Source organism: Vibrio sp. N418, from assembly GCF_000222565.1.
In the GTDB taxonomy this organism is placed as follows: domain Bacteria; phylum Pseudomonadota; class Gammaproteobacteria; order Enterobacterales; family Vibrionaceae; genus Vibrio; species Vibrio scophthalmi.
The window spans coordinates 57,672-98,813 of the sequence record NZ_AFWD01000063.1 but is presented as its reverse complement, the minus strand read 5'-3'; the positions used below and the strand labels follow the sequence as shown (position 1 = coordinate 98,813).

Below are 41,142 nucleotides of genomic sequence, written 5' to 3'. Positions count from 1 at the left end.
TTCGAGAACCTCGCTACATGCGAGGTTTTTTTGAATCTAGCATTTGCTGGATTCAAAATTTAGGGGTGTAGCTCCAATTGGCAGAGCAGCGGATTCCAAATCCGCGTGTTGGGAGTTCGAATCTCTCCACCCCTGCCATATACTAAGCCTCAGCAGAAATGCTGGGGCTTTTTTACATCTGGATTTTGGAGTGTGTCGTTACTTGGCTGAGCCGCGGATCCCGCTAATTACATGAGGGTTCGAATCTCTCCACCCCTGCCATATATTAAGCTTCAGAAGAAATGCAGAGGCTTTTTTACATCTGTACTTTGTGAATTATTGTCAATTGGAAGAGCAGCGGATTCCCCTAATACTAAATAGCGCGTGTTGGGAGTTCGAATCTCTCCACCCCTGCCATATATTAAGCCTCAGCAGAAATGCTGGGGCTTTTTTACATCTGGATTTTGGAGTCTGTCGCTACTTGGCAGAGCAGCGGATCCCGCTAATTACAAAACTGCGCGTGTTGAGGATTCGAATCTCTCCACCCCTGCCATATATCAAGCCTCAGCAGAAATGCTGATGCTTTTACGTCTGTATTTATGGTTGTTCGCCACGAGATCTTGTTATTGTTCTATTTTCGCCTGTATCGCGGTTGCTGGGATTTATAGCTAGCCAATACATATCAGTTTACCTGAGCGCTTCTATGACTATACAGGAGCCTATAGACCTCTTTTTCGCTAAACCTAATATCGCTATGCTGATGTTGATAGCTTCTATAGTTATTGCGCTGATATTGACATTAAAGTGACTCCTGTAACGTTTGAAATTAAACCTTATTGGCAACCCTAATTTATTGGAATTTATTATTGTCTTGGTGTCTATATCGCGTAGAAGTGGCTAGAATATAGCCATTGAATATTTTGGGGGATTTATGGGCCAACTTTCCATACTCGGCTTTATTGCACTCGGTGGGGCATTTGGTGCTTGTTCCCGCTATTTAGTCTCGGAGCTTTGCGTTGCATTGCTAGGACGTGGATTTCCATATGGTACGTTAACGGTTAACGTGGTCGGGTCTTTTATTATGGGTCTGCTGATCGCAGCATTTGAAAGTGAAGTTCTTGCTATTGAGCCATGGCGCCAAATTATTGGTTTAGGTTTCCTTGGTGCATTGACGACCTTCTCAACCTTTTCTATGGATAACGTTTTACTGATGCAGCAAGGTGCTTTTCTCAAGATGGGCCTAAATGTTCTACTTAATGTGGTTTTAAGTATTTCAGCCGCTTGGGTTGGCTTCCAACTTTTAATGAAAGTTAACATTTAGTTAAATTACAGCGTGTTCGGCTTGGTTTCGAATCACTAATTGCTTATAATTGCTTCACTTGTCGGAGAGCCATTTGGCTGAGACCGTTTATTCGGGATCCGTAGAACCTGATCAGGCTAAGACCTGCGTAGGGAACAAGAGAAGATCATTGCACCTAAATATCCCGCTATATCTAGGTTAAATCGTCTCATTATCAGTGCACAATTTTTGTCAGTGACACTCGATCCTCTTGTCATATCGTTCCGCCAAGCATTTTTATCCCATACGTTTTATAAAAAATGAGCAAGGAAAAATGCTATGTCGAGTCGCAAGCAAGCAAGACTGGAAGCTAAACAGTTTATAGATACTCTTTCGGTGCAACCGTACCCAAACTCTCGAAAAACTTATGTTGAGGGCTCTCGGCCTGATATCCGTGTTCCTATGCGAGAAATCACCTTGGCAGATAGTTTGATTGGCGGCACAAAAGAAGCGCCGATTTTCGAGCCGAACGAACCAATGCGCGTTTATGATACCTCTGGTGTTTATACCGATCCTGAGCATGACATTGACCTATATAAAGGTCTTCCTAAATTGAGGGAATTATGGATTGAGGAACGTGCTGATACGCAGCTTTTGGATGATGTTAGCTCGGTATATGCGAAAGAGCGCTTGGACGATGAAAGCCTAGACGACCTGCGCTATGGCAATCTACCTAATATACGTCGTGCGAAAGCAGGCCAATGCGTAACACAATTGCATTATGCACGCCAAGGCATCATTACCCCGGAGATGGAATATATCGCATTGCGCGAAAATATGGGGCGCGCTCGATATAGTGATGAAATGCTTAACCAGCAGCATCCAGGGCAGAATTTTGGGGCTAACTTACCCAAAGATATTACCGCTGAGTTTGTACGCAAGGAAGTCGCTGAAGGTCGTGCAATTATCCCATCGAATATTAACCATCCAGAATCTGAACCGATGATCATTGGCCGTAACTTCTTAGTTAAGGTCAATGCTAATATTGGTAATTCATCGGTGAGCTCTTCAATTGAAGAAGAAGTTGAAAAGCTAGTTTGGTCCACTCGTTGGGGGGGCGATACCGTAATGGACTTGTCTACGGGACGAAATATTCATGAAACTCGAGAGTGGATATTGCGTAACAGTCCGGTGCCGATCGGCACGGTGCCTATGTATCAAGCTCTAGAGAAAGTGAACGGTGTCGCTGAAGACCTTAATTGGGAGGTGATGCGCGATACACTTATCGAACAAGCGGAGCAGGGGGTTGATTACTTTACTATTCACGCCGGTTTGCTATTGCGTTATGTGCCAATGACGGCCAAACGTGTCACTGGTATTGTCTCCCGTGGAGGTTCCATCATTGCGAAATGGTGCCTTGCTCACCATCAAGAAAGCTTCCTCTATACCCACTTCCGTGAAATTTGCGAAATCTGTGCTCAGTATGACGTGGCGCTTTCTTTAGGTGATGGTCTACGACCAGGTTCGATTGCTGACGCCAACGATGAAGCTCAATTTGCTGAGCTGCGCACATTGGGGGAGTTAACTAAGGTTGCATGGGAGTATGATGTTCAGGTGATTATCGAAGGCCCTGGTCATGTACCAATGCATATGATTAAGGAAAACATGGATGAACAGCTCAAGCATTGTCATGAAGCACCTTTTTACACCTTAGGCCCATTAACGACAGATATCGCTCCTGGCTATGACCATATTACTTCCGGTATTGGTGCGGCGATGATCGGCTGGTATGGCTGCGCGATGTTGTGCTATGTAACGCCAAAAGAGCACTTGGGATTACCAAATAAAGAAGATGTGAAAACAGGGTTGATCACATACAAGTTAGCAGCTCATGCGGCTGACTTAGCCAAGGGTCATCCAGGCGCACAAATTCGTGATAATGCTTTATCGAAAGCGCGCTTTGAATTTCGTTGGGAAGACCAATTTAATCTCTCTCTCGATCCTGAAACTGCTCGTGCTTACCATGACGAAACGTTACCGCAAGAGTCCGGTAAAGTAGCCCATTTCTGCTCTATGTGTGGCCCTAAATTCTGCTCCATGAAGATTTCTCAAGAAGTTCGAGAGTATGCCAAAGATACCAAACAAGTTGCAGCTGATCAGGCTATCTCAATCAAAATGCTGGATGATCCACTTGAGGGGATGAAACAGAAATCTGCAGAGTTTAGAGCGACGGGCTCTGAGTTGTATCACCCAGCGGTTGCATCTGAGGCAGAGTAATCATGGTCGAAATATTGGTTCCATCATCTTCGATAGAGCTAACGGCTGAGATTCAGCAGGCATTGTTGGTCGCAGAGCAAAATGGCTTTGCGATTGACCAAGTGATGTTGGGCGTAAGCTCTACCTCGCTTTTTGCGATAAACCTTGCTGATAAACAGTTCGTCATTGGTGCTGACTTTATCGGGAGCGATGATAGCGTAAGTGACTACCATCTTTGTTATAGCAATCAGAAGAGTTTGGTGGCTGCTCCTAGTCAGCGCAATACCATTTCTCTCGGATTAGCAGATAGCGGTCATGCTTTGGATATATGGCATCATCCATTGGGTGATGAGGTTAGGGCGCTTTCTTATCCGCTTCAGACGCTTGATGATAAACAGCAACCGCGACATCTGTCTTGGGTGTTGGTGTTATTGAGCTTAGAGTTTCCGATTGAAGATTGTCTTACGCTTGCACGAGCGATGATAAATGTTTCACGTGAAACATGGGCGGCAGATTTTACACTGTTTCCCCGTCCGGTACTTGAAGACAAACGACTAGGTATTCAAGTTGGTTGGTCAGTTCAACGTTGCGCAGCTTCTTTTGCTCGATTAGACAAGCAAAAAATCGGACTCTATCCAGTAGTTGATAGTGTTGAGTGGGTTGAGCGCCTATTGAAGCTGGGTGTAAACACCGTGCAATTGCGGATAAAAGATGCCAGTCAAAGTGACTTGGAAGCGCAAGTAAAGCATGCAATTGCTCTTGGTAAACAGCATAACAGCCAAGTATTTATCAATGATTATTGGCAACTCGCTCTCAAGTATGGTGCTTTCGGTGTTCATCTTGGTCAGGAAGATATCGAACATGCTGACCTTAGCTCAATCAATCAAGCGGGTGTTTGTCTTGGCTTATCAACGCATGGTTATTTTGAATTACTGCGAATCAGTCAACTCAAACCAAGCTATATAGCGCTTGGCCATATATTCCCAACGACAACCAAAGAAATGCCTTCCAAACCTCAAGGTTTGGTTCGTTTGACGTTATACCAACGACTTATTGATACGATTCCCTATCACGACGAACTTGGTTATCCAACGGTGGCGATTGGTGGGATTGACCTTGCGACAGCCCCAGAGGTCTGGTGTTGTGGTGTTTCAAGCTTAGCCGTTGTGCGAGCGATTACTTTGGCCCCCGACCCGCAGAAAGTCTTGTCTGAGTTCGGACGAGTCATGCAGCCAAAAACACGAATGTGCCTTAGTGAGCGAGGTGCAGAACATGTTATCTGATCGATTATTTTTGCGTTACCAAAGACAAGTTTGCTTATCTGAAGTTTCAGAGCAAGGGCAAGTATCGCTAGTTAATTCACATGTATTGGTCATCGGTTGCGGCGGTTTAGGTTGTGCTGCCACGCTCTATTTAGCCGCCGCAGGTGTAGGCCACTTAGTTGTTGTTGATGATGATTTGGTTGAAGAGAGCAATTTACAAAGGCAAGTTGCGTATCGGCAAACCGATCTTCAGCACAATAAAGCTAAGGCGCTGATGCAACAACTAAAGCAACTCAATGACAGTATCAATGTTAGGGCTGTCGAACGACGCTTAGCTGATGAACAGCTTGGTCTTGAGATCATGCTGGCAGATGTTGTACTCGATTGCAGTGATAATTTGCTCACACGTCAGCAAGTGAATCGAATCTGTTCACAACAAAAAACGCCTCTTATTTCTGCAGCTGCGATAGGTTGGCAAGGCCAGTTTACGGTCTTCGATTATTTACCAGAATCACCTTGTTATCGTTGTCTTATTCCATTTGATGAAATGACTCAAGAAGGTAAGTGCAGCGACATGGGCATTATTGGTCCTGTCGTTGGGGTTCTAGGAAATTATCAGGCATTGGCTGCAATCCAAAAATTAGCAACGGGTAAATTTTTTGTTGAACCCAATCATTTGCATCTGTTCAATGGCCAAACGATGCAATGGCAAGCCATCAAAATAGTGCGTGACTTTGAGTGTAAGCTCTGCAACGTATCCCAAGCGACTACGGAGGTCGCATTATGAGTGTCATTACGATTTACATTAATCAAACGCCGCATCAGATCGCACGTGGTGGAGATTTAGAACAGCTGATTAGCCAATGCAAACTTCCTCATCAAGGATGTGTATTTGCGATTAATAATCAGGTAGTGCCCCGCAGTGTTTGGGCGAGCACTTTGCTTTGTGACGGCGATGAAATATCACTATTTCAAGCGATTGCAGGAGGTTAATGATGTTAAAAATTGCTGATAAAGCTTTTCATTCACGGTTGTTCACTGGAACAGGTAAATTTGCCAATTCGAGTTTAATGGCCCGTGCGATCATTGCTTCTGAATCTCAGTTGGCGACGATGGCCCTCAAGCGAGTTGATATTAACGATAAGCATGATGATATCTTGTCTCCCTTGATTGAATCGGGCGTCAACCTGTTACCAAATACCTCTGGGGCAAAGAATGCCAAAGATGCCATCTTTGCGGCTCATCTTGCGCGAGAAGCACTAGGAACCAATTGGTTAAAACTGGAAATTCATCCTGATCCTAAATATTTGATGCCAGACCCAATTGAAACCTTAGCAGCGGCAGAGCAACTGGTTAAAGATGGTTTTGTCGTCTTGCCTTATTGTCATGCTGATCCTGTTCTGTGTAAGCGGTTAGAAGAGGTAGGTTGCGCTGCAGTCATGCCTCTAGGTGCGCCAATTGGTTCCAACAAGGGGCTTGTTTCACAAGACTTCCTGGAGATTATTATCGATCAGGCATCTGTACCGGTTGTGGTTGATGCCGGTATTGGTGCGCCATCTCATGCTGCACGAGCGATGGAGCTTGGCGCAGATGCAGTATTAGTCAATACCGCCATTGCCGCAGCGAGTGATCCGGTTGCGATGGCTATCGCCTTCAAGCTCGCCGTCGAGTCTGGCCGTATGGCTTATGAGTCAGGTCTTGCTGGGCAAGTATCGCATGCTGTTGCTTCGAGTCCTTTGACTTCATTTCTGGATAACTAGGTTGATGCTATGAGCTTTGTTAACCGATTCAATCAACTCAATTGGGATGACATTTCGTTATCTATTTACGCTAAAACGGCAACGGATGTTGAGCGCGCCTTAGCCAAACCTAGGCGTGATTTAGAAGACTTTAAAGCGCTGATTTCACCTGCGGCGGAACCTTACTTAGAGCAGATGGCACAACAATCCTTTGCGCTTACCCGTAAGCGGTTTGGGCATACAATGTCGCTCTATATCCCGCTCTACCTTTCTAATTTATGTGCCAATGCCTGTAGCTATTGTGGTTTTTCGATGGAAAACCGGATTAAGCGCCGTACTTTGACTGAAGATGAAATAGAAGCGGAAGTTGCAGCAATCAAAGCAATGAAATTTGACAGCGTTTTGCTGGTAACCGGTGAACACGAAACGAAAGTGGGTATGAGCTACTTTCGGAAAATGTTGCCAGTAATCAAGCCAAGTTTTAACTATTTGGCCATGGAAGTTCAGCCGCTTGCCGAGCAAGACTATGCAGAATTGAAAACGCTTGGGCTTGATGCTGTGATGGTCTATCAGGAAACCTATCATCCGAGTACGTATGCTCAGCATCATCTACGTGGCAATAAAACCAAGTTTGAGTATCGCCTAGAAACACCAGATCGACTGGCGAAAGCGGGGATTGATAAGATAGGTATCGGTGCTTTGATTGGACTGGAAGAGTGGCGTACCGATTGCTTCTTCGTTGCTGCGCACCTTGACTACTTAGAACGTCGCTATTGGAAAACGCGTTATTCAATTTCTTTCCCGCGCCTCCGACCATGTGAAGGTGGCTTACAACCAAAATCGGTGATGACAGATAAGCAGTTGGTGCAATTGATCTGCGCATATCGCTTGTTAAACTCCGAAGTTGAATTATCACTTTCTACACGCGAAAGCGAAGTATTCCGCGATAATGTATTGCCGTTAGGTATTACCGCAATGTCTGCGGCATCTAAGACTCAACCGGGAGGGTATGCGTTAGAGGATAGCGAGCTAGAGCAGTTTGAGATCAGTGATGAACGTAGTGCGAGTCGTGTTGAAGCGATGATTAGGAGTAAGGGATTTGATCCCATCTGGCGTGACTGGCATTCAGCCTATTCAGGGTAGATTCGATTGAGTGTTTCACGTGAAACAAAAAAGGCTTCCATAGGAAGCCTTTTTATTCGGGTATAACCGAAACATTATTGCTAATGAGCAGTAATATTTTTCCTGCTATGAAATATTAGTGACTGAGCGGAAGCGTTGCTTGGCGCAGCCAGGTTTGTACATCGCCGGTTACCAATGCACTTAAATCTTGCCATACCTTATCATGGTATTCATTTAGCCACGCCAGTTCAGGTCGAGTGAGTAGGTTGACGTCGATATTGCGTACATCAATCGGACAACGTGTCAGCGACTCAAAAGTCAGAACTGAGAAGTCACCTTGCGTTGGCAGTTCAACCACAAGCTCTAAGTTTTCAATACGGATACCAAACTGTTCAGCACGGTAATAACCAGGTTCGTTCGATAGCACCATACCTTCAACTAGTGGGACATCAATTAAACGTTTTGAGATGCTGGCAGGACCTTCATGTACACTCAAGAAGTGGCCGACACCATGGCCCGTGCCGTGGTCATAGTCGTAGCCTTCAGCCCACAAATGCTGGCGTGCAAGAGTATCGAGTTGGAAGCCTCGAGTCCCTTGCGGGAAACGAGCTCGAGCAATACCAATATGGCCTTTTAGGGCCAAGGTAAATTGCTTAATCATATCGTCACTTGGTTGGCCAATCGCAATCGTACGAGTAATGTCGGTAGTGCCATCTAAATACTGACCACCTGAATCGACCAAGTACAGTGTGTTGAGGCTTAGTTGGCCTGGTGTTGGTTGATTTTCATGATTGTAGTGACACATAGCAGCATTGCCGCCAGCTGCAGAAATAGTATCAAAGCTCAGATCCATTAGGCTTGGATCCATGCGACGAATTGCTTCCAGCTTATCAGAAAGTTGTGCCTCGTTATGCAGTTGGCCTTGAGCAACTTCATTATCAAGCCACGACAAGAACGTCACCATCGCAATACCATCACGAATATGGCAAGCTTTCATGCCTGCAATCTCAGTGGCATTTTTAGCCGCTTTTGGCATTAGACAGGGATCGGCGGCTGAGATAACGGTTGCACCACTGTTTTGTAGCACTAACTTAAACCAAGCGTTGCTGGTATTGGCGTCAAGTAGGACCTTAGAGTCGCCTAATGCTTCCAAGCGTGCTTGTAACTGCTCTGGATGATAAACGCTGACACCTTGGCCAACATGTTGACCAAACTCACTCGGTAGACGTGCTGGATCGAGGAAGAATTCAACGTTGCCGTTGCTGTGTAAGATGGCATGAGAAAGCAGCACCGGCAGGCGCGATACATCCAACCCGCGTACATTCAGCAGCCAACAGATAGAATCTAGCGCGGTGATTACGGCACTATCACCACCTTGCTTAGCAATAATGGCTCCAATTTGTTCACGTTTACTGGTACTGGATTGGCCAACTGAATCCGTAGCCATCAAGCGTACTTCAGAGACAACTGCGGCTGGGCGGTCGAGCCAAAGCTCATCAATTGGATTGGTTTCCAATATGGTTAGTTGATGTTGCTTCGTTAGCTTCGCCTGCGCGGCTTCTAACCACGCGCCAGAATGCATGCGTGGGTCGATAGCTACTTTTTTACCCGCAGTAACGTGGTCAATAATCCAATCTAATGCTGGCTCATTGATGAGATGACGGTACTCAAATAGCTCATTAGGTACTTGTTTAGTCACTTGAACGGTATAACGGCCATCGACAAATATTGCCGCTTTATCTTGAGTGATGACAGCGGCACCAGCCGAACCAGTAAAACCGGTTAGCCAGTGTAAACGTTCGTTATGTGCTGGGACGTATTCACCCAAATATTCATCTTCGTGAGGCACAATTAGTGCATCAATATCGTGCTGAACAAGCCATTGTCTAATGGCGCTCAAACGCTGTTCAGTGTTTGTAAGCATGATCGTTAATCCTTCAAATAGAGTGGCCGCGCAAGCGTAGCGATAATCGAGAATAAGCTACTCTTTTTGCCGCATGGCTGCAATTGTTAGCGCAAGAGTTTGTTTTGTTTCCTTTGTGGTAACGCATTTCAATCTAGGGTGAAGATTGCCTTGTTAGCGTAATGAGTTGGTTTTTTCTGTGATCAGAGAGCGAAGCCATGAGAGGGCTGGATCACTCTCGCGATCGCGATGCCAAAACAACGTATAAGCCATTGGCGGGAATTCGAGTGGCAATGGCAAAACAGTGAGATTGTTTTGACTGGCTGCTAGGTGCACAAAGTGGCTCGGTGCAGTAAAGACGAAATCGGTATAGCAGCATAGGCTGGCCGCACTGTTGAAATCGGGTACGGTTACCGCGATATCGCGCTCAGCTCCGATATCGGCCAAACGGTAGTCGAGTAACCAGCGATCATTGCCATCACAACGAACTTGTACATGTCGCTGCTTGAGATAGTTGGATAAGTTCCATGGCTGTGTCAGCGCAGGGTGATCTTTACGAAGCAGGCACATCTGATTGTCGCGATAGATCTCTTGTTCACAAATATCAGTGGGTGGCAGCATGGTGAGTTTGGCATCGTTGATGTCGATATCTTTACCGGTAATGCCTAAGTCCAATTCCCCTCGTTGCAGTAGAGCAAAAGTTTGGTCATTCCAAGGGTGGGTACTGATGGTTACATTTGGTGCTTGCTTAAAAATCTGCGGTAAGAAGTGCGGCAAAATTAGTGGGTAGACACTTTCCACTGCTGCAATTTGAAAGCGGTAGTCACTTGAATGAGGGGAAAATTGTTCAGGCTGAGTTAACTGTTCCAGTTGATGGATTAGGTTATCCAATTTGGGTTTCAGAAATAGCGTTTTAGGTGTGGCGGTTAAACCATGCGCATTGCGAATGAACAATGGGTCGTCGAACTGTTGACGAAGTTTGGCTAGGTTCTTACTGACAGCGGATTGAGACAAACAGAGACGGTTAGCGCTGCGAGTGACGTTTAGTTCCTCGGTGAGTACTTTTAAACAGACCAGTAAATTGAGATCAATACGGGCAAGTTTTTCAATGTTCATAGCTATTCCTAATTAGAATATCTCGAATGACTTAATGTCATTGGATGTCATATCTAGCCTAACTTACACTTAGGAAAATTTCATCCACTAATGGTTTTGTTGTGCCGCATTCTCCTTCTGTTTCACCCGCTAAATCGCAAATGATTCTGCTTACTTTACTGGTTCTATTCAGTCCTTTGGCGATTGATATTTACTTACCAGCATTCCCTTTGATGCAAGAGTCGTTTCACGTGGAACATGCTCAGGTACAAGACACGATTAGTTGGTTCTTGTTCGCGATGGGTATTGGTCAGCTATTTGCTGGCCCACTCGCAGACAAGTTAGGACGTCGAACGGTTGCACTTGGCGGTATCAGTATCTATGGCGTGAGTGCTTTATTGGCGTGGAGCGCTCAAAGCATTGAATGGATGCTGATGGCTCGATTACTACAAGGGTTGGGCGCATGCGCAACTTCTGTAGCTGCCTTTGCAACCGTTCGCGATCTCTTTGGACCACAAAAAAGTGGCAAGATGATCAGTTACCTTAATGGGGCGATATGTTTTATTCCCGCCTTGGCGCCTATTTTGGGGAGCTGGCTGACTCAGCAGTTTGGTTGGCGGAGTAACTTTAGTTTTATGGCTGGCTTTGCCATCACGGTATTAGTGATGATGATTGTGGGCATGAAAGAGACCAACCTAACACCAAGCAAAGAACCAGTGTTTAAGCTCAATCGTTATATTAGTATCTTACAAACGCCAACATTCCTGTTCCATGCTAGCCTTTGTATGTTAGCGATGGCGGTGATTCTTGCTTATGTTACATCGGCGCCAGTAGTACTAATGGCGAAGCTGGGTTTGAGTATGAATGACTTCACCTTTTGGTTTGGTTTGAATGCCGCAATTAATATCATCGCTTGTATGACTGCGCCGAAATGTATGGATAAACTTGGCACGCGCGCGACATTAATGATTGGCCTGACTATTCTAATGCTTGCTGGTGTGTTGATGCTGCTATTAGCGTCTATCGAAACGGCGCTCGCTTTTATGCTACCTATCTTTCTTTCTTCTGTTGGTTTTGCATGGATCCTAGGGGCAGCAGCAGGTAAGGCCCTAGCGCCGTTTGGCGACAAAGCGGGCACTGCGGCGGCACTATTGGGCCTATTCCAAATGAGTGGGTCAGGGTTGGTGATTGCGTTAGTACAACGTTTAGGTTTAGAACCACAAACATTGATCGCGATTCAGATGCTAATTGTACTGCCATGGCTAATGGTCCTATTCACCAAATCTGGCCGAGCGTGGCATCAAGTGGCTGCTTAACTGTCCCACACTATTTGTGTGCCTTAATTTGTGAGCCTCTCAACTATGATATTGGCGTTGATTATTGAGTCAACGCCAGTAAATAAAGGGATTTAACGCTCTCTACTTGGCTTATAACTAGGCGAAATCATCAAAACGTTGTATATTTAACGTTCTGTTTTAGCTAGTGGATTTTTTTATAACATGTCTCTGACGACTTACGAGATGGCTCGCTTATTGGAGCAACTAGATACCGCTCCAGAGAAAGTTATGTTTGGTAAATTACTTGGTGAATTAGGTAATCAAAGTGGCGAACGCATTCAGAGTGCTGCCAAGCAAGTACCGGTGCCAGTCTTACGCGATATTATTTATCATTTTCAGCAAGTGATCGCTGCTCGTAAAGATGAGCAAGTTGATATCCTCGCAAAACAAATTGCCGATCAAGGTATCTCTGTTGAAGAGTTACAGCATTACTTAGCATCGCGTTAGATCAATTTTGAAGAGCCCGCCTTAGCGGGTTTTTTTATATCTAAATCGTGGTTATTTTTATCGTGACAACGCTATGGGTTAACATTGCGATTGATTGGGTTTTGCAATGAAATCAGTGTTTCGGTTGATTGCACTTCATCAATGGCTTGTAGCTTATCAATCAACACATACTGCAGTTCTTCGATTGAACGGCACATTAACTTAACGAAGATGTTATACGCACCTGTAGTGTAGTACGCCTCAACCACTTCTTCGAGCGCATTGAGTTTAGCCAGCGCCGAATGGTAGTCACGTGCTGCATTGAGGTTTATGCCGATAAAGCAACAGACATCATAGCCGAGTTTTTTGGTATCAACGATAACCTCTGTCCCTTGAATTACATTGGCCGCTTTCATTTTTTCAATGCGAACGTGGATGGTGGCCGGACTGACATCAAATTGCTTGGCCATTTCTGCATATGGTTTACGCGCGTCAGCCATCAGCGTTTTTAGAATCGCCTTATCAAGATCATCGAGTTTGTTGGCATGTACTTGCATAAAAAATCCTATCTGCTTTAAAGCACTTAAGTAGAGATGAGTACAATTTATCATCAATGATGATACCATTGTTGCACTAATTTCTTTTACTTAAGAGTTTAACTTGTGCGTTTTTGTCTGATACTCGTTTCCCTTTTGTTTAGTACTTTTTTTAGCACCTTAGTCAGTGCGAAAGACAAAGACGTCTTGATTATTCACTCTTATCATCAGGGCTTTTTCTGGACGGATGCGTTTCAACAAGGTTTAGAGGAAGTCTTCAAGCACAGTCAAATCTCTACTCGTGTGATGTATTTAGATACTAAGCGCTTGCAGAGTGCCTCCTATCTTGATCAGCTTTACCGCCTATACAAGACCAAATTTAGTGAAGAAAAGTTCAAAGCCATCGTGGTGAGTGACAATACCGCCTTACAACTGATGCAACGCTTAGCGCCTGAGTTGGGTGATACGCCGGTCATTTTTGGTGGTATCAACAACTATGATCCAAGTATGCATCAAGGATTGAAAGCGACCGGGATAACCGAAGATATCGATCTACTGAGTAATATCAGTCTGATTGAACGTTTACAGCCTGAGGTTAAGAAAATCTACGTGGTCACTGATTACTCGATTACCGGCGACGCAGTGCGTCAGCAGTTAGATAAATTTATGGCGATGTATCCGGATTATTCAGCGGTTATTGAACCGCTCGCGCCGAAAACTTACGGCGATTTGCTGGCGTTCGTTCAAACGCTCGACCGTCAGTCGAGTGTGTTGTTTTGGGTCTATTATCGTGACAACAATGGCTGGATTACAGGTAAGAAAGATTGGCAGCAACTCAATCAAGTTACCGGAGCGCCAATCTATATGGTGCATGATTTAGATATGGGGTTTGGCGCTGTCGGTGGCGTGATTCAAAGTGGTCATATTCAAGGCCAACAAACGGCGGGACAGTTAATGAAGGTACTCGCTGAGCCCAATGCCAGTCTGCCTGTCGTACAAATTGGCTCTCCAGAAATCAAATTAGATTACCAAGCGGTGATCAAATGGCAACTTGGTGTTGATACAGAATCACCATCAGTCTTTTTCAATAAACCGCTAAGCTTTGTCGAGCGCTATGAGGAACAGTTGCGCTTTGTGGTGAGCTTATTTATCACGCTGGCGGTGGTCATCGCAGTGTTGCTCTATTACCTCAGTCGTTTAAAGCGCAGTGAGCAAATGGCGTTAGACAATCAAACCTTGATTGAAATGGTGTTCGACCAAAGCTATCACTACATTGGTATTCTCGATCAAAACGGCTGTATCGTTTCAAGTAACAGCAAATTACAAGATTTACTCTATCAGCAGAATTCAGTATCAGAGAAGCCAATTTGGCTCCATCATCATTGGGAGCAGAACGCGGCCGATAGAATTGAGCGTTATTTTCTTACCTCGGATGAGAGCAGCAATTGTCAGTTTGAAGCTGAGATTTGGCATCCAGAGCAAGGCTCTATGGTACTCGAACTTTCGTTAAAGCCTCTTCCGCAGCATGAACATCGTGAGGCGCAAATCTTGTTGGAAGCGCGCGATATTACCTCTAGAAAACTGACGGAAGAGCGTTTATTTGAGCGTGAAGCCAGCTTAAGTCATTACTATGATCAGCAACCGGTCATGATGATTACACTCGATGAGCAAAATCGCATTCAGCAAGTTAACCGTTTTGCTGAGCAGTTATTGGGTTACAAAGAGAATCAGATTTTAGGTCATCGTCTAAAGTCTTTTTATGTTGATGATGATGCAAGCATCCCTCGGCAAGTATTGCTGCAACCTAAGCAAGTGATGAAAGGGGTTTGGCGCCGTGAGGTGGAATACCGTCACCAAAATGGTCACTCATTGTGGATTCGTGAAAATATCCGCCCGCTGGTGGAGAGTGGCCACTTACTGATTGTTGGGGAGGATGTGACTACTTTGCGCCAAATGGCCGATCAGCTCGCCTATCAAGCGCAACATGACTTGCTGACTGATACTTACAACCGAAACCACTTTGAAATTGAGCTGGAAAAAGCACTCAAAGAGGTAGAGAGCTATACCCGAACTCACGCCATGCTCTATCTCGATATGGATCAGCTTAAAGTACTTAATGATACCGCAGGCCACGAAGCGGGCGATGCAGCGATTCAATTTTGCGCCAGCTTATTGGAAGAGGTACTGCCGTATAAAGCCATCTTGGCTCGTATGGGTGGGGATGAGTTTGCGGTATTGCTAAAAGATTGTACTGAACGTGATGCCAAGAATGTGGCAAGTTCGATCATTGCTATGTTGGCAGAGCAAGCCTTTATCTGGGATGACATCAAACTCAACTTGTCGTGCTCGATAGGCATTCGTCTTATCGATCATACTGCCACGTCGCCACAAATGGTGCACGCGCAAGCTGATACAGCCTGTCATGCCGCCAAGGAAGAGGGGCGTAATCGCTTTAGTCTGTACTGCCAAGATGACCAAGATTTGCGTCGGCGTGAAATGGAAATGGCTTGCGTCAATATGGTGCACAATGCGCTTAATAACGATCGGCTTGAATTGTTTGCTCAGCGAATTTTGGGTTTAGAACAAGACGACCATCGCATGCACTTTGAAATTTTGGTGCGCATTCGCAATGCGGATGGTGAATACATCTCTCCGGGTATTTTTATGCCGGCTTCAGAGCGCTATAACATTGCCCATTTGATTGATAAGCAAGTCGTCCGCCAAACTCTGCAATGGTTAGCACAACACCCAAATGCGATAGATAACCTCGCTCTGTGTGCGATTAACTTATCTGGCCACTCGATGGGTAATCAGGAGTTCATTGATTTTCTGCTCAATGAACTGCAAGAGAGTGCGGTGCCGTGTAATAAAATCTGTTTAGAAATCACCGAAACCGCAGCCATGAGTAATATGAATCAGGCGATAGAGTTTTTTGCACAGCTCAAACAGCTTGGTTGCCTGATCGCATTGGATGACTTTGGCTCGGGCTTATCCTCATTTGGCTATCTAAAGAAGCTGCCAGTTGATATCGTCAAAATAGATGGCCTGTTTGTGCGCGACATTGACAACAATGAAATGGACCATTTGATGGTTCGCTCAATCAATGATTTAGCCAAGCAAATGGGCAAACGCACCGTGGCTGAGTTTGTTGAAAACAATCAAATTATCGATCTACTGATCGAGCTGGGTGTTGATTATGCTCAGGGGTATGCGATTGGAAAACCGAAGCCTTTGGCTGAGTTGGTTGAAGAGTTGAGTGAAGAGCTCAACAATGAGAGTGAAACGTTCACTACGCAAGCGTAGTAGCCAAGAATAAAATTCGCTAAACTGCGCCTCCTTTTTGCGCTTTACTGGAGCCACCTGTGCAATTACAAATTGTTTGTGAAGACCTTAACCAAGCGGATCGTTTAGCTGAACTGGCGACGCGTTGGGGGCTTGAACATGATGAGCAAAGCCAATTTGCATTAGTGCTGACAGAGCAGCGTTTAGAGCTGCGTAAACTTGATGAGCCAAAGCTGGGCGCGATCTTTGTCGATTTAGTGTCTGGTGCGGTGGCACACCGCCGTAAATTTGGTGGTGGTAAAGGGCAAGCAATTGCAAAAGCGGCGGGCCTTAATAAAGGCGCGACGCCAACGGTATTGGATGGTACGGCCGGCCTTGGGCGCGATGCGTTTGTTTTGGCTTCATTGGGTTGTAAAGTTCAAATGGTTGAACGTCACCCGGTCGTCGCCGCACTGCTCGATGATGGCTTGACTCGAGCTAAGCAAGATAACGAAATTGGTGCGTGGGTTACGGAGCGAATGTCGCTATTGCATGCCTCAAGCCACAATGCGTTGGATATGCTGGCCAATGATCCTGACTTTGTTGCTCCTGATGTGGTTTATCTTGACCCTATGTACCCACATCCTGAAACCAAAAAGAAAAGTGCTTTAGTCAAAAAAGAGATGCGAGTGTTCCAATCTTTGGTTGGTGCGGATAATGATGCGGATGCGTTGTTAGAACCGGCTTTAGCCTTGGCGACCAAACGAGTTGTGGTGAAGCGCCCTGATTATGCTGAATGGCTTAATCAAATAAAACCGAGCATGGCGATTGAAACCAAAAAGAATCGATTTGATGTTTATGTGAAAGCATCGATGAGCTAATCATCGCTCTAAATACGAAAAAGCCCGCTCAACTGAGCGGGCTTTTTGTTATTGGCTTAATGACGTTATTTGGCAGTGGTTGCGTAACTGTGTTCGACTTTGCGTTTCACCCAAGTTTCATTGACCCATAGTGAGAGCAGAATAATGGCACCACCAATCGCCAGGCGCGGTAAGTCGACGTCGCGATTCCAAATCACGATGTTGACGATAAGACCGGCTGGCACTAAGGCATTATTCATCACGGCTAAGGCGCCCGCATTAACCATGGTCGCACCTTTGTTCCATGCAAAGTATCCCAAGCCGGAAGCGATCAGACCAAGGTAAATCAGAATACCCCATTGAGTGCTGGTGGTAGGCAGTTTATCTAGGTTACCCATTAAGCTAAAGGCGATGGTCGCTACGACGAGCGCACCTAAATAGAAATAGCCAAACACCGCATGCTGTGGCAGCTCAACTTGTTCGGTCTCCATGATGTATTTGTAGCCGACTTGGCCAATCGCGAAGCAGAGGTTTGCGCCTTGCACGACAAGGAAACCAAGTAAGAAGTTTTCATTGATTCCGGCAAATTTAATAAATGCTGCACCGAGCACGGCAATTCCCGCTGTGACAAGATACCAAGGCGAGAAGCGGCCTTTAAGTAGGTCGTAAATCAGGGTGACGTAGATAGGGGTAAAAACGGTAAACAGTAGCACTTCGGGCACGGAAAGAAGCAAAAATGATTGATAGTAGAAGCAATACATCAATCCGAGCTGAAAGCCGCCGACCACCATTAATTTAGCGATCAGGGATTTGCTGACCCCTTTGAATTTTATAAACGGCAGGAAGACCACGCTGGCCAGCGCCACGCGCATAAACACCGAAAACCAAGAGTCCACTTGGCCTGCCAAATAGACGCCAATCAGGCTAAATGAAAACGCCCAAAGTAACGTGACGGCTGATAGATAACCCATAACCAATACTCATTATCAATAACAGCCGCCAGTCTAAACCAGATTATTCAGTGAAGCGATTAATCCTTGAGTGGTACAACCAACAAGTCGACCGGTGTGCAATTGATCAACTGACGAGTGGAAGAGAGCAATTTGCTCCAAAAATCTTGGTGGTGGCCACAAATAACTAAATCAATGTGATATTCACTGATGTTTTCACACAGCTCATTACTTAAATCACCACTGCCTACCAAGGTATGTTTGATAGGGTAACCTGCGTGATCAGCTAACTCTTGTAGCTGCTTTTGTGAGGCTTCAATGGCTTGGTGCTGGGTTTCCGCCATGTTGATATCAATTAGGCCGGTATACAGTTCGGCGTAGTTAACATCAATATGAATAAACGACACATCTGCATTTAGTGGTTTGGCTAATGACACCGCTTTCTCTACTAAATGTTTACTGTCTTCAGAAAGGTCTATTGCGACTAAGATATGTTGATAACTCATGCTGCCATCTCCTGTAGGTCTTTGATTTAAGGTTAGCACTGGTCGAGTGATAATTATGCTGTCGTGATCCCAGAACCATATTGAGTATACAAAGTGTTCTGCTTTTGTTCGTGTTATAGTCAGTTGCGATAACCGAATGATTAGGAGTGGAAAATGCTGTCTCAAGCGATGATTGATGAATTGAATGAACAAATTAACCTCGAATTCTTTTCATCCAATCTATACTTACAAATGAGTGCTTGGTGTGAAGACAAAGGATTTGAAGGCGCAGCTGAGTTTTTACGTGCACATGCCGTAGAAGAGATGGAGCACATGCAACGTCTTTTCACTTATGTGAGTGAAACTGGCGGTATGCCAATTCTTGGCTCAATTGAAGCACCAAAGCATATGTTTGAAAGTCTAGGTGAAGTATTTCGTGAAACCTACGAGCACGAGCAAATGATTACACAACAAATCAATAAGCTCGCGCACTTAGCGTTTACTTCTCAAGATTACTCAACATTCAACTTCTTACAGTGGTACGTAGCGGAACAGCACGAGGAAGAGAAGTTATTTAAAGGGATATTAGATAAGTTAGAACTGGTTGGTGAAGACGGCAAAGCGCTGTTCTTTATCGATAAGGATCTAGCCGCTTTAGCTAAAGAAGGTTCATCTTCCATTATGGACGGCCCGGCTGCTTAACCGTTAGCCAAAGACATTCACACTGATTGTCTTTTTCTCTTGGGTCTCATTGGAAGATGTAGGGAGGAGAAGATGATCAGTGGAGACACTATTCTATTTGCGCTTATGCTTGTCACATTAGTCAATATGGCAAGGTATCTTACGGCGCTGCGTTCGTTAATCTACATTATGCGCGAAGCGCATCCTTTACTGTATCAGCAGGTCGACGGCGGTGGTTTCTTTACCACGCATGGCAACATGACCAAACAAGTGAAACTGTTTAGTTATTTGAAAACTAAAGAGTATCACCATCATCACGATACGGTATTTACCTCGAAATGTGACCGAGTTAGACAGCTGTTTATCTTATGCTCAGCACTGCTATTGGTGACTCTGTTTGCTTCGTTTATTCTTTAATCGCTAAGCACAGAACACTCAATGTCGGGTTGAATTGGCAAGTAGTCAAAGAATCGCTAGAATAGCGCCTCGATTTGCAAGGATGTGCACTTAGCACATCCTTTTTTTATTGCCTAAGTAAGCTGTTTGAGTGAGCCATCATGAGTGAAAAATTTGACGTCGTCATTATCGGTGCCGGTGCTGCGGGATTAATCTGTGCAGCGGAAGCGGGTAAGCGAGGTCGTAAAGTATTGGTACTAGACCATGCAAAAAAACCAGGACGTAAGATCCTTATCTCTGGTGGTGGCCGCTGTAACTTCACTAACTATGATGTCAGCGCAAATAACTACTTATGTCGTAACCCTCACTTTGTGAAATCGGCGCTGTCTCAGTACACTAACTGGGATTTTATTGCGATGGTGAGTAAGTACGGCATTGAGTTTGAAGAGCGCGATCATGGTCAGCTATTCTGTGTTGATTCAGCCAAGCAGATTGTCAACATGCTGCTTGAAGAGTGTCAGCAAGCCAAAGTCCAATTGCGTTATCAGCAAGATGTACAGCAGATTGAGCAAAGTGAGCAAGGCTTCACTCTCATGGCTAACGCCAATGCAATCGAATGTCAGTCATTGGTGATTGCGACAGGTGGCTTATCAATGCCAAAACTGGGTGCGACGCCATTTGGCTACAAAGTGGCTGAGCAATTTGGTTTGCCGATTATCCCAACCTCTGCGGGCTTAGTGCCGTTCACTTTGCACAAGCAAGAGAAGGAAGATTTCGAAGCTTTGTCTGGCATCGCCATTCCAGCTGAAATTACGGCTCAAGATGGCACTGTATTTAAAGAAGCGTTGTTGTTTACCCACCGTGGGCTTTCTGGCCCTGCTGTGTTACAGATTTCGTCATTCTGGAAAGCAGGTCAGAAAGTAACAATCAACCTTGTTCCAGAAGCGGACGTTGATGAGTTGTTGACGATCGCTCGCGAACAGCATCCGAATCAAAGTTTGAAGAACACGCTGGCGCGAGTACTACCAAAGCGCTTGGTGGAAGTGATAGTTGAACGTAAAGAGCTGGTGGATAAGCCTCTCAAGCAGTTCAATGATAAACAACTTAAGCAGATCACTGAATACCTTGAGAACTGGCAGATTGCGCCAAACGGCACAGAAGGTTATCGCACCGCAGAAGTTACGTTAGGTGGGGTTGATACTGATCTCCTCTCATCAAAAACCATGCAGTGTAAAAACATCGATGGTTTATTCTTTATTGGTGAAGTGATGGATGTGACCGGCTGGCTAGGGGGTTATAACTTCCAATGGTGTTGGAGCTCTGGCTTTGTTGCTGGCCAACACGCGTAAATAGAAACATCAAACTGAGCTCTCCCATTTGGGGGAGCTTTTTTTTGCACTGTATTGGCATTTTGGCGTCTTCCACTTGTTGTATATCACTCGTGTAGGCATAATGTTACTAGTAACATCAATTTATAATAATTCCCTATGAATCAAAATAATAAGAAAAATCGAGCGACATTACAGGACGTTGCAGACAAAGTTGGCGTTACCAAAATGACGGTGTCGCGCTACATGCGTAACCCGGAATCAGTCGCGGAAAAAACGCGCGTTAAGATCGCTGAAGCGATTGAAAAAACCGGCTATATCGAAAACCGCGCGCCAGCGATGCTGTCAAAATCATCCAGTAAAGCGATTGGTATTTTATTGCCATCACTCTCTAACCAAATATTTGCTTCTTTTGTTCAAGGCATTGAAACGGTGACTAAAGCCAATGGTTATGAAACCTTATTAGCGCACTTTAGTTACGATGAAATGGAAGAGGAGCATAAGATTGCCTCATTGCTTTCGTACCAAGTCGATGGTTTGATCTTAACCGAAAGCCATCACACACCACGCACACTACAAATGATCAAAAATTCCGGAGTTCCCGTGGTGGAAACCATGGAGTTGCCGAGCAATCCGATTGATATGGCGGTCGGGCTTGATCATGAAGATGCTTCGTATCATGTGGTTAAGCGGATGCTGGATTCAGGCAAAACCACCATTGCTTATTTTGGGGCCCGTTTGGATACTCGGACTAAATTGCGTATGCAAGGTTATGACCGAGCGATGCAAGAAGCGGGGCTTGAGCCGAAACATATTTTAACCGGTGAGCACTCAAGTTTCTCTTTGGCGGATGGCTTGTTGGAGCGAGCGTTAGAGGCATACCCTAATTTAGACGGTGTCTTCTGTACTAACGATGATATTGCCATTGGTACTTTGCTCAGTGCACAGCGTCGCCAAATTCCAGTACCACAACAGCTGGCCGTAGTGGGTTACAACGCATTGGATATTGGTCAAACAATCAGCCCAACGTTAACCAGCGTGGATACTCCGCGTTTTGAAATTGGCGAAAAGAGTGCACAATTATTGCTCGCACGTTTGAAAGGTGAAGTGGTAGAAGAAACCATCGTGGATATGGGCTACAAAATTACTCAAGGTGAAAGCGTTTAACGGGCGCCATTGGCATCATATTAAAATGAATTAAAAAGGGCGAAGTGAGTAAACACTTCGCCCTTTATCTTTTTGTTATGCGATTACATTGGGATTAAACGATGAAGCTTGCGCCTTCTTCTGCGCTGCTCACACTTTGACGCATGACGCTAAACAGATTACGACCCCAAGTTTGCTGTGCCGCTTCGGTATCCACTTGTAACGGCTCACGGCCCGTCATATCGGTCAGGTTATTTAGTTCACCGGTTTGACAGTTAAGGCTAATGATATCGCCATCGCGAACCAAACCAATTGCACCGCCACGCAAAGCTTCTGGTGATAGGTGAATAGCTGATGGAATTTTACCTGATGCGCCCGATAAGCGACCGTCAGTCACTAGCGCTACTTTAAAGCCAGCTTTTTGGATGTTACCCAAGATAGGCATTAGCTTGTGCAGCTCAGGCATGCCGTTTGCCGCAGGACCATTGTGGGTGACCACAACGATACAATCTTTGTTCAATTCGCCACGTTTGTACGCTGCTTCCACTTCGTGTTGGCAATGGAAGACGATCGCTGGAGCTTCGACAATGCGTTGATCTTCTTTTACTGCCGATACCTTCACCACTGAGTTGCCTAGGTTGCCTTTCAGTACACGAGTACCGCCGGTTTTTTGGAATGCTTCGCCAGACGCCGCAATCACTTCTGCATCAGAGCTGGCTGCGCATGGTGTCCACTCAAGCTTGCCATCTTTTAGGCTTGGTAGGCTCATTTGGCCTTCAAAATCACCAAACACAGGGGTGACATCACGGTGTAATAGACCGGATTCATCCAAACGACGCATTAGCGCTGGTACGCCGCCTGCTTGTTGGAAGGCATTCATATCAGCAGGACCGTTCGGGTAAACACGCGCCAATAGTGGCACGACTTCCGAGAGGTCGCTAAGGTCTTGCCAAGTCAGTAGAATACCCGCCGCGCGAGCAAGCGCTAACATATGAATAGTGTGGTTGGTACTGCCGCCAGAAGCCAATAGGGCAATAATGCCGTTCACTAAGCTCTTTTCAGTCATTACTTCAGACAGTGGGCGGAAGTTAACAGAACCCGCGGTCATCGAAGCAATCTTGATTGCTGCGTGGTCTGTCAGTGCGTGGCGTAATTCTGAATGTGGGTGGATAAATGCAGAACCTGGCAGCATTAGACCCATTGCTTCAAATACCAACTGGTTGGTGTTAGCTGTGCCATAGAAGGTACAAGTACCTGGTGAGTGGTAAGCGCGGCATTCCATATCCAATAGAGCATCTTTACCGACTTCACCCGCTGCGTATTTCTGGCGAACGTCGACTTTCTCTTCGTTGCTAATACCTGTTGCCATTAGGCCTGCTGGTACAAATGCCGTTGGTAGGTGTGCGTATGCAAGCGCACCCATTAACTGTCCAGGGGCGATTTTGTCACAGATACCCAATAGTAAAGTGGCATCAAACACGTTATGACTCAGTGATAGCGCGGTTGATTGGGCGATTAGGTCGCGAGAGAACAGTGACATATCCATGCCAGCTTGTCCTTGTGTCACACCATCGCACATAGCGGGTACGCAACCAGCAACTTGAGATGTATGACCGTACTCCGCCAACACTTTCTTAATTTGGTCTGGGTAGTATTGGTAAGGCTGGTGTGCGCTCAACATGTCGTTATATGCGCTGATCATCGCGACGTTTGAATGCGTAAAGTCGAGGATGTTCTTTTTCTCAGCTGAGCAAGACGCGGCAACGGCATGGGCAAGGTTGCCGCACGTTAGACCCACACGGCCTTTACCTGCATCAGCTTGCTCTTTAGTACGAGCAAGGAAAGCCGCACGAGTTTGACGACTGCGTTCAACTAAGCGCGCGGTAACCTCTAGAATTACTGAATGAGTCATAGTGCTACCTCTTGTTGAGCGATAAGTTGTTGCGCTGCGTTATCAACGATTTCTTCAATAGAGCAGTCAATGCCAACCACGATCGTTTGTGGTTCTGCATCTGGGCGTTCTAGGGTTTCAAACTGGCTGTTGACCATGTTTTCCTTCATGAAGTGACCTTGACGCTGGCGCATACGATCCATGATGAGCTCTTTGTTGCCATCGAGGAATAAAAAGGTCACGTTCTCGTTACCTTCGCGGATCTGATCGCGGTATTTCTTTTTCAGTGCTGAACAGACGATAATGCCGTGCTCATTTTTGCTTTCGAGGCTATAAGAAGCATCACGGATACGTTCTAGCCATGGCTTACGGTCATCATCATTCAGCGGTTGGCCTGACGCCATTTTCTGAATATTTGCTCGCGGGTGAAGATCATCACCATCAATGAATTTACGTCCTAGCTTCTGCGCTAGTTGCTCACCAATTGTGCTCTTACCACAAGCACAAACGCCCATCACGATGACACTGCTGCCAGCCATAACCTATCCTCATAACAAATTTTGCGCGTGATCCCAATTTTGGCATTCACTTTTAAATATGGGTTTATCTTATTCGTGTTATCGGTAACATGTTACCGGTAACGTAAATAAATGTGAACCACAACACAAACTATAATTCTTAAAGGTGAACCTATGGAGCTGCTAACCCAAGCCTCTGACCCAACCTACTTGTTAACGATCGCAGTCCTTGCAATTGCGGCGTTACTGGTACTGATTATTAAATTTAAAGTACATGCATTTGCTTCTCTTACTATCGTGAGCTTGCTAACGGCACTAGCAACAGGTGTTGCATCTGAGCAAGTTGTTCCAACCATGATGAGCGGCTTTGGCGGCACATTAGCATCAGTTGCACTGCTGGTTGGTCTTGGTGCAATGATCGGTAAAATTCTTGAAGTGACTGGCGGTGCTAAAGTACTGGCTGATACATTGATTGGCCGCTTTGGTAAAGAGCGTGCACCATTTGCATTGGGTGTGGCATCACTTCTATTTGGTTTCCCTATTTTCTTTGATGCTGGCCTAGTGGTTATGATGCCAATTATCCTGAGCGTGGCAGCACGTTTTGGTGGCTCACCAATCAAATACGCACTGCCTTCAGCAGGTGCATTTGCAGTAATGCATGGCTTTGTTCCTCCACACCCAGGTCCTGTCGCGGCAGCTGAATTCCTTGGTGCGAACATTGGTCTACTGTTATTTGTTGGTATCCTAGTTGCTATTCCAACTTGGTACTTCGGTGCATACTTGTTTGGTCTGTACGCAGGCAAGAAATTCGACATCCCACTGTCTAAAGCATTCTTTAATAGCGACACTGTTATTGATGAAGCAAAACTGCCAAAATTCGCAACAGTAATGACCATTCTGGTTCTGCCAGTACTGCTTATCTGTCTTGATACCGTGCTAAACACACTCGCGGTTGCAGGCCTAATTGACGGCAAAACAGCCTTGGTTGAGTTCCTACGCATGCTAGGTAAAACACCAGTGGCATTGCTAATTACTTTGATTGCGTGTTTAGCGATTTTTGCTAAAGACTACGGCATGGCAAAACTTGAGAAGCTATGTGGTGACTCTCTAGCGCCAATCTGTGGTGTAATTCTTGTAACGGGTGCGGGCGGCATGTTCGGCGGCGTACTACGTGCAAGCGGTATTGGTGATGCTCTAGCGGGTGTGCTAACAGATACAGGTATGCCTGTAATCGTTGCGGCATTCGTTATTTCTACTTGTTTACGTGTTGCTCAAGGCTCTGCAACCGTAGCTCTAACAACCACAGCAGCTCTTATTGCGCCAGTAGTGGCAGCAACAACGGGTCTGAGTGAACTGGATCTATGTTTCATCGTGATCGCTATTGCGGGTGGTGCAACAGTACTGTCTCACTTCAATGACTCTGGTTTCTGGTTAGTTTCTCGTCTACTAGACATGGATGAGAAAACAACGCTGAAGACTTGGACTGTTATGGAAACTTTACTTGGTGGTATCGCGTTTATTATCGTGGCAACACTAAGCTTTATTCTTTAGAGGTTATTCATGAAAACTCTTGAACAACGATTAAGCGAAATCAAAATCGTCCCTGTTATTGCCATCAATGATGTTGCACATGCGCTACCACTAGCAAAAGTGTTGGTAGAAAACGGCCTACCATGTGCGGAAGTGACTTTCCGTACAGAAGCGGCTGCAGAATCTATCCGCATTATGCGTGATGCGTACCCTGAGCTATTGATCGGTGCAGGTACTGTTCTTACTACAGAACAAGTTGATATCGCGATTGATGCGGGTGTGGACTTTATTGTGAGCCCAGGTTTCAACCCGACGACAGTGAAATACTGCCAGCAACGCAACATTCAAATCGTACCGGGAGTGAATAACCCTAGTTTGGTTGAGCAAGCAATGGAAATGGGTCTACGCACTCTGAAATTCTTCCCAGCTGAGCCGTCAGGCGGTGTTGGTATGCTTAAAGCTCTAACTGCGGTTTACCCAGTTAGCTTTATGCCTACAGGTGGCGTGAGCCCATCAAACGTTGAAGAGTACCTAGCTATTAAAGCCGTTGTTGCTTGTGGCGGTACTTGGATGGTACCAACTGACATGATGGATAAAGGGGATTGGGAAGGCATTGCGGCATTGGTGCGCGCGCTTAACTAATCAATTGCAAGCTGTTCCGAATTTTGCAATTTCCTGAAAGAAAAAGGGCGCTTAGGCGCCCTTTTTTATGCAATAAAATCAATCGAAGTGATCTATTCGCTTAATTTGTATCTGCTGAAATCGGTTTTGGTTTGAATTTGAGTTGCTGAATGACTAAGCCCGCAATGATTAATACTAAACCCACCAAGGTGGTCGGATGGATGCTTTCACCAATGATAGTGGCGAGCAAGATCAGCGAAATAAAGGGAGAGGCAAAAATTAGATTACTGATGCGAGCTGTATTTTGCGTGAGCTTCAAAGCACTAAGCCATAAAACAAAGGTGACGCCCATTTCGAATAAGCCAACATAAGTGACAGCTAACCAGCCTGATGGTGTGATTTGGCTCCAAGTTGCTCCTTCCCAAATACTCAAACCAACCGCAAATGGAATCGCAACTAAGAATCCAAGCAATACTCCCACCACAGGATCGGCTTTGTTTTTGGTATTGAGAATCCAATAACCGGCCCATAGTAAAGTCGAAACCAAGGCCAGAGCCACGCCAAGAGGGCTTTCGAAGTTTAGTCCTAAAATATCCCCTTTGGTGGCAATCACGACCACACCAAAATAACTTAATACACACGCGACCCAATCTTGTTTGCGGATCTTCTGGCCGAGGAAAAATGCCGCCATTAAGGTCAGAGTGATGGCCCAACTGTAGTTGATCGCTTGCGCTTGAGAGGCGGGAAGTAAGTCGTAGGCTTTAAACAGAATTACGTAGTAAGCCAGTGGGTTGATTAAGCCAAGTAAGAAGTAGTAGCCCGGGTTAGAGAGAAAAGTGGTCGATAGCGATGAAAGCTTGCCTTGTACGCCACAAATGACCAACAAAACCAGTGCGGAAACAATGCTGGCAATGGTTAGCATTTGTATTGGTGAAAATTCTGCAAGCGTGAGTTTGAAGGCCGTTGCCACCGTTGACCACAGTAAAACCGCAGATAAGCCAAATCCTAAAGCGCGGCGTTCGTTCATAATATTCCTTTTATTCTAGTCGCCGAATCGGCAAAAAAGTCAGCAAAAACGTACCGCGAAAATGCAGTGAACGCTGTACGGGTCGCTCAGTGTATCTGCTGATTATCTAGTCGACAAACTGGACATTTATCCAGTAGTGAAATACCATTATTTTTAAGTAATAGAGAAGAGTTAACGCCTTATTATGCAATGGATTATCGAGAACCAAAGCGTGTTATTGAGTGCCTTAGGCAGTGCCGCGATCAGTGGAGCGGTAGTGGGTTGGTGGGTAAAACAAAAACTGAGCATTGAAAGTCAGTTACTCGAGCAACAATTGCACTCCAATCAACAATTGGCGAACTCACAGATCGACCAGTTAAAACAATCGCTTGTCGAAGCGCAGCAAGAGTTAGATGAACTCGATCAAGATCGAGATAAAGCCGCTTATGAGCTAAAGCAATCGCATGGCAAATTGATGGCGGTGATGGAAAAATTGCGTTATTTCGATGCGGTCAAACAAGAGCGCCAGCAATACGCCGAGGATCTTAATCAAGTCCGTGAGCACAAATCACAGTTGGAAGCGCAATTGCGTGAGCAAGAAGCGCGTCATCAACAAGCTCAACTGGCCAGCCAAGAGAAACTGCAGTTACTCGAAAAAGCCGAAGAGCGCTTGAAGCAACAATTTGAACATCTCGCCAATCAGTTGTTTGAAGAAAAGACCGCCAAGGTTGACCAGCAAAATAAGCAGAGTTTAGAAGGGTTATTGAGTCCACTCAAAGAGCAGTTAGAAGGCTTTAAACGCCAAGTGAACGATAGCTTTAATCTTGAAGCCAAAGAGCGCCATACTCTGGTACATGAGCTAAAAAACTTACAGCGTTTGAATGAAGATATGACTCGTGAAGCGGTGAACCTAACTCAGGCTTTAAAAGGCGACAATAAGCAGCAAGGCAACTGGGGGGAAGTGGTTTTGGCGCGCGTCTTGGCTGAATCGGGTTTGCGAGAAGGGCATGAGTACCAAACCCAAGTCAGCTTGCAAAATGAAGCGGGCAGGCGTTATCAGCCAGATGTGATTGTTCACTTACCACAAGAGAAACAAGTGGTGATTGATTCGAAAATGGCGCTGGTGGCCTACGAGCGTTACTTTAATGCTGAAATCGATCGAGATAGAGCTCAAGCGCTAAGTGATCACTTACTTGCTCTACGTAGCCACATTAAAGGATTAAGCAATAAGGATTATCATCAGCTTAAAGGCATTCGTAGCCTCGATTACGTGCTGATGTTTATTCCGGTTGAGCCTGCTTTCCAGGTGGCGATTCAAGCTGACCCGAGCTTGGTTAAAGATGCGATGGAGCAAAATATTATTTTGGTCAGCCCAACCACATTGCTGGTGGCACTGCGCACGATTGATAACTTATGGCGTAATGACCGCCAAAACCAAAATGCGCAAATTATCGCGGAACGAGCCAGTAAGCTTTACGACAAACTGCGTCTGTTTGTTGAAGATATGGAAGGTTTGGGTGGTGCACTCGACAAAGCCAATCAAAGCTATCAAGGGGCAATGAACAAGCTCGCGACAGGGCGCGGTAACGTTATTCGCCAAGCAGAAAGCTTTAAACAGCTAGGGGTGGAAGTAAAACGTCCAATATCGAGTGATATTGTCCAGTTAGCACAAACTGAGGATGTGACAGAAAATGAATATTTGGCTGAAAATGCACCGCAGTTAGAAAGACATCCGGCTGAGGATAAAGTAAACTAATCGGCCGCAGCTCCGGTCTGTGTCGCATCGATGTAAAACCCAACCCAAAGATGCAAGTTTTCGTTGGGTCATGATGCCGCACAATACGTATCAATTATGTGTATAAACCCTGCGTATAGACCGTAATTCCGAGTTGCTCGAAGAGGATTAATCATGACGGATACCAACGTGCAGTCAAATACAGCGTTAGAAACACAAGAAACCACCCATTTTGGTTTTACTACTGTAGCCAAAGAAGAAAAAGTGGCCAAAGTTGCTCAAGTATTTCACTCAGTAGCGGCGAAATACGACATCATGAACGACTTAATGTCGGGTGGTGTGCACCGTTTGTGGAAGCGCTTTACCATTGATTGCAGTGGTGCTCGCCCGGGTCAACGTGTGCTTGACCTTGGTGGTGGTACTGGCGATTTGACCGCAAAATTTTCTCGCATTGTTGGTGAGAAAGGTCACGTGGTTTTAGCTGACATCAACAACTCAATGCTGAATGTTGGTCGCGATAAACTACGCGACAGTGGCATTGTTGGTAATGTGCACTATGTACAAGCCAATGCGGAAGAATTGCCGTTCCCTGATGACTACTTTGATGTCATCACGATTAGCTTTTGTCTGCGTAACGTAACAGATAAAGACAAAGCACTGCGTTCTATGTTCCGCGTGTTGAAGCCGGGTGGTCGCTTATTGGTGTTGGAGTTCTCGAAGCCAATTCTTGAGCCACTTTCAAAAATTTATGATGCTTACTCGTTCCACCTATTACCAAAAATTGGCGAAGTGGTGGCAAACGATGCAGATAGCTACCGTTACCTAGCAGAATCAATCCGTATGCACCCAGATCAAGACACCTTGCAGGGTATGATGGATGAAGCGGGCTTTGAGCAAACCAATTACTACAACCTCACTGGTGGTATTGTTGCGTTGCACCGTGGTTATAAGTTCTAGAGGTCGCTATGCCATTTGATCCCTTGGTTACCGCTGTTATCGAAACCACCCTTAATACCCTGATTAAAGACGATCCTGAATTGGGTCGCCGTTTGTCGCGTCTAAAAGGGCAAGTGATCCAAGTTCATCTCAAAGAAGTGAACAAAACTATCACCTTCATTTTCAGTCAGCAGATTGATGTGCTGGCCAACTATGAAGGTGAGCCAGACTGTTATTTGTCGCTTAACCTATCGGTATTACCAGAGTTGCGTGAACAGGCCTATATTACCAAGCTGATCAAACAAGATAAGTTGGTATTAGAGGGTGATATTCAATTAGCGCAAAAGTTCTCGCAATTAATGACCGATTGTAAGCCTGATGTCGCAGAATGGCTCTCGCGTATTGTGGGTGACGTTGCTGCTCATTCCTTAGTGAAAGGCGTGAGTCACTTTGGCTCGTTGCTTAAGTCACAAGTGAGTAAGCAGCAAGATTATCTTGGGCAAGTGATCACCGAAGAGTGGCGCTTAGCGTCTGCGCCGCTAGAAGTAGCGTACTTCTGTGATCAAGTGGATGATGTGAAAAGCCAAGCGGCACGTGTAGAAGCAAAGTTAAACCAGTTACTGGAGCGTGTATGACACCTTCGGAAATTCGTCGCCTCTACCGCATCATCAAAGTCCAACTTGAGTATGGTTTGGATGAGTTACTGCCCAATCATCAGCTAACCAAAGCACCGTTACTGGCTCGAAAATCGCTGTTTTGGATTAAAAACCAGCACCCAGAAAAACCGTTGGGTGAGCGTTTACGCTTAGCATTGCAAGAGCTTGGGCCTGTTTGGATCAAGTTTGGTCAGATGATGTCGACCCGCCGTGATTTGTTCCCGCCGCACATTGCCGATCCACTGGCCTTATTGCAAGACCAAGTGGCCCCCTTTGATGGTGAGTTGGCTAAAGAACAAATGGAAAAAGCGCTAGGTGGACCGATTGAAAATTGGTTTAGTGAGTTTGATATCAAGCCACTCGCGTCAGCCTCTATCGCACAGGTGCATACTGCACGCTTGAAAGAGACGGGCCAAGAGATTGTTTTGAAGGTCATTCGACCTGATATTCGCCCGGTGATTGATGCAGATCTAAAACTGATGTATCGCATGGCGCGTATAGTCGCTAAAGCTCAGCCTGAAGCACGTCGTTTAAAACCAGTTGAAGTCGTGCGAGAGTATGAAAAGACTCTGCTTGATGAACTAGACTTAAGAAGAGAAGCGGCGAATGCAATTCAATTGCGTCGTAACTTCGAAGGCAGTGAAGAGCTTTACGTACCGGAAGTTTTTCCTGATTTTAGCAGTGAATCACTGATGGTATCTGAGCGAATTTACGGTATTCAAGTGTCAGATATCGAGGGTTTAAAAGCCAACGGTACCGATATGAAGTTGCTGGCTGAGCGAGGGGTAAGCGTTTTCTTTACCCAAGTATTTCGCGACAGCTTCTTTCATGCTGATATGCACCCGGGGAATGTATTCGTTGAACCAGAACATCCGGAAAACCCGCGTTGGATAGGTTTGGATTGTGGCATTGTCGGCACATTAAATAGCGATGATAAACGCTACTTAGCGGAAAACTTTTTAGCTTTTTTCAATCGAGATTATCGCCGTGTTGCGGAATTGCATGTTGAGTCTGGTTGGGTTCCACGTGAAACCAATATTGATGAATTTGAGTTTGCGATTCGTATTGTGTGTGAACCGATTTTTGCCAAACCACTGTGCGAAATTTCCTTTGGTCACGTGCTGTTGAATCTGTTCAATACTGCGCGTCGCTTTGAAATGGAAGTACAGCCGCAATTAGTTTTGCTGCAAAAAACATTACTCTATGTTGAAGGGTTGGGGCGTCAGTTATATCCACAGTTGGATCTGTGGGCAACGGCGAAGCCATTCCTTGAAACGTGGATGATGAATCAAGTCGGTCCGCAAGCGCTGATCAATGCGGTTAAAGATCGCGCACCGTTTTGGGCTGAGAAATTACCCGAATTGCCTGAGTTGTTATACGATAGCTTGCGTCAAGGTAAAGCCTTGAATCAACGCATGGATCAGCTTTACCAAGGTTACCGCGCATCTAAGCGTCAGCAGGCGACGGGTAAATTTTTATTTGGTGTTGGTGCCACATTAGTCGTATGCTCGGCAATTATGGTCAACAGCACTTATGAGCAATTGTCACCAATCTGCGTCGCTGCAGGGGTCACATTTTGGTTGCTCAGTTGGCGAGCTTATCGCCAATAGGCGTTAGACTCACAGAATAATTTTGTTTAATAGAACCCGAGGTAAATGAAATGGGTGGTATTAGTATTTGGCAACTTCTGATTGTTGCTGTAATCGTTGTATTGCTGTTTGGTACTAAGAAGTTACGTAATATTGGTGGCGACTTAGGTAGTGCTGTGAAAGGCTTTAAGAAAGCAATGAGCGACGAGGATGCATCTCAAGATAAAAAAGATGCTGATTTTGAACCTAAAAATCTAGAACAGCAGAAGACTGAAGCGACTGCTGAGACTAAAAAAGACAAAGAGCAGGCATAATACGTGTTTGATATCGGTTTTTGGGAACTGGTATTAATATCTGTTGTAGCTCTTGTTGTCTTGGGCCCTGAGCGTTTGCCACATGCGATTCGCAGCGTTTCTCGTTTTGTTTCACAAGCGAAAACCATGGCAAACAACGTGAAAGATGAAATCTCTCACGAACTGAAGGTGCAAGAACTGCAAGAGAACTTGCGTAAAGCTGAACAAATGGGGATGGAAGATCTATCGCCTGAGTTGAAATCTTCGGTTGAAGAACTGAAGAAAGCTGCGCAAGAGGTGCAACGTCCCTATGCTCAAAAGGCTACGGAGACCGAGGCTGTTGTCAGTGATGAAAAACCACAGACCAGCCAAGCTATTGCACCGGCAGATAAGAAAGCCGAGTAGCCTTTAAGTGAGGAGCTGCACGTGACGTGTGGCTCCTTTTTGATCTTCTAGAATGAGGTTTGATATGCCTTCTGTTGAGCAGACACAACCTTTAATCAGCCATTTACTGGAGCTGCGTAATCGCTTATTGCGTGCGTTGCTTGCAGTGTTGGTGGTATTTCTTGGTTTAATCTACTTTTCTGGTGATATCTACGAGTTTGTTTCAAAACCACTTGTCGACAAATTACCGGAAGGGGCAACGATGATCGCGACTGATGTCGCATCCCCTTTCTTTACCCCATTAAAACTGACCTTGATTGCATCGGTATTTATCGCGGTACCTTTGATTTTGTATCAGGTCTGGGCTTTTGTAGCGCCGGGATTGTATAAGCATGAACGTCGTTTGATCATGCCGCTGATGTTTTCCAGCTCACTGCTATTTTACGCAGGCGTTTCGTTTGCTTATTTCGTGGTTTTTCCGCTGGTATTTGGCTTCTTTACAGCGATATCGCTGGGCGGAGTTGAGTTTGCTACCGACATTTCCAGTTATCTGGATTTCGTTCTCGCGCTGTTTATGGCGTTCGGTATTGCCTTTGAAATTCCGGTCGCAATTATCTTATTGTGCTGGACGGGAGCGACTTCACCTGATGAACTGCGCGCTAAGCGTCCATACATCATTGTGATTGCTTTCGTTGTCGGTATGTTGCTGACGCCACCAGACATTATTTCGCAGACGTTATTGGCCATCCCAATGTGTTTGCTGTTTGAGGTGGGATTGTTCTTTGCTCGTTTCTATGTCCGTAAGGATGATGACGAAGAAGAGCAAGTCGAAGAGTAATGATAGCGAGATGAAAAAAGGTTGGCGATGCCAACCTTTTTTATGCCTGTAATTTGCAAATCACATCTTGCTCGCAGCTAACACGCTATAGATTAAACAGTGTTTTTGCGTTGTGAGTCGTGAGTTCATCCACCTGCTGTAAGCTCATTTCGCGTAGATCTGCGACTCGTTGAGCGACCAATTGAGTGTAGGCTGGCTCGTTGCGTTTGCCACGATGTGGTACGGGTGCGAGGTAAGGGCAGTCAGTTTCAAGAATGACATAGTTCAGATCTAAAGCGGGGATCACTAAATCCATGCCACCATTTTTAAATGTCGACACACCCCCTAAGCCTAAATGAAAACCCAGATCATTAATCGCCTGCGCTTCTTCAATACTGCCCCCGAAACAGTGGAAGACTCCACTCAAAGAGCCGTCTTGTTCTTGGCTGAGCAGCTTGAGGGTTTCTTCAATAGAATCTCGCGTGTGAATGACCACAGGTAGGCTCATCTCTTTGGCCCAATTAAGCTGAGTGATAAAGGCTTTCTCTTGTTCAGCACGGAAGGTTTTATCCCAATAGAGATCGATACCGATTTCACCGACGGCAATAAACGAATGCTTGCTAAACCAGCTATAAATCGTTGCCAGTGATTGCTCAACGTTACCATCAACATAACAAGGGTGTAGCCCCATCATCGAACGACAAATATCAGGGTAAGCGGCTTCGGTTTTGAGCATGGGTTCGATGGAGTCTAGATCGATATTAGGCAGTAAAATTTTATCAATGCCTTGTGCCAATGCTCGTTGGACGACTTCGTCGCGATCATTATCAAACTCGCTGGCGTAGATGTGTGCATGGCTATCAATCATGGTGATTCTCTTGATTTCGTTGTTGGACTTATGTGTGTAGCAAAGTATACGGCAGTGTGAAGCGCAGGTCATTTTTTGCATTTTTCATGCTTGGCTCTAGCGTGCGCTGGCGAGAGTGATATGATTCTCAGCAAGCACTTTCACCAGATGAAGGAGAATAGAGTGTCAATTTCCATTCAAGGTCAATTTCCAGGTCGTCGCATGCGTCGTATGCGTAAACACGACTTCAGCCGCCGTTTAATGGCAGAAAATCAGCTAACGGTGAGCGATCTGATTTATCCGATGTTTGTTCTTATGGGTAAGGACCGTCGTGAATCAATCGAGTCAATGCCGGGTATCGAACGCCTATCGATTGATTTGTTGTTGGAAGAAGCTCAATACCTAGCGCGACTAGGTGTGCCAGCCATTGCTCTATTCCCAGTGGTAAACCAAGATGCGAAAAGCTTGTGCGCCGCAGAAGCATATAATCCTGAAGGTTTAGTTCAGCGTGCTGTTCGTGCTTTGAAAGAGCACGTACCTGAAATGGGTGTGATCACCGATATCGCCTTGGATCCATTCACGACTCATGGTCAAGACGGCATCATTGATGACGAAGGCTATGTACTGAATGATGAGACAACAGCGGTATTGATCAAGCAAGCGCTATCTCACGCAGAAGCGGGTGCTGATGTTGTGGCGCCATCAGATATGATGGATGGCCGTATCGGTGCGATTCGTGAAGCGCTCGAAGAAGCTGGTTACATTAATACCCAAATCATGGCTTACTCGGCAAAATATGCGTCATGTTATTACGGACCATTCCGTGATGCCGTCGGTTCAGCGTCGAACTTGAAAGGTGGCAATAAGAAAAACTATCAAATGGATCCAGCCAACAGTGATGAAGCCTTGCATGAAGTGGCAATGGACATCAACGAAGGTGCTGATATGGTGATGGTGAAACCGGGTATGCCATATCTAGATATCGTCCGTCGTGTGAAATCAGAACTGCAAGTACCGACTTTTGCTTATCAAGTATCGGGCGAGTATGCGATGCACAAAGCGGCGATTCTTAATGGTTGGCTGAGCGAGCGCGATACCGTAATGGAATCACTGCTGTGCTTCAAGCGTGCTGGTGCAGATGGTATTTTGACTTATTTTGCAAAAGATGTGGCGCAGTGGTTAGCTGAAGATAATGCCCAAGCAGCGCAGCATTTACGCGGTGAATAACCTCAGTCAATCGTGAACTGAAATAGGTCGGCAATTGCCGGCCTATTTTTTTACCTGCTCTCTACTGAGGTTTGAGCTATCGCTTGGATTAAGCGAAGAGAGTGAGGGCTGCAACACAGGCGTGATCTGAATAGTTAAAATAAATGAGACTTTTTCTCATTTAGATGTTGACTATGTAAATGAGAATCATTATTATCAGTCTCGTCTTAGGGAATGAGGTTGTTCACAAGGATGTTGAGTCACTAGCTTCAAGCAATTGAACTTAGTGGTGACACAGAATTTCATGAACTTGCACAAGTTCTTTATGACACGACATTGCTCACATTGCTTCCAGTGTAATTTATAGCTATATGGCAGAGCCGCATGTTCCACATGAAACGCTTTGACACTTTTTTGCTAGGCGACATCGAAAGATGTCGCTTTTTTTATCGCTGCGATTTGTCCTTGCACAAAAGGGCATCAACACTCTTTTCCACAATTGAAGATCGTTTTTAGATCTCGCTGTAAACGATCGATCCTTCTGTATTTCCTTTTAAAACAAAAGTTTATTTTTGTCCTGGCTAATAAAATGGCAAAAGTAAAAGGCAGTGGATAATTATTATAAACAGAGTTATCCACAGGTGGTTGCTTGGGTTGTTGAGATTCTAAACAAATGTCGTAAGAGACATCACAGAGTTTGCATGGCATCGCTGCCATAGTCGTGGCATTCTAAGCAGATCTTATTTTGCATTTTCTTTGGAAACTAAAAGACTATGGCTCGTATCCCAGATAACCCGTTAATTCTGATCGACGGTTCTTCCTATCTATACCGTGCATTCCATGCTTACCCAGGCACCATGAGTAATGGTGATATTCCAACCAATGCGGTTTATGGCGTGGTAAACATGCTGCGTAGCATGATGCGTCAATTTGCATCGGATCGTATCGCGGTGATCTTTGATGCGAAAGGAAAAACCTTCCGTGATGATATGTATCCGGAATACAAGGCAAATCGACCTCCGATGCCTGATGATCTTCGCTGTCAGATCGAGCCTCTGCACAATGTTATTCGCGCTATGGGCCTACCATTGATCTCGATCTCGGGCGTCGAAGCGGATGACGTAATCGGCACACTTGCACACCAAGCATCGCAGCAGGGGATCCCTGTTTTGATCAGCACTGGCGATAAAGATATGGCGCAGCTGGTGGATGAAAATGTCACCTTGATCAATACCATGACCAATGTGGTGTTGGATCGTGAAGGCGTGATTGAAAAATTTGGTATTCCACCAGAACTGATCATCGATTACCTCGCACTGATGGGTGATAAAGTGGATAACATTCCTGGTGTTCCGGGGGTGGGTGACAAAACGGCCACGGCTTTGTTGCAAGGCATTGGTAGCATGGAGAAGCTGTATCAGAATCTTGATGATATTGCGCCACTTGGCTTCCGTGGTTCGAAAACCATGGCCAAAAAACTGGAAGACAACAAAGAAAATGCATTGCTCTCTTACCAGCTCGCAACCATCAAGCTTGATGTGGAAATGGAGTTCAAGCCTGAGCAGTTAGTGAAAGAACAACCGAACACTGATGAGTTGATCAAACTGTATGGCCAATTGGTTTTCAAATCATGGCTAAACGAGCTACTTGAAGGTGGCACAGGTGTGGTTGAAGCGATAGAGAAGAGTGGTGCAGCGGTCCCATCAGCACCTTCGGCAAGCGAAAACCAAGTGGAAATTGACCGTTCAGCGATCAGCATTGACCGTAGCCAATATGAGACCATTCTTGATCAAGAGCGCTTTAACCATTGGCTTGAAAAGCTTAAAGCGAGCGACGTGTTTGCTTTTGACACCGAAACTGACAGCTTAGATTACATGGTCGCGAATCTGATTGGTGTCTCTTTTGCTACCGAAGAAGGCGTAGCCGCTTATGTACCAGTGGCGCATGACTATTTAGATGCTCCACAACAGCTTGATCGTGATTGGGTATTAGAGCAATTAAAGCCTCTACTAGAAGATGACAATCAAGCCAAAGTAGGTCAAAACCTCAAGTACGATGCGAGCATCGTTGCTCGTTATGGCATTGAGATGCGTGGCATTAAATTCGATACCATGTTGGCTTCCTACGTATATAACAGCGTGGGCGGTAAGCATGATATGGATAGCTTGGCACTGCGTTTCTTGCAGCATAGCTGCATCTCATTTGAACAAGTGGCAGGTAAGGGCAAGAAACAGCTGACCTTTAACCAAATCGACCTTGAGCAAGCGTCACCTTATGCCGCAGAAGATGCTGATGTGACATTGCGTTTGCACCACCGTTTAAATGAAAGCCTAGCAAAGGATGACAAACTCAACGCGATTTATCATGAAATTGAAATGCCTTTGGTGCCGGTTTTATCCCGCATTGAACGTACTGGCGTTTTGATTGATGACATGAAGTTGTCTGCACAATCGCAGGAAATTGCTGTGCGCTTGGATGAGTTAGAGCAAAAAGCGTATGAACTGGCTGAGCAAGAATTCAATATGAATTCACCAAAGCAGTTGCAAGCTTTGTTGTTTGAAAAAATGGGTCTACCTGTCATTAAGAAAACGCCATCAGGCACACCTTCAACCAATGAAGAAGTGTTGCAGGAATTGGCATTAGACTATCCATTACCAAAATTGATTTTGGAATATCGTGGTTTGGCTAAGCTTAAATCGACTTATACCGACAAGCTGCCAAAAATGATCAACCCAGAGACGGGTCGTGTGCATACCTCTTACCACCAAGCGGTAACCGCGACGGGCCGTCTTTCTTCGACCGATCCAAACCTGCAGAATATTCCAATCCGTAATGAAGAAGGACGTCGTATTCGTCAGGCCTTTATTGCTCCGCATGGTTATAAGATTCTCGCGGTCGACTATTCCCAAATTGAATTGCGTATTATGGCGCACCTTTCAGGTGACAAAGCGTTGCTTGAGGCATTCCGTGAAGGCAAAGATATCCACGCGGCAACCGCGGCAGAGATTATGGGAACCACGATTGATCTTGTTTCATCAGAACAACGTCGACGCGCGAAAGCTGTGAACTTTGGATTGATTTACGGCATGAGTGCGTTTGGTCTGGCTAAGCAACTTGGTATTCCACGCGGCGAAGCGCAAGATTACATGAACAAATATTTCGAGCGTTACCCTGGTGTGATGCAATATATGGAAGACACACGTAGCGCGGCTTCAGAGCAAGGCTATGTGGAAACCATCTTTGGCCGTCGTCTACACCTACCTGAAATTCAGTCACGTAATGGTATGCGTCGTAAAGCAGCCGAACGTGCGGCAATCAACGCACCAATGCAGGGAACTGCTGCGGATATTATTAAAAAAGCAATGTTGCTGGTTGATGAGTGGATTGAAAAAGAAGGCGATGGTCGTGTGAAATTGCTTATGCAAGTGCACGATGAACTCGTATTTGAAGTTCAAGAGACGGCACTGGCCGAAATTGAAACAAAAGTACAAGAATTGATGGAATCGGCGGCCACACTTGCGGTGCCGCTAATTGCTGAAGCAGGTCACGGTGATAACTGGGATCAGGCGCACTAGACAAAAATTAGACAAATTGCCTTAAATAGCATGAGCCAGCGCACAAACGCTGGCTTTTTTTTGATGTTAAAAAAGCCTAGTAGAACAATGCTTTTCTGTTGCTGAATTAAATCAAAATGAAAAAAACTTACAAAAATAGTTTTCATCACTGACCAATTGTTGTACATTAATCGACGTAGGGTACAGAGGTAAGATGTTCTATCTTTCAGACCTTTTGTTTCACGTTATTGGATTAGGCTGATTCAGCCGCCCCAGCCAGTTTTTGGCTGGGGCGTTTTTTATTGTGCCAAGCAAAAATATCCTAATAAAGAATAACTTACCTTCAGAGCAGCGCAATTCCTCTTATTTCCCCTGTAATTCGTGACCAACTTACGATAATTAGACCGTTCTGAAACAAAATATGTCTCTTAGAAGCATTTTGTAATATTTTTCCAGCTTCTTATTGTTATTTCTGTTAGAAAATAAAGCGGTGTATTTAACCGATTTAACGCTTTGGGTACTTTTCTCTTTTCACTCACTAATCAGTCGATATTAAGCGTTATTGTGGTAAATATGGGCTGTGTGACTTTCGGCTAGAGCGGAAAATTGGCATAAAAAAACCTCGCACAGGCGAGGCTTTTAGCAACAGAAAATGGCTTATTCGCCGTCGAAATCTGCGTGATCGTCTTGGTCGATATCTTGCTCAACCAAATGAGCAAATGCAGGTGCAAACCACTCATCCAATTTGTTGCGTAATACATCAACACCGATCCCTTTTAGTGACGAGAAAGCATCTACTTTCACAGTGCCACCAAAACCAATTGCTTCTTCTTGGATTTTCAAAAGTTGTGCTTTACGTGCGCCGCTCTTTAGCTTGTCTGCTTTAGTCAGAAGAACCTGAACTGGAATCCCGCTGTCAACCGCCCAGAAAATCAGTTGTTGGTCCAAATCTTTCATTGGGTGACGAATATCCATTAACACCACCAAGCCTTTTAAGCATTGACGTTGTTGTAGGTATTCACCCAAAGATTTTTGCCATTTTTTCTTCAACTCAAGTGGAACTTGCGCGAAACCGTAGCCCGGTAGATCGACAATGTGGCAACCTTCGGTCACCTTAAAAAGGTTGATCAATTGGGTACGACCAGGTGTTTTACTGGTTTTCGCCAAGCTCTTTTGGTTGGTTAGGCGGTTCAAAGAGCTTGATTTACCCGCGTTGGAGCGTCCGGCGAACGCAATTTCGATTCCCTCATCCTCTGGCAAATGACGAATATCAGGTGCACTTGTGATGAAATGGGTGTTTTGGTAATTAATTTTTACGCTCACTGTTAACTCCATCTCGACTTTGTGTAGTCAATTGATTACTTTTTTGTGAAATTGTGTAAAATAACCGCACTCGGCATAAGATCGCCTATTGTAGCATGAGTGGTTGTGCAGAGTGGTACTGGAAGCTTGATAATTATAATGGAATGTCATGAAGAAATTAGCGCTAATTGTGAGCCTATTAGCCAGCTGCTCCGT

36 protein-coding genes, 1 tRNA gene, 1 pseudogene and 1 riboswitch (1 of these 39 cut by a window edge) are annotated in these 41,142 nt (G+C 45.3%); of the genes and pseudogenes, 28 read left to right on the top strand and 10 right to left on the bottom strand.

From position 1 onward, the window contains the following. Window positions 1-61: 61 nt before the first annotated feature. The 8 genes from RH86_RS14145 to thiH all read left to right on the top strand — a co-directional run bounded on the left by RH86_RS14145 (window position 62) and on the right by thiH (window position 7,658). A tRNA-Trp gene (locus tag RH86_RS14145) sits at window positions 62-138 on the top strand. Window positions 139-910: 772 nt separating this feature from the next. Continuing rightward, a complete protein-coding gene (gene crcB / locus RH86_RS14140; protein ID WP_005599956.1) occupies window positions 911-1,300 on the top strand; it encodes a fluoride efflux transporter CrcB in 390 nt (129 codons plus the stop codon). Window positions 1,301-1,352: 52 nt separating this feature from the next. Continuing rightward, window positions 1,353-1,451: riboswitch (TPP riboswitch) on the top strand. A gap of 146 nt (window positions 1,452-1,597) precedes the next feature. Beyond that, entirely contained in the window at window positions 1,598-3,535 is a 1,938-nt protein-coding gene (thiC, locus tag RH86_RS14135; RefSeq protein WP_009386798.1) for a phosphomethylpyrimidine synthase ThiC, read from the top strand. 2 nt (window positions 3,536-3,537) lie between these two features. After that, complete coding sequence (locus RH86_RS14130; protein WP_009386797.1) at window positions 3,538-4,797, top strand: thiamine phosphate synthase; 1,260 nt, start codon at window positions 3,538-3,540, stop codon at window positions 4,795-4,797. Continuing rightward, window positions 4,787-5,563, top strand: a complete 777-nt coding sequence (locus tag RH86_RS14125; protein WP_009386796.1) for a HesA/MoeB/ThiF family protein — start codon at window positions 4,787-4,789, stop codon at window positions 5,561-5,563. Before RH86_RS14130 ends, RH86_RS14125 begins: the two co-directional genes overlap by 11 nt. Further along, the gene (thiS, locus tag RH86_RS14120) at window positions 5,560-5,769 is read left to right on the top strand and encodes a sulfur carrier protein ThiS (RefSeq protein ID WP_009386795.1); all 210 of its coding nucleotides are present in this window, start codon (window positions 5,560-5,562) and stop codon (window positions 5,767-5,769) included. Before RH86_RS14125 ends, thiS begins: the two co-directional genes overlap by 4 nt. Before the next feature lie 2 nt (window positions 5,770-5,771). Beyond that, window positions 5,772-6,536 (top strand): thiazole synthase, encoded by a 765-nt coding sequence (locus tag RH86_RS14115; protein WP_009386794.1) that lies wholly within the window; start codon window positions 5,772-5,774, stop codon window positions 6,534-6,536. A gap of 9 nt (window positions 6,537-6,545) precedes the next feature. After that, on the top strand, window positions 6,546-7,658 hold the full coding sequence (gene thiH, locus RH86_RS14110; protein WP_009386793.1) for a 2-iminoacetate synthase ThiH: 1,113 nt from the start codon (window positions 6,546-6,548) through the stop codon (window positions 7,656-7,658). A gap of 115 nt (window positions 7,659-7,773) precedes the next feature. On the opposite strand, the gene RH86_RS14105 is transcribed toward thiH, so the two are convergent. Beyond that, entirely contained in the window at window positions 7,774-9,561 is a 1,788-nt protein-coding gene (locus tag RH86_RS14105; RefSeq protein ID WP_009386792.1) for an aminopeptidase P family protein, read from the bottom strand. A gap of 153 nt (window positions 9,562-9,714) precedes the next feature. Then, entirely contained in the window at window positions 9,715-10,656 is a 942-nt protein-coding gene (locus RH86_RS14100; RefSeq protein ID WP_009386791.1) for a LysR family transcriptional regulator, read from the bottom strand. A gap of 140 nt (window positions 10,657-10,796) precedes the next feature. Here RH86_RS14100 and RH86_RS14095 point away from each other — a divergent pair, with 140 nt between their 5' ends. Continuing rightward, window positions 10,797-11,951, top strand: a complete 1,155-nt coding sequence (locus tag RH86_RS14095; RefSeq protein WP_009386790.1) for a multidrug effflux MFS transporter — start codon at window positions 10,797-10,799, stop codon at window positions 11,949-11,951. Between the two features lie 183 nt (window positions 11,952-12,134). After that, on the top strand, window positions 12,135-12,419 hold the full coding sequence (locus RH86_RS14090) for a hypothetical protein (RefSeq protein WP_005599967.1): 285 nt from the start codon (window positions 12,135-12,137) through the stop codon (window positions 12,417-12,419). Window positions 12,420-12,490: 71 nt separating this feature from the next. Here RH86_RS14090 and asnC read toward each other — a convergent pair whose 3' ends face one another. Next, window positions 12,491-12,955 (bottom strand): transcriptional regulator AsnC, encoded by a 465-nt coding sequence (gene asnC, locus RH86_RS14085; protein ID WP_005599969.1) that lies wholly within the window; start codon window positions 12,953-12,955, stop codon window positions 12,491-12,493. Window positions 12,956-13,060: 105 nt separating this feature from the next. Between asnC and RH86_RS14080 the strand changes: the two genes are divergently transcribed. Together RH86_RS14080 and RH86_RS14075 are read left to right on the top strand one after the other, a co-directional pair. Next, window positions 13,061-16,237 (top strand): EAL domain-containing protein, encoded by a 3,177-nt coding sequence (locus RH86_RS14080; protein ID WP_009386789.1) that lies wholly within the window; start codon window positions 13,061-13,063, stop codon window positions 16,235-16,237. Between the two features lie 59 nt (window positions 16,238-16,296). After that, entirely contained in the window at window positions 16,297-17,076 is a 780-nt protein-coding gene (locus RH86_RS14075; protein ID WP_009386788.1) for a class I SAM-dependent methyltransferase, read from the top strand. Between the two features lie 65 nt (window positions 17,077-17,141). On the opposite strand, the gene RH86_RS14070 is transcribed toward RH86_RS14075, so the two are convergent. Continuing rightward, window positions 17,142-18,026, bottom strand: coding sequence for a carboxylate/amino acid/amine transporter (locus tag RH86_RS14070; protein WP_009386787.1), 885 nt, complete (start codon window positions 18,024-18,026; stop codon window positions 17,142-17,144). Window positions 18,027-18,085: 59 nt separating this feature from the next. Further along, window positions 18,086-18,511 carry a universal stress protein UspA gene (gene uspA / locus RH86_RS14065; RefSeq protein ID WP_005599973.1) on the bottom strand — a complete coding sequence of 142 codons (426 nt, stop codon included), beginning with the start codon at window positions 18,509-18,511 and terminating at the stop codon, window positions 18,086-18,088. Between the two features lie 153 nt (window positions 18,512-18,664). Here uspA and ftnA point away from each other — a divergent pair, with 153 nt between their 5' ends. The 4 genes from ftnA to RH86_RS14045 all read left to right on the top strand — a co-directional run bounded on the left by ftnA (window position 18,665) and on the right by RH86_RS14045 (window position 22,062). Then, window positions 18,665-19,192, top strand: coding sequence for a non-heme ferritin (gene ftnA / locus RH86_RS14060; RefSeq protein WP_005599974.1), 528 nt, complete (start codon window positions 18,665-18,667; stop codon window positions 19,190-19,192). Window positions 19,193-19,264: 72 nt separating this feature from the next. Continuing rightward, complete coding sequence (gene uspB, locus RH86_RS14055) at window positions 19,265-19,588, top strand: universal stress protein UspB (protein ID WP_005599976.1); 324 nt, start codon at window positions 19,265-19,267, stop codon at window positions 19,586-19,588. Between the two features lie 140 nt (window positions 19,589-19,728). Then, complete coding sequence (locus RH86_RS14050) at window positions 19,729-20,916, top strand: NAD(P)/FAD-dependent oxidoreductase (RefSeq protein ID WP_009386786.1); 1,188 nt, start codon at window positions 19,729-19,731, stop codon at window positions 20,914-20,916. Window positions 20,917-21,054: 138 nt separating this feature from the next. Beyond that, entirely contained in the window at window positions 21,055-22,062 is a 1,008-nt protein-coding gene (locus tag RH86_RS14045) for a LacI family DNA-binding transcriptional regulator (protein WP_005599979.1), read from the top strand. 94 nt (window positions 22,063-22,156) lie between these two features. Here RH86_RS14045 and edd read toward each other — a convergent pair whose 3' ends face one another. Together edd and RH86_RS14035 are read right to left on the bottom strand one after the other, a co-directional pair. After that, window positions 22,157-23,953 (bottom strand): phosphogluconate dehydratase, encoded by a 1,797-nt coding sequence (gene edd / locus RH86_RS14040; protein ID WP_009386785.1) that lies wholly within the window; start codon window positions 23,951-23,953, stop codon window positions 22,157-22,159. Then, on the bottom strand, window positions 23,950-24,471 hold the full coding sequence (locus tag RH86_RS14035) for a gluconokinase (RefSeq protein WP_005599982.1): 522 nt from the start codon (window positions 24,469-24,471) through the stop codon (window positions 23,950-23,952). The genes edd and RH86_RS14035 overlap by 4 nt, the downstream gene beginning before the upstream one ends. Window positions 24,472-24,624: 153 nt before the next feature. Between RH86_RS14035 and RH86_RS14030 the strand changes: the two genes are divergently transcribed. Together RH86_RS14030 and RH86_RS14025 are read left to right on the top strand one after the other, a co-directional pair. Further along, window positions 24,625-26,001, top strand: coding sequence for a GntP family permease (locus RH86_RS14030; protein ID WP_005599984.1), 1,377 nt, complete (start codon window positions 24,625-24,627; stop codon window positions 25,999-26,001). Between the two features lie 9 nt (window positions 26,002-26,010). Next, window positions 26,011-26,622, top strand: coding sequence for a bifunctional 4-hydroxy-2-oxoglutarate aldolase/2-dehydro-3-deoxy-phosphogluconate aldolase (locus tag RH86_RS14025; protein ID WP_005599986.1), 612 nt, complete (start codon window positions 26,011-26,013; stop codon window positions 26,620-26,622). A gap of 100 nt (window positions 26,623-26,722) precedes the next feature. Here the strand turns inward: RH86_RS14025 and RH86_RS14020 are convergent, their stop codons facing one another. Continuing rightward, window positions 26,723-27,628, bottom strand: coding sequence for a DMT family transporter (locus tag RH86_RS14020; protein ID WP_009386784.1), 906 nt, complete (start codon window positions 27,626-27,628; stop codon window positions 26,723-26,725). Window positions 27,629-27,812: 184 nt separating this feature from the next. Here RH86_RS14020 and rmuC point away from each other — a divergent pair, with 184 nt between their 5' ends. From rmuC to tatC, 7 genes and pseudogenes are all read left to right on the top strand, one after another. Next, complete coding sequence (gene rmuC / locus RH86_RS14015) at window positions 27,813-29,363, top strand: DNA recombination protein RmuC (protein WP_009386783.1); 1,551 nt, start codon at window positions 27,813-27,815, stop codon at window positions 29,361-29,363. A 153-nt stretch (window positions 29,364-29,516) separates the two neighbouring features. Beyond that, entirely contained in the window at window positions 29,517-30,299 is a 783-nt protein-coding gene (ubiE, locus tag RH86_RS14010) for a bifunctional demethylmenaquinone methyltransferase/2-methoxy-6-polyprenyl-1,4-benzoquinol methylase UbiE (protein WP_005599991.1), read from the top strand. A gap of 8 nt (window positions 30,300-30,307) precedes the next feature. Next, entirely contained in the window at window positions 30,308-30,913 is a 606-nt protein-coding gene (locus RH86_RS14005; protein ID WP_009386782.1) for an SCP2 domain-containing protein, read from the top strand. Further along, on the top strand, window positions 30,910-32,544 hold the full coding sequence (gene ubiB, locus RH86_RS14000) for a ubiquinone biosynthesis regulatory protein kinase UbiB (RefSeq protein ID WP_009386781.1): 1,635 nt from the start codon (window positions 30,910-30,912) through the stop codon (window positions 32,542-32,544). The genes RH86_RS14005 and ubiB overlap by 4 nt, the downstream gene beginning before the upstream one ends. A 50-nt stretch (window positions 32,545-32,594) precedes the next feature. Beyond that, window positions 32,595-32,837 carry a Sec-independent protein translocase subunit TatA gene (tatA, locus tag RH86_RS13995; RefSeq protein ID WP_005599997.1) on the top strand — a complete coding sequence of 81 codons (243 nt, stop codon included), beginning with the start codon at window positions 32,595-32,597 and terminating at the stop codon, window positions 32,835-32,837. A gap of 3 nt (window positions 32,838-32,840) precedes the next feature. Further along, window positions 32,841-33,131: pseudogene (tatB, locus tag RH86_RS13990) on the top strand (Sec-independent protein translocase protein TatB); the annotation flags it as partial. Between the two features lie 154 nt (window positions 33,132-33,285). Beyond that, window positions 33,286-34,038, top strand: a complete 753-nt coding sequence (gene tatC, locus RH86_RS13985) for a twin-arginine translocase subunit TatC (protein ID WP_005600001.1) — start codon at window positions 33,286-33,288, stop codon at window positions 34,036-34,038. 85 nt (window positions 34,039-34,123) lie between these two features. Here tatC and RH86_RS13980 read toward each other — a convergent pair whose 3' ends face one another. Continuing rightward, the gene (locus tag RH86_RS13980; RefSeq protein WP_009386779.1) at window positions 34,124-34,885 is read right to left on the bottom strand and encodes a TatD family hydrolase; all 762 of its coding nucleotides are present in this window, start codon (window positions 34,883-34,885) and stop codon (window positions 34,124-34,126) included. A gap of 162 nt (window positions 34,886-35,047) precedes the next feature. On the opposite strand from RH86_RS13980, the gene hemB reads away from it, so the two are divergent. Then, on the top strand, window positions 35,048-36,091 hold the full coding sequence (gene hemB / locus RH86_RS13975) for a porphobilinogen synthase (protein WP_005600004.1): 1,044 nt from the start codon (window positions 35,048-35,050) through the stop codon (window positions 36,089-36,091). 752 nt (window positions 36,092-36,843) lie between these two features. Then, complete coding sequence (gene polA / locus RH86_RS13970; RefSeq protein WP_005595557.1) at window positions 36,844-39,645, top strand: DNA polymerase I; 2,802 nt, start codon at window positions 36,844-36,846, stop codon at window positions 39,643-39,645. Between the two features lie 636 nt (window positions 39,646-40,281). Here the strand turns inward: polA and yihA are convergent. Beyond that, complete coding sequence (gene yihA / locus RH86_RS13965) at window positions 40,282-40,947, bottom strand: ribosome biogenesis GTP-binding protein YihA/YsxC (RefSeq protein WP_005595553.1); 666 nt, start codon at window positions 40,945-40,947, stop codon at window positions 40,282-40,284. 148 nt (window positions 40,948-41,095) lie between these two features. Between yihA and RH86_RS13960 the strand changes: the two genes are divergently transcribed. After that, window positions 41,096-41,142, top strand: partial view of a c-type cytochrome gene (locus tag RH86_RS13960; protein ID WP_009386777.1) — the beginning only. The gene runs 571 nt beyond the window's last position; 47 of the gene's 618 nt are visible here — the first part of the coding sequence; it begins with the start codon at window positions 41,096-41,098; its stop codon lies beyond the right edge, outside the window.

Excerpts from the sequence above, each read along its gene's own strand:
- asnC (WP_005599969.1), bottom strand. The coding sequence starts at position 12,955 with ATGCAAGTACATGCCAACAAACTCGATGATCTTGATAAGGCGATTCTA.
- RH86_RS14070 (WP_009386787.1), bottom strand. The coding sequence starts at position 18,026 with ATGGGTTATCTATCAGCCGTCACGTTACTTTGGGCGTTTTCATTTAGC.
- rmuC (WP_009386783.1), top strand. The coding sequence starts at position 27,813 with ATGCAATGGATTATCGAGAACCAAAGCGTGTTATTGAGTGCCTTAGGC.
- RH86_RS14130 (WP_009386797.1), top strand. The coding sequence starts at position 3,538 with ATGGTCGAAATATTGGTTCCATCATCTTCGATAGAGCTAACGGCTGAG.
- ftnA (WP_005599974.1), top strand. The coding sequence starts at position 18,665 with ATGCTGTCTCAAGCGATGATTGATGAATTGAATGAACAAATTAACCTC.
- RH86_RS14100 (WP_009386791.1), bottom strand. The coding sequence starts at position 10,656 with ATGAACATTGAAAAACTTGCCCGTATTGATCTCAATTTACTGGTCTGT.
- RH86_RS14105 (WP_009386792.1), bottom strand. The coding sequence starts at position 9,561 with ATGCTTACAAACACTGAACAGCGTTTGAGCGCCATTAGACAATGGCTT.
- edd (WP_009386785.1), bottom strand. The coding sequence starts at position 23,953 with ATGACTCATTCAGTAATTCTAGAGGTTACCGCGCGCTTAGTTGAACGC.
- RH86_RS14050 (WP_009386786.1), top strand. The coding sequence starts at position 19,729 with ATGAGTGAAAAATTTGACGTCGTCATTATCGGTGCCGGTGCTGCGGGA.
- ubiE (WP_005599991.1), top strand. The coding sequence starts at position 29,517 with ATGACGGATACCAACGTGCAGTCAAATACAGCGTTAGAAACACAAGAA.
- RH86_RS14090 (WP_005599967.1), top strand. The coding sequence starts at position 12,135 with ATGTCTCTGACGACTTACGAGATGGCTCGCTTATTGGAGCAACTAGAT.
- uspA (WP_005599973.1), bottom strand. The coding sequence starts at position 18,511 with ATGAGTTATCAACATATCTTAGTCGCAATAGACCTTTCTGAAGACAGT.
- thiC (WP_009386798.1), top strand. The coding sequence starts at position 1,598 with ATGTCGAGTCGCAAGCAAGCAAGACTGGAAGCTAAACAGTTTATAGAT.
- RH86_RS14020 (WP_009386784.1), bottom strand. The coding sequence starts at position 27,628 with ATGAACGAACGCCGCGCTTTAGGATTTGGCTTATCTGCGGTTTTACTG.
- RH86_RS14125 (WP_009386796.1), top strand. The coding sequence starts at position 4,787 with ATGTTATCTGATCGATTATTTTTGCGTTACCAAAGACAAGTTTGCTTA.
- tatA (WP_005599997.1), top strand. The coding sequence starts at position 32,595 with ATGGGTGGTATTAGTATTTGGCAACTTCTGATTGTTGCTGTAATCGTT.
- RH86_RS14025 (WP_005599986.1), top strand. The coding sequence starts at position 26,011 with ATGAAAACTCTTGAACAACGATTAAGCGAAATCAAAATCGTCCCTGTT.
- RH86_RS14115 (WP_009386794.1), top strand. The coding sequence starts at position 5,772 with ATGTTAAAAATTGCTGATAAAGCTTTTCATTCACGGTTGTTCACTGGA.
- uspB (WP_005599976.1), top strand. The coding sequence starts at position 19,265 with ATGATCAGTGGAGACACTATTCTATTTGCGCTTATGCTTGTCACATTA.
- RH86_RS14045 (WP_005599979.1), top strand. The coding sequence starts at position 21,055 with ATGAATCAAAATAATAAGAAAAATCGAGCGACATTACAGGACGTTGCA.
- RH86_RS14030 (WP_005599984.1), top strand. The coding sequence starts at position 24,625 with ATGGAGCTGCTAACCCAAGCCTCTGACCCAACCTACTTGTTAACGATC.
- ubiB (WP_009386781.1), top strand. The coding sequence starts at position 30,910 with ATGACACCTTCGGAAATTCGTCGCCTCTACCGCATCATCAAAGTCCAA.
- RH86_RS13980 (WP_009386779.1), bottom strand. The coding sequence starts at position 34,885 with ATGATTGATAGCCATGCACACATCTACGCCAGCGAGTTTGATAATGAT.
- RH86_RS14005 (WP_009386782.1), top strand. The coding sequence starts at position 30,308 with ATGCCATTTGATCCCTTGGTTACCGCTGTTATCGAAACCACCCTTAAT.
- polA (WP_005595557.1), top strand. The coding sequence starts at position 36,844 with ATGGCTCGTATCCCAGATAACCCGTTAATTCTGATCGACGGTTCTTCC.
- thiS (WP_009386795.1), top strand. The coding sequence starts at position 5,560 with ATGAGTGTCATTACGATTTACATTAATCAAACGCCGCATCAGATCGCA.
- tatC (WP_005600001.1), top strand. The coding sequence starts at position 33,286 with ATGCCTTCTGTTGAGCAGACACAACCTTTAATCAGCCATTTACTGGAG.
- RH86_RS14035 (WP_005599982.1), bottom strand. The coding sequence starts at position 24,471 with ATGGCTGGCAGCAGTGTCATCGTGATGGGCGTTTGTGCTTGTGGTAAG.
- RH86_RS14095 (WP_009386790.1), top strand. The coding sequence starts at position 10,797 with ATGATTCTGCTTACTTTACTGGTTCTATTCAGTCCTTTGGCGATTGAT.
- thiH (WP_009386793.1), top strand. The coding sequence starts at position 6,546 with ATGAGCTTTGTTAACCGATTCAATCAACTCAATTGGGATGACATTTCG.
- crcB (WP_005599956.1), top strand. The coding sequence starts at position 911 with ATGGGCCAACTTTCCATACTCGGCTTTATTGCACTCGGTGGGGCATTT.